This window comes from Acidiphilium sp. AL (assembly GCF_025499445.1).
GTDB lineage: Bacteria > Pseudomonadota > Alphaproteobacteria > Acetobacterales > Acetobacteraceae > Acidiphilium > Acidiphilium iwatense.
Window position 1 is genome coordinate 1 of sequence record NZ_JAIMBZ010000023.1, and the last position, 51,094, is coordinate 51,094.

At 65.7% G+C, this 51,094-nt stretch carries 53 protein-coding genes and 1 tRNA gene; 21 read left to right on the top strand and 33 right to left on the bottom strand.

Annotated features, from left to right (window positions below; translation table 11 throughout):
* The first annotated feature begins 390 nt into the window (after window positions 1–390).
* Window positions 391–1,161: a CHAP domain-containing protein gene (locus AiwAL_RS13075; RefSeq protein WP_235704068.1), complete on the top strand. Its 771-nt coding sequence runs from the start codon at window positions 391–393 to the stop codon at window positions 1,159–1,161.
* Window positions 1,162–1,167: 6 nt separating this feature from the next.
* Here AiwAL_RS13075 and rsmA read toward each other — a convergent pair whose 3' ends face one another.
* The 9 genes from rsmA to AiwAL_RS13120 all read right to left on the bottom strand — a co-directional run bounded on the left by rsmA (window position 1,168) and on the right by AiwAL_RS13120 (window position 10,904).
* Window positions 1,168–1,980 (bottom strand): 16S rRNA (adenine(1518)-N(6)/adenine(1519)-N(6))-dimethyltransferase RsmA, encoded by an 813-nt coding sequence (rsmA, locus tag AiwAL_RS13080; protein WP_235704069.1) that lies wholly within the window; start codon window positions 1,978–1,980, stop codon window positions 1,168–1,170.
* A gap of 5 nt (window positions 1,981–1,985) precedes the next feature.
* The gene (locus AiwAL_RS13085; RefSeq protein ID WP_235704070.1) at window positions 1,986–3,269 is read right to left on the bottom strand and encodes a peptidylprolyl isomerase; all 1,284 of its coding nucleotides are present in this window, start codon (window positions 3,267–3,269) and stop codon (window positions 1,986–1,988) included.
* Window positions 3,266–5,497, bottom strand: coding sequence for an LPS-assembly protein LptD (locus AiwAL_RS13090; RefSeq protein WP_235704071.1), 2,232 nt, complete (start codon window positions 5,495–5,497; stop codon window positions 3,266–3,268). The genes AiwAL_RS13085 and AiwAL_RS13090 overlap by 4 nt, the downstream gene beginning before the upstream one ends.
* Window positions 5,498–5,500: 3 nt before the next feature.
* Window positions 5,501–6,631 (bottom strand): LPS export ABC transporter permease LptG, encoded by a 1,131-nt coding sequence (gene lptG, locus AiwAL_RS13095; RefSeq protein WP_235704072.1) that lies wholly within the window; start codon window positions 6,629–6,631, stop codon window positions 5,501–5,503.
* Window positions 6,628–7,749 carry an LPS export ABC transporter permease LptF gene (gene lptF, locus AiwAL_RS13100; protein ID WP_262312827.1) on the bottom strand — a complete coding sequence of 374 codons (1,122 nt, stop codon included), beginning with the start codon at window positions 7,747–7,749 and terminating at the stop codon, window positions 6,628–6,630. The genes lptG and lptF overlap by 4 nt, the downstream gene beginning before the upstream one ends.
* A gap of 37 nt (window positions 7,750–7,786) precedes the next feature.
* Window positions 7,787–8,509, bottom strand: a complete 723-nt coding sequence (locus tag AiwAL_RS13105) for a pyridoxine 5'-phosphate synthase (RefSeq protein ID WP_235704074.1) — start codon at window positions 8,507–8,509, stop codon at window positions 7,787–7,789.
* Window positions 8,506–9,537 carry a 4-hydroxythreonine-4-phosphate dehydrogenase PdxA gene (gene pdxA / locus AiwAL_RS13110; RefSeq protein ID WP_407932534.1) on the bottom strand — a complete coding sequence of 344 codons (1,032 nt, stop codon included), beginning with the start codon at window positions 9,535–9,537 and terminating at the stop codon, window positions 8,506–8,508. Before pdxA ends, AiwAL_RS13105 begins: the two co-directional genes overlap by 4 nt.
* Window positions 9,515–10,147, bottom strand: a complete 633-nt coding sequence (locus AiwAL_RS13115) for a flavin reductase family protein (RefSeq protein WP_235704075.1) — start codon at window positions 10,145–10,147, stop codon at window positions 9,515–9,517. Before AiwAL_RS13115 ends, pdxA begins: the two co-directional genes overlap by 23 nt.
* Window positions 10,148–10,211: 64 nt before the next feature.
* The gene (locus tag AiwAL_RS13120) at window positions 10,212–10,904 is read right to left on the bottom strand and encodes a CarD family transcriptional regulator (RefSeq protein ID WP_235704118.1); all 693 of its coding nucleotides are present in this window, start codon (window positions 10,902–10,904) and stop codon (window positions 10,212–10,214) included.
* A 37-nt stretch (window positions 10,905–10,941) separates the two neighbouring features.
* Here AiwAL_RS13120 and AiwAL_RS13125 point away from each other — a divergent pair, with 37 nt between their 5' ends.
* Complete coding sequence (locus AiwAL_RS13125; RefSeq protein ID WP_262312829.1) at window positions 10,942–11,283, top strand: hypothetical protein; 342 nt, start codon at window positions 10,942–10,944, stop codon at window positions 11,281–11,283.
* 161 nt (window positions 11,284–11,444) lie between these two features.
* On the opposite strand, the gene fdxA is transcribed toward AiwAL_RS13125, so the two are convergent.
* The 3 genes from fdxA to AiwAL_RS13140 form a co-directional block, all read right to left on the bottom strand.
* Window positions 11,445–11,777, bottom strand: coding sequence for a ferredoxin FdxA (gene fdxA / locus AiwAL_RS13130; protein ID WP_235704076.1), 333 nt, complete (start codon window positions 11,775–11,777; stop codon window positions 11,445–11,447).
* Window positions 11,778–12,120: 343 nt separating this feature from the next.
* Entirely contained in the window at window positions 12,121–12,420 is a 300-nt protein-coding gene (locus AiwAL_RS13135; RefSeq protein ID WP_235704077.1) for an RNA-binding S4 domain-containing protein, read from the bottom strand.
* Window positions 12,407–14,911 carry a helicase-related protein gene (locus AiwAL_RS13140; RefSeq protein WP_235704078.1) on the bottom strand — a complete coding sequence of 835 codons (2,505 nt, stop codon included), beginning with the start codon at window positions 14,909–14,911 and terminating at the stop codon, window positions 12,407–12,409. The genes AiwAL_RS13135 and AiwAL_RS13140 overlap by 14 nt, the downstream gene beginning before the upstream one ends.
* 91 nt (window positions 14,912–15,002) lie before the next feature.
* Between AiwAL_RS13140 and htpG the strand changes: the two genes are divergently transcribed.
* Complete coding sequence (gene htpG / locus AiwAL_RS13145; protein ID WP_235704079.1) at window positions 15,003–16,820, top strand: molecular chaperone HtpG; 1,818 nt, start codon at window positions 15,003–15,005, stop codon at window positions 16,818–16,820.
* A gap of 4 nt (window positions 16,821–16,824) precedes the next feature.
* On the opposite strand, the gene AiwAL_RS13150 is transcribed toward htpG, so the two are convergent.
* The 3 genes from AiwAL_RS13150 to AiwAL_RS13160 form a co-directional block, all read right to left on the bottom strand.
* Window positions 16,825–17,823 carry a dipeptidase gene (locus AiwAL_RS13150; protein ID WP_235704080.1) on the bottom strand — a complete coding sequence of 333 codons (999 nt, stop codon included), beginning with the start codon at window positions 17,821–17,823 and terminating at the stop codon, window positions 16,825–16,827.
* Window positions 17,824–17,842: 19 nt separating this feature from the next.
* Window positions 17,843–18,322, bottom strand: coding sequence for a zinc-ribbon domain-containing protein (locus AiwAL_RS13155; protein ID WP_262312830.1), 480 nt, complete (start codon window positions 18,320–18,322; stop codon window positions 17,843–17,845).
* A gap of 82 nt (window positions 18,323–18,404) precedes the next feature.
* Window positions 18,405–19,133 carry an aspartate/glutamate racemase family protein gene (locus tag AiwAL_RS13160; RefSeq protein ID WP_235704082.1) on the bottom strand — a complete coding sequence of 243 codons (729 nt, stop codon included), beginning with the start codon at window positions 19,131–19,133 and terminating at the stop codon, window positions 18,405–18,407.
* A 100-nt stretch (window positions 19,134–19,233) separates the two neighbouring features.
* Between AiwAL_RS13160 and ftsE the strand changes: the two genes are divergently transcribed.
* The 4 genes from ftsE to AiwAL_RS13180 are packed head-to-tail and all read left to right on the top strand — an operon-like array spanning window position 19,234 to window position 22,198.
* A complete protein-coding gene (gene ftsE, locus AiwAL_RS13165; protein ID WP_235704083.1) occupies window positions 19,234–19,929 on the top strand; it encodes a cell division ATP-binding protein FtsE in 696 nt (231 codons plus the stop codon).
* Window positions 19,922–20,851 carry an ABC transporter permease gene (locus AiwAL_RS13170; RefSeq protein WP_235704084.1) on the top strand — a complete coding sequence of 310 codons (930 nt, stop codon included), beginning with the start codon at window positions 19,922–19,924 and terminating at the stop codon, window positions 20,849–20,851. The genes ftsE and AiwAL_RS13170 overlap by 8 nt, the downstream gene beginning before the upstream one ends.
* Window positions 20,848–21,489 carry a YdcF family protein gene (locus tag AiwAL_RS13175; protein WP_235704085.1) on the top strand — a complete coding sequence of 214 codons (642 nt, stop codon included), beginning with the start codon at window positions 20,848–20,850 and terminating at the stop codon, window positions 21,487–21,489. Before AiwAL_RS13170 ends, AiwAL_RS13175 begins: the two co-directional genes overlap by 4 nt.
* A 10-nt stretch (window positions 21,490–21,499) precedes the next feature.
* Window positions 21,500–22,198, top strand: a complete 699-nt coding sequence (locus tag AiwAL_RS13180) for a 1-acyl-sn-glycerol-3-phosphate acyltransferase (RefSeq protein WP_235704086.1) — start codon at window positions 21,500–21,502, stop codon at window positions 22,196–22,198.
* Window positions 22,199–22,323: 125 nt separating this feature from the next.
* On the opposite strand, the gene AiwAL_RS13185 is transcribed toward AiwAL_RS13180, so the two are convergent.
* A complete protein-coding gene (locus AiwAL_RS13185; RefSeq protein ID WP_262312831.1) occupies window positions 22,324–23,622 on the bottom strand; it encodes an SLC13 family permease in 1,299 nt (432 codons plus the stop codon).
* Between the two features lie 23 nt (window positions 23,623–23,645).
* Between AiwAL_RS13185 and AiwAL_RS13190 the strand changes: the two genes are divergently transcribed.
* From AiwAL_RS13190 to AiwAL_RS13200, 3 genes are read left to right on the top strand one after another with little or no spacing between them, the layout of a single operon-like run.
* Window positions 23,646–24,239, top strand: coding sequence for a DedA family protein (locus AiwAL_RS13190; protein ID WP_235704088.1), 594 nt, complete (start codon window positions 23,646–23,648; stop codon window positions 24,237–24,239).
* Window positions 24,236–25,348, top strand: coding sequence for a D-alanine--D-alanine ligase (locus AiwAL_RS13195; protein WP_262312832.1), 1,113 nt, complete (start codon window positions 24,236–24,238; stop codon window positions 25,346–25,348). Before AiwAL_RS13190 ends, AiwAL_RS13195 begins: the two co-directional genes overlap by 4 nt.
* Before the next feature lie 14 nt (window positions 25,349–25,362).
* Entirely contained in the window at window positions 25,363–27,162 is a 1,800-nt protein-coding gene (locus tag AiwAL_RS13200; protein WP_235704119.1) for a tetratricopeptide repeat-containing sulfotransferase family protein, read from the top strand.
* 44 nt (window positions 27,163–27,206) lie between these two features.
* Here the strand turns inward: AiwAL_RS13200 and AiwAL_RS13205 are convergent, their stop codons facing one another.
* The 7 genes from AiwAL_RS13205 to folK form a co-directional block, all read right to left on the bottom strand.
* The gene (locus AiwAL_RS13205; RefSeq protein WP_235704090.1) at window positions 27,207–27,764 is read right to left on the bottom strand and encodes a CGNR zinc finger domain-containing protein; all 558 of its coding nucleotides are present in this window, start codon (window positions 27,762–27,764) and stop codon (window positions 27,207–27,209) included.
* A complete protein-coding gene (locus AiwAL_RS13210; protein ID WP_235704091.1) occupies window positions 27,761–28,051 on the bottom strand; it encodes an antibiotic biosynthesis monooxygenase in 291 nt (96 codons plus the stop codon). The genes AiwAL_RS13205 and AiwAL_RS13210 overlap by 4 nt, the downstream gene beginning before the upstream one ends.
* 125 nt (window positions 28,052–28,176) lie before the next feature.
* Complete coding sequence (locus AiwAL_RS13215; protein WP_235704092.1) at window positions 28,177–29,265, bottom strand: class I SAM-dependent RNA methyltransferase; 1,089 nt, start codon at window positions 29,263–29,265, stop codon at window positions 28,177–28,179.
* Between the two features lie 4 nt (window positions 29,266–29,269).
* Complete coding sequence (acpS, locus tag AiwAL_RS13220) at window positions 29,270–29,674, bottom strand: holo-ACP synthase (RefSeq protein ID WP_235704093.1); 405 nt, start codon at window positions 29,672–29,674, stop codon at window positions 29,270–29,272.
* A gap of 10 nt (window positions 29,675–29,684) precedes the next feature.
* The gene (locus AiwAL_RS13225) at window positions 29,685–31,928 is read right to left on the bottom strand and encodes a bifunctional (p)ppGpp synthetase/guanosine-3',5'-bis(diphosphate) 3'-pyrophosphohydrolase (RefSeq protein WP_262312836.1); all 2,244 of its coding nucleotides are present in this window, start codon (window positions 31,926–31,928) and stop codon (window positions 29,685–29,687) included.
* Window positions 31,929–31,964: 36 nt separating this feature from the next.
* Complete coding sequence (rpoZ, locus tag AiwAL_RS13230) at window positions 31,965–32,375, bottom strand: DNA-directed RNA polymerase subunit omega (RefSeq protein WP_235704094.1); 411 nt, start codon at window positions 32,373–32,375, stop codon at window positions 31,965–31,967.
* A 115-nt stretch (window positions 32,376–32,490) separates the two neighbouring features.
* Window positions 32,491–33,006, bottom strand: a complete 516-nt coding sequence (folK, locus tag AiwAL_RS13235; RefSeq protein ID WP_235704095.1) for a 2-amino-4-hydroxy-6-hydroxymethyldihydropteridine diphosphokinase — start codon at window positions 33,004–33,006, stop codon at window positions 32,491–32,493.
* A 105-nt stretch (window positions 33,007–33,111) separates the two neighbouring features.
* Between folK and AiwAL_RS13240 the strand changes: the two genes are divergently transcribed.
* Both AiwAL_RS13240 and AiwAL_RS13245 read left to right on the top strand, forming a co-directional pair.
* The gene (locus tag AiwAL_RS13240; RefSeq protein ID WP_235704096.1) at window positions 33,112–33,684 is read left to right on the top strand and encodes an NYN domain-containing protein; all 573 of its coding nucleotides are present in this window, start codon (window positions 33,112–33,114) and stop codon (window positions 33,682–33,684) included.
* 2 nt (window positions 33,685–33,686) lie between these two features.
* Window positions 33,687–34,361, top strand: a complete 675-nt coding sequence (locus AiwAL_RS13245; protein WP_262312833.1) for a uracil-DNA glycosylase — start codon at window positions 33,687–33,689, stop codon at window positions 34,359–34,361.
* On the opposite strand, the gene AiwAL_RS13250 is transcribed toward AiwAL_RS13245, so the two are convergent.
* Window positions 34,333–34,683, bottom strand: coding sequence for an MmcQ/YjbR family DNA-binding protein (locus tag AiwAL_RS13250; RefSeq protein WP_262312834.1), 351 nt, complete (start codon window positions 34,681–34,683; stop codon window positions 34,333–34,335). The two genes, AiwAL_RS13245 and AiwAL_RS13250, sit on opposite strands and share 29 nt — an antisense overlap.
* A gap of 71 nt (window positions 34,684–34,754) precedes the next feature.
* Between AiwAL_RS13250 and AiwAL_RS13255 the strand changes: the two genes are divergently transcribed.
* Window positions 34,755–35,483 (top strand): bifunctional 2-polyprenyl-6-hydroxyphenol methylase/3-demethylubiquinol 3-O-methyltransferase UbiG, encoded by a 729-nt coding sequence (locus tag AiwAL_RS13255; protein ID WP_235704099.1) that lies wholly within the window; start codon window positions 34,755–34,757, stop codon window positions 35,481–35,483.
* A 58-nt stretch (window positions 35,484–35,541) separates the two neighbouring features.
* Here AiwAL_RS13255 and AiwAL_RS13260 read toward each other — a convergent pair whose 3' ends face one another.
* Genes AiwAL_RS13260 through dapA form a run of 3 tightly spaced genes read right to left on the bottom strand, consistent with a single transcriptional unit; the run spans window position 35,542 to window position 37,587 of the window.
* Window positions 35,542–36,216 (bottom strand): sulfite oxidase-like oxidoreductase, encoded by a 675-nt coding sequence (locus AiwAL_RS13260; RefSeq protein ID WP_235704100.1) that lies wholly within the window; start codon window positions 36,214–36,216, stop codon window positions 35,542–35,544.
* 13 nt (window positions 36,217–36,229) lie between these two features.
* Window positions 36,230–36,709, bottom strand: coding sequence for an SsrA-binding protein SmpB (smpB, locus tag AiwAL_RS13265; RefSeq protein ID WP_235704101.1), 480 nt, complete (start codon window positions 36,707–36,709; stop codon window positions 36,230–36,232).
* The gene (gene dapA, locus AiwAL_RS13270) at window positions 36,709–37,587 is read right to left on the bottom strand and encodes a 4-hydroxy-tetrahydrodipicolinate synthase (protein WP_235704102.1); all 879 of its coding nucleotides are present in this window, start codon (window positions 37,585–37,587) and stop codon (window positions 36,709–36,711) included. The genes smpB and dapA overlap by 1 nt, the downstream gene beginning before the upstream one ends.
* Before the next feature lie 90 nt (window positions 37,588–37,677).
* Here dapA and AiwAL_RS13275 point away from each other — a divergent pair, with 90 nt between their 5' ends.
* Genes AiwAL_RS13275 through AiwAL_RS13285 form a run of 3 tightly spaced genes read left to right on the top strand, consistent with a single transcriptional unit; the run spans window position 37,678 to window position 40,588 of the window.
* The gene (locus AiwAL_RS13275) at window positions 37,678–39,669 is read left to right on the top strand and encodes a lytic transglycosylase domain-containing protein (RefSeq protein WP_262312835.1); all 1,992 of its coding nucleotides are present in this window, start codon (window positions 37,678–37,680) and stop codon (window positions 39,667–39,669) included.
* On the top strand, window positions 39,666–40,121 hold the full coding sequence (locus AiwAL_RS13280) for a phosphatidylglycerophosphatase A (protein WP_235704104.1): 456 nt from the start codon (window positions 39,666–39,668) through the stop codon (window positions 40,119–40,121). Before AiwAL_RS13275 ends, AiwAL_RS13280 begins: the two co-directional genes overlap by 4 nt.
* Window positions 40,118–40,588 carry a CinA family protein gene (locus AiwAL_RS13285; protein WP_235704105.1) on the top strand — a complete coding sequence of 157 codons (471 nt, stop codon included), beginning with the start codon at window positions 40,118–40,120 and terminating at the stop codon, window positions 40,586–40,588. Before AiwAL_RS13280 ends, AiwAL_RS13285 begins: the two co-directional genes overlap by 4 nt.
* A gap of 163 nt (window positions 40,589–40,751) precedes the next feature.
* On the opposite strand, the gene AiwAL_RS13290 is transcribed toward AiwAL_RS13285, so the two are convergent.
* Together AiwAL_RS13290 and AiwAL_RS13295 are read right to left on the bottom strand one after the other, a co-directional pair.
* Window positions 40,752–41,267, bottom strand: coding sequence for a chromate transporter (locus tag AiwAL_RS13290; RefSeq protein WP_235704106.1), 516 nt, complete (start codon window positions 41,265–41,267; stop codon window positions 40,752–40,754).
* Window positions 41,264–41,809, bottom strand: coding sequence for a chromate transporter (locus AiwAL_RS13295; protein ID WP_235704107.1), 546 nt, complete (start codon window positions 41,807–41,809; stop codon window positions 41,264–41,266). Before AiwAL_RS13295 ends, AiwAL_RS13290 begins: the two co-directional genes overlap by 4 nt.
* A 64-nt stretch (window positions 41,810–41,873) precedes the next feature.
* Here AiwAL_RS13295 and AiwAL_RS13300 point away from each other — a divergent pair, with 64 nt between their 5' ends.
* From AiwAL_RS13300 to pstA, 4 genes are all read left to right on the top strand, one after another.
* The gene (locus AiwAL_RS13300; protein WP_235704108.1) at window positions 41,874–42,365 is read left to right on the top strand and encodes a hypothetical protein; all 492 of its coding nucleotides are present in this window, start codon (window positions 41,874–41,876) and stop codon (window positions 42,363–42,365) included.
* Window positions 42,366–42,492: 127 nt separating this feature from the next.
* Window positions 42,493–43,566 carry a phosphate ABC transporter substrate-binding protein PstS gene (gene pstS / locus AiwAL_RS13305; protein WP_235704109.1) on the top strand — a complete coding sequence of 358 codons (1,074 nt, stop codon included), beginning with the start codon at window positions 42,493–42,495 and terminating at the stop codon, window positions 43,564–43,566.
* A gap of 55 nt (window positions 43,567–43,621) precedes the next feature.
* Window positions 43,622–44,596 (top strand): phosphate ABC transporter permease subunit PstC, encoded by a 975-nt coding sequence (pstC, locus tag AiwAL_RS13310; protein WP_235704110.1) that lies wholly within the window; start codon window positions 43,622–43,624, stop codon window positions 44,594–44,596.
* Entirely contained in the window at window positions 44,580–45,446 is an 867-nt protein-coding gene (pstA, locus tag AiwAL_RS13315) for a phosphate ABC transporter permease PstA (RefSeq protein ID WP_235704111.1), read from the top strand. The genes pstC and pstA overlap by 17 nt, the downstream gene beginning before the upstream one ends.
* A gap of 7 nt (window positions 45,447–45,453) precedes the next feature.
* Here pstA and AiwAL_RS13320 read toward each other — a convergent pair whose 3' ends face one another.
* The 4 genes from AiwAL_RS13320 to AiwAL_RS13335 form a co-directional block, all read right to left on the bottom strand.
* The gene (locus AiwAL_RS13320) at window positions 45,454–45,930 is read right to left on the bottom strand and encodes a YbaK/EbsC family protein (protein ID WP_235704112.1); all 477 of its coding nucleotides are present in this window, start codon (window positions 45,928–45,930) and stop codon (window positions 45,454–45,456) included.
* Window positions 45,930–47,591 (bottom strand): M3 family oligoendopeptidase, encoded by a 1,662-nt coding sequence (locus tag AiwAL_RS13325; protein ID WP_235704113.1) that lies wholly within the window; start codon window positions 47,589–47,591, stop codon window positions 45,930–45,932. The genes AiwAL_RS13320 and AiwAL_RS13325 overlap by 1 nt, the downstream gene beginning before the upstream one ends.
* Before the next feature lie 11 nt (window positions 47,592–47,602).
* Entirely contained in the window at window positions 47,603–49,369 is a 1,767-nt protein-coding gene (locus tag AiwAL_RS13330) for an ABC transporter ATP-binding protein (protein WP_235704114.1), read from the bottom strand.
* A 309-nt stretch (window positions 49,370–49,678) separates the two neighbouring features.
* Window positions 49,679–50,659, bottom strand: a complete 981-nt coding sequence (locus AiwAL_RS13335; protein WP_235704115.1) for an aldo/keto reductase — start codon at window positions 50,657–50,659, stop codon at window positions 49,679–49,681.
* Between the two features lie 85 nt (window positions 50,660–50,744).
* Here AiwAL_RS13335 and AiwAL_RS13340 point away from each other — a divergent pair.
* Window positions 50,745–50,834, top strand: a tRNA-Ser gene (locus AiwAL_RS13340).
* Window positions 50,835–51,094 lie beyond the last annotated feature (260 nt).

The following is a 51,094-nucleotide window of genomic DNA, read 5'->3' on the forward strand; positions in this document are numbered from 1 at the left end:
AAAGATGCGCAATCCGCTCCCATTGGTCAGCCCTCAGCCCATAACGCCCCATCGATCAGCCTTTCGGAATGCTGATCTGCTATGAATCAGGAAAACGGTCGCGCCGGAATCCCCCCCGGTCAAATGACGACACACCCTAAATCGGCATGTCAAAGCGGGCTGGAAATAAAAATTTTCTGGCCCGTGACATTTTTGCCAGGTTTGAGGGTTGCAGAATCTGCAATGCGCCCGTAACAGCAACGCACACAGGGGCAAAGCCAAAGTCGAGTCGCGTTGAACGCGATGCGGCATTGGCTGAATAAAAACCGGAACGTTCCGGTATAGTAGCTTGATTGATTTATGTTTTACTGCGTAAGCAGGCGGTCTTGAGCATCTGGGGACGAACAGGATATGCGACAGGGCAGGACGGGCATTCAGGCTGTTTTACAGGTACTCGGCTGCATTACCGCTGTTTTAGGATTTTCGCAGACCAGCCACGCGGCTCCGACGCATAAGATCAGCCACCCGGTTCGACGCCGGATCATTCACAAGCCGATCATCCGCCACGTCGTCCTCCATCACCCGATCGCCCGCCGCAAAATCATCCGCCGCCCCGAGATCCGTCATGCCGTCTATCGGCGCCGCTTCGTCAGACGGCTGAATTACCGCCATCCCGCTCTCATTCATCGCTATATCCACCGCGCCGCCTATCTCTGGTGCGTGCCCTATGCGCGGGACGTGTCGCATATCGACCTCAAAGGCGATGCGTTCCTCTGGTGGGCCGAGGCCGCCGGGCGCTACGCGCGCGGCTCCCGCCCCATCGTGGGCTCGGTGCTCAATTTCCGCTCCAGTCCGCGCATCCCGCTCGGCCATGTCGCCGTGGTGGAAAAAGTCGTCAACAGCCGGGAAATCCTGGTCGATCAGGCGAACTGGGTGCCCGACACCGTGAGCCGCGACGTTCCGGTGATCGACGTTTCGCGCAACAACAACTGGTCCGCGGTCCAGGTTTCGATCGGAGGTGGCCGGTTCGGCATGACCTACCCGACCTATGGCTTCATCTACGACCAGACACCGGGTGGCATGGTCTACGCCGATAATAGGAATTCCGGCACAACCGAGGTCGCCGAGGCGCCGGCGCTCCACAAGATCCGCCTCGTCGCCCCGAACCGTACGCTGCGATAACCCCGCCTACAACGCTTCAGCCAGCCTGACATAATCCTCCGGCGCCAGCGTTTCGGCTCGAAGCACGGGGTCGATTCCAACCCGCTCGAGTAGCGCCGTGCCGCCGAGTCCGCGCAGCGATCCGCGAAGCATCTTGCGTCGCTGGCCGAACGCCGCCGCGGTCACCCGGCCGACGCGGTCCAGCAAATCGCCCGGCAATTGCCGCGCGTGGGGCACCAGCCCGACCACGGCGGATTCCACCTTGGGCGGTGGCGAGAAGGCGGAGGCCGGAACGATCATCACGATCGCCCGATCGACGGTCAAGGCGGCCAGCACGGCGAGCCGCCCGTAATGCGGCGAGCCCGGCATCGCCACGATGCGCTCGGCCACCTCGCGCTGGAACATCAGCGTCATCGACCGGAACTCCGCGGCCCGGTGCAGCCAGTTCACCAGCATCGGCGTGCCCGCGTTATAGGGCAGGTTCGCCACGATCGCGCGCGGTGCCGGCACCAAAGCGGCCAGATCCATATCCAGCGCATCGCCCTCGATCACCCGCAACCGCGCCGGGTGCGCCGCCAGAAGCTCCGATGTTGCGGCGATCGCGCGCCGGTCGATCTCGATCGCGGTCACGCTCGCCGCATCGCCGTCAAGCAAGGCGCGGGTCAGGCCGCCGGGTCCGGGCCCGACCTCGATCACGTTCACCCCCGCGAGCGGACCCGCCGCACGCACCAGCCGTGCCAGCAGATTGGGGTCGAGCAGAAAATGCTGGCCCAGCGACTTGCGCGCGGCGAGCCCGTGCCGGGCGATGACGGCACGCAGCGCCTCGCGCGCCTCGGCCATCGCCGCTACCCGGCCGGATAGCGCTGAATGATCGCCTGACGATGCAGCGCATCCATCAATTGCTGCGACTCGAGCGAAACCCGGCGCTGCACCAGCAGATTGGCGATTTCCGGCACGCTCGGCAGACCCATCTTGCTGGTCTCGCGGCTGCACACCATCACCAGCGCGACGCCACGATGCGATACCAGCGGCTGGCTGATCTGGCCGATCGGCAAACCGCCGAGCAGGCTCTGGAACGCCGCCGGCTGCACGGTGGCGAGATTGATCGGGCCGGGATCGGCCTTGCGCACATTGCCCGCCGCCGCATTCGCCGCCGACACCGCGGAACAATCGTGCAGCGTGCCGCGCAGCGCATTGGCATGGCTCAGCACCGCAAGCTGTCCGGCAGTCGGCTGGCCGCCTTCGAATGGCGCCGGAAACGGCAGGAAAGCCTGCCGGATATGGAGCAGCGTCTCGCTCTGCTCGCCGAATTTGCGCGTGCCGAGCAGTTGCACGATCTCGTAGCCGCCGGCGACCCGTACCGGATCGCTGATCGCCCCGGCCGGCATCCGCTCGACGATCGACCGCACCGCCGGATCGAGCAGATCGGGTTCGACCCAGCCGCGATCGCCGCCGGTCAAGGCGCTCTGGCTCTGACTGAACTGCGCCGCGACCACCGGGAACGGCGCACCGTTGCGCAACTGCTTGATCACGGTGTCGGCGAAATGCTTGGCATTCGCTTCTTGCGACGGCCGTTCGATCGGAATGAAGATTTCCGCGATATGATATTGCGTCTGGCCGATCTCGCGCTTCATCGCACGCTGTTCGGCCAGAATGTCCTGGCGGGTCGGCCGCAGGCCTTCACCGAGCTGCTTCTTCAGAACGCTAGTCCAGCCGAGTTCGATGCGGAACTGATTGACCAGGGTGGAATACGGAATCCCCGCCGCGCGCAATTTCGCCTCCAGCCCGCCGGCCGGCAATCCGTTCGCCTTGTTGATCCGCGCCAGCGCGGCGGCGATGCGCGCCTGCGGCACCACCACCTTGTGTTTCTCGATCGCCTGTAATTGCAGGGTCTGATCGATCAGCTCGCTGGTGATCTGCGGCTTCAGCCGCGCGAGGATCGCCGGGTCCTGCGGCAGCCCGGCGGACAGGGCGAACAGCCGGGCGCGGGCATCGACATCCTGGTTGGTGATGACCGAGCCGTTCACCACGGCGGCGATCTGGGCGCTCTGCGCCTGGGCATTTGGCACCGGGCCGACCGCCGCGGCAGCCAGGGCGAGCGCGAGCGAACAAACGAGCGAGAATTTCATATGGCGCTGAATCCGAAGTTGCCGAGTGTCTTGAGGGTGATGTTGATCAGCAGCGTGGTATTGCCGTGATCGTAGTTGAACGAGGTGAAGGTCCGGTAGAAGCTGATATTCACCGCGGTGCACTCGTTCTGCCAGGTTGCCGACAGAGCCGCATTGTCGAATGTCCCGGTCGCGAGATTGCGCTGGGTGGCACCGGAAAACGTCCAATGTGGGATCAGCGAGGTCGAGGCGCCGAGGGTGAACTCGCGGCGCGGAACGAAATAGGCCGGCGGCGGCTCGCCCGCCTGGGTGAACAGATAATACGGGTTGGTGTTGCTGTAGAGATAGCCGCCGGTAAAGCGCAGCGCGCTGTTGCCGAAGGTGGCGTAGGTATCGATCAGCCGCGCGCCGAGATCCTTGTGCGACAGCCGCGTCCGATAGGTCAGGCTGAACCAGGATACCGGCGCGACCGTCGCCCGCGCCACGATGTCCGAGACGTTGTCGTTCAGTCCGCTGCCCGGCGGATAGAGCAGGCTTTTGTGAAACGCGTAGGACTGGCCGACGATGCCGGTCGCATAGGCGCCACCCGGCAGATACCACGCCCCCTGCAGCGCGTAATCGACCCGCGAACCGCCGGCGAAACGATCGATCCCGCCGAACCGCTGCAGGCTGAACAGATTGGCGTCGGTGAACTGAAGATCGAGACTGTCCTCGTTCGGAATCACCTGGGTCTGGCGCAATCCGTAGCTGGGTGCGGCGACCAGTTGCACGCGCGGCTCGATCATCTGCTCGCCCCAGCTCCCGGCCGAGCGCACCATCGGCCAGCGCATCGATACCGCCCCGATCGGAATCGCACGCGCGGTGGTCGCGCTGGTTTCGCTCGAAAAATTCGGCTGCTCGTTCAGCTTGCTGGCGGAATATCCAGCGGTGATCAGCCGCACCCGCGCGTCGAACAGCGTGCCCATCGGCCCGTCGAACGGCAGTTCGTAGTTCGAAACCACGGCGACCCGCCGGCTGTCGGTGCCGTCATGGCGAAAAATATTGAACGCGCTCGCCGCCATCGAGAATCGGCCGCCCCACGCGTCCGGCGCACCGAAATAGGCGTAGCGCGCATAGGGAGCGACGATCGGCAGCTTGTCCTGCGAAATCGTCGCGACCAGCCCCTGATAGGTCTGCGCGTCGATTTTCGCGTAGGATCCCTGGCCGAATCCTTCGAGATAGGCGTTGGAGGCGAGGAACGCCGCGTTCGGCAAATAGCGGAAATCGTTGAGGTACTGGACGGTGGAGGTCCGGTTGTAGGCGAAACCGGCACGCCACGTATCGTTCAGGTCGAACGTGCCGTTCGCAAAGATCGCATCCGAGAACCCCCCCGCATTGGCATAGCGGTCGCGGCCACCGGAGATGTTGATGTTCAGCTTGCCGAAATTGAGCGCCCGGCGATATTTCACGTCGAGCACCGGGCCGGCCTTGGTCGCGAGGATCGGTACGATCGTCGCGTCCTGGCTCTTGCCGATGTCCCAGAAATATGGAATCGCGAAAAACTCGCCGATATGGGTCGAACTGCCGAATGCCGGGATCAACAGGCCGCTCTGGCGCTTCACCGACGGATCGGGCTGCGAGATATAGGGCAGGTAGAACACCGGAAAGCCGTAAATCTGCAACTCGGCGTCGTGATACTCGATCACCTTGTGCTGCAGATCCTCGACGGCGCTCCGCGCCTTGATCTGCCATAACGGCGCCGCGGTCGGATCGTGCTTGCACAGATTGCAGGTGGAATAGACCGGCTTCGACAATTCGTTGATCACGCCGCCGTAGCGCCGCGCGCCGTTGGCGACCATCCGGCCGTTCTGGGCGAGGATGGTGGCGACGTCATGCATCACCACGTTCTTCATGCCCTGCGAGAGATCCGCCCGCTTGGCGAACGTCACCTGGCCGGAGGGCTCCATCAGCACGACATGGCCGATCGCCGTCGCGGTATTATGCGCCTGGTCGATCACCACCTTGTCGGCATAAAGGATATGGCCGTTCTGCCAGGCCTGCACCTCGCCGGTCGCGGTGACGATTCCGGTCTTGTGGTCGTAGGAAACCCGGTCGGCCAGGAAAGTGACCGGCTTCGATTTCGAAATCGGCCGCTCCGGCCCGGCGATCAGCCCGGCCATCTGCGCGCGGGAAGCCGTGGGCACCGCGCCGATCGCGCAAGCCATGAGGCCGAGACCGGCAAGCCGCCGCCAGCGTTGAGCTCCCTGCATCGGTCAGCCATCCTCCAGATGGAGCAGCAACGCAAGCGCGAGCATCAGCCCGGCTGCGGCAGGCGCCCAGGCCGCGAGAATCACCGGCAGCGCGCCCGATTTGCCGAACTGCGCCGCGACTTCCGAGAGCATGAACAGCGCGAAGCCGCAGCCGATGCCGGCGCCGAGCATCTGCGCGACGCCGCCGCGCCGCGCCGGGCGCATCGAGAACCCGGCCGCCACCAGCGCCATGGTCGCGCAGAGCAGCGGCAGGGCGAGCAGACTCTGAAACGCAAGTTCGTGCCGGGTCGGCGAAAATCCCGAGCGTTCGAGCAGGCGGATGAATCCCGGCAGCGCCCAGAACGACAATGCGCTCGGGCTCGCGAAACTTTCCTGCACCCGGCCCACTGTCAGGTCGGTGGGAAAATGCATGCCCGGAAGGGTTTTGGGCGGTGCATCCGGGGCCAGAACGGCGACACGATCCAATGTCCAGCCGCCTGGCTCAAGCTGGCCGCCCGCCGCCTCGATCCGGTCGCGCAGTGTGGTGTGGGGGCCGAGACGCAGCACCGTCATATGGCCGGTGGTGAGAATTTTGCCCTTGAGATGCACGTTGTCGGCGTGGAGAATCGCGATTCCGCCCGGCCCGGCGGCGGGATCGGTCTGGCGCAGCCAGAGCTGGCCGCCCTGCAGCGACAGTGGACCAGAGCCGATCTCCAGATATGTCGAGTAGAGCGTTTCGGCGCGGGCGAACATGACCGCCGAAACCGGGCTGATCGCCGCCGTCGTGAAAACCCCGATCAGCGCGGCGCAGAGAACCGGCATGGCGAGAAACTGCCACGCCGAGACCCCGGTGGCACGCGCCACCACGAGTTCGGACGACCGGGTCAGCCGCCAGAAGGCGAAAATCCCGCCGAGCAGCACGGCGAAAGGCAGAATCTGCATCCCGAGCCAGGGGATGCGCAGAATCTCCATCACCAGCACCCGGCCGAAAGTCGCTTTCGGCTTGTCGGAGGCCTGGCGCAGCAGGTCGAGAAAATCAAACAGCGACCCGATCGCGGTCAGCCCGGCCTGCATCCCGATCACCGCGAGCAGGAATCGCCTGCCGACATAAATCGAGAGAGTCAGCGGCGGCAGCAGCGGGCGCAACCTCTTCATGCCGGCACGATCCGGGCGCGCCGGCCGGCGCGCAGCAGCAGGACGGCGCCCGCGATCGCCGGGCCGGCCGAGACCACGAAAATCAGCGGGATCAGGCCGTTCTGCCGTGCCGCAAGGCTATCCACCCCGATCCCGAGCGCCACCAGAAACGTGATCCCGAAAGTCGCTCCCGCCAGTGCGATCGTCCCGCCATGCCGGCGGAACGGGCTGCGCAGCACCGCCAGCAGCGCGATCAGCGTATAGGACAGCACGGCGAAGGGTGTCGCCAGCCGGCGCCATGCCTCGGCGTGCCATTTCTTGCGCGTCGCCGGCGGAATTTGTGCCGGGTTCGGATGAAACAGCTGCCAGATCGTCGCTTCGGAGGTCTTGGGCGCGGCGGTCAACTTGGTCGTGCTGGATTGCGCGAGATCGATCAGGTTCCGCTTGAAGCTCAGAATATTGAGCCGCCCGGTCTTGGCATCGACCTGCTCGCGCGACCCGTCGCGCAGCAGAACTTCCGGCCCCGCCGGCCCGGCGACCAGCCGCCCGGTACGCGCGAGAATCGTCGCCGGCACGCCCTTCTGCCGGGAATCCTCGATCAGAATGCCATGCAGCACGTCATTCGCGTCGCGCCGCTGGATATAGACGGTGATATGGCCGGGAATCGGGGTGAACACGCCCGGTTCCAGCAGAAAGGCGGCGACCTTGTTGCGGATCTCGAACTCGAACTTGCGAAAGCTCGAAAGACTCGTCGGCACCAGCCAGATATTCAGCACCCAGCACAGGATCATGGTCACCCCCGCCAGCGCCAGCGCCGGCCGCGCGATCGCCGCGTCCGACAGGCCGGAGGCGCGCATCACGGTCAGCTCGCGATCGGAAGAGAGCCTCGTATAGACGAACAACGTCACGATAAAGCAGGTGATCGGCAGGATCACCGCGAAGAAGCTCGGCAGCAGCAGCCCGGTGAGATGGATGAACACGAACGGCGACAGGCCGCGCTGTATGATGAGCTGAATGAACCGCAGCGATTGGGTGAGCCAGATCAGCGCGACCAGCCCGAGCGTCGCCGCGACCAGCCCGATCGCGAGCTGGCCGAAAATATAGCGGTCGAGCCGCGAGGGTCGTCGGGCCAGATACATCGCCGGTCTTTTGAAGGCGGCCACTGCTAATGGCAAGTTATGCGATGTGGCGGCGCGCGGCATCCATCAGCGCGCGCATCCGCCGGATCGACTCCGCCAGCCCGATGAACACCGCCTCGCCCACCAGGAAATGGCCGATATTGAGTTCGCGCAGCTCGGGAATCGCGGCGACCGGCCCAACATTGGTGAAACTCAGCCCATGCCCGGCATGAACCTCCAGCCCGAGCGATGCCCCCAGCCGTGCCCCCTCGACCAGCCGCTCAAGCTCGCCCGGTTTTTGCTCCGCATAGGCGCCGGTATGCAACTCGACGACCGGTGCGCCGAGTGCCGCCGCCGCTTCGAGCTGGGGTGGTTCGGGATCGACGAACAGCGACACCCGAATCCCGGCCTCGCGCAGCCGGGCGATCGCCGGGCCGAGCGAACCGGCGTTCCCCGCCACGTCCAGCCCGCCCTCGGTGGTGATCTCGGCGCGCCGCTCCGGCACCAGACAGCACGCGTGCGGCCGGAGTCCGCAGGCGATCCCGACCATTTCATCGGTCGCCGCCATTTCCATGTTGAGCGGTATCGGAAGGGCGCGGGCGCGACGAATATCGTCATCGCGGATATGCCGCCTATCCTCGCGCAGATGCAGCGTGATGCCGTCCGCCCCCGCCTCGATCGCCAGATGCGCCGCCCGGATCGGGTCGGGATAGTCGGCACCGCGCGCGTTGCGCAGGGTCGCCACGTGATCGAGATTGACCCCGAGCCGCAGCGCGGTCATCGGAGGACCCCCGCTGCCACGTTGGCAGCCATCGCGGATGCGAGGCGTAGCGCCGCGATCAGGCTCGCCGGCCGGGCGATGCCCTTGCCCGCGATGTCGAAGGCGGTGCCGTGATCGGGCGAGGTGCGGATGATCGGCAATCCGAGGGTGACGTTCACGCCATTCTCCATGTCGATGGTCTTGAGCGGGATCAGAGCCTGGTCATGATACATGCAGAGCGCCGCGTCATAAGTATGGCGGGCGGCTTGGGTGAACATGGTGTCGGGCGGCAGCGGCCCGAACGCGGCAATTCCCTCCGCCCGCAGCGCGGCGATCGCCGGAGCGATAATCCGCGCTTCCTCATCGCCCATCGCCCCGCCCTCGCTCGCATGGGGATTGAGCCCGGCGACGGCGAGGCGCGGCGAGGCGATGCCGAAATCGCGAATCAGCGCGACATGGGTAATTCGTCCGGCAGTGATGATCGCCTCGGTGGTCAACGTCTCGATCGCGCGGCGGAGCGACACATGAACCGTCACCGGCACCACGCGCAGGCCGGGTGAGACGAGCATCATGACCGGATGCGCCGCCCCGGTCAGCACACCGAGGAATTCGGTATGACCGGGATGGGCGAAACCGGCGGCGTAGAGCACCGATTTGGCGATCGGATTGGTAACGACGCCCGAAACAAGCCCGTCCATCGCCAGCCGCACCGCGATTTCGATCGACCGGATCACCGCGGGAGCGTTGCGCGGATCGGGGCTGCCGGGAATCGCCGTCGCCGCAAGCCGCACCGGCAGCACCGGCAGCGCGCGCGGAAACACCAAGGCGGTTTCGGCGGGATCGGCGATCACTTCGACCGGAACGCCGAAGCCCTCCGCCCAGTCCGGGTCGCCGACCAGAAAATAGGGCACGATGTTCACCCTATGTTTCACGTGAAACATAGGGAACGATCCGGCCATAATTTCCCCGCCGATGCCGGCGGGATCGCCCATGGTCAGCGCGAGCGGGGCCGGTCTCACAGGCTCGCTATTCGACCGAATGCCACTCATCCACCAGAATACGCGGCATGTCGAACCGCTCGGTGGTGCGCGAATACCACCCGGCGCCGTGCATTCTTCCGATCAGATCGAGCTTCGGCGTGTCGATATGGCAGCGTTCGGCATCGAGCACCGCATCGTCGCGCACATGCATGGCGACCACCCGACCGACCACCAAGGCCCGGTCCGGCCCGAATTCGATCATGGAATGGCGCACGCATTCCATCGCGACCGGGCTTTCCGCTATGCGCGGCGGCTTGATTTTCGCCGAAGGCAGCGTGGTCAGCTTCGCCTCGGCCAGTTCGTCGATCTCGGGTCCGAATTCGATCGCGGTGACGTTCATCGCCTCGGCATTGTCATGTGCGACCAAGTTTACCACGAATTCGCCGGTCAGCCGGATATTCTCGCCGGTATCCTTGCAGTCGCCCGGCCGGCGCGCGCCGATGCCGATACACAAAATCGGCGGCCCGGAGCCAAACACATTGAAGAACGAGAAAGGGGCGGCGTTCAGCCTGCCCTCAGCGTCGAGCGTGACGACCCAGGCGATCGGCCGGGGCACCACGGTCGAGGCCAGCAGTTTGTATTGATCGAGCGGTTTCAGGGCGGTGAGATCGAACAGCATGCGCCATCATCGCCGGTCCGGCGCAGACTGTCCATGCGGACAATCCCGCCGTCGCCAACGCTTTTCACTCGGCCTTGAGAAACACCAGCAGCTTGTCGATCGCCGCCTGCTTGTCGAGTCCTTCCAGCGCGCCGTATTCGGCGGCAAGCCGTTCCAGCGCCGCCTCGAAAATCTGCCGCTCGGAAAAGCTCTGATCGGGCTGGCCGGCATTGCGGTGCAGATCGCGCACCACCTCGGCGATCGCCATCGGGTCGCCGGAATTGATTTTCGCCTCGTATTCCTGTGCCCGGCGCGACCACATGGTGCGCTTGATCCGCGCCCTGCCCTTCAGCGCGGCGAGCACCTCGTCGAACTGCTTGCGGCCGGAGAGCTTGCGCAGCCCCGCCGTGCGCGCCTTGTTCACCGGCACCCGCAGGGTCATCCGGTTCTCGTCGAAGGTGATGTGGATCAGATCGAGCTTCTGCCCGGCGATTTCCTCGGTCGCGATGCGTTCGACCTTGCCGACGCCATGGGTCGGGTAGATCACGTGATCGCCCGCCTTGAATATCTCGGCCTTGGCGATGGCGCGCTGCGGCAGCACCGGGCGCGGGCCGGGCGGCGGCATCGCGTCGCGTTCGGCCACGGTGGGAGGCACGGCCTGCGCCGGAGCCGCTTCCTTCGCGGCGCGCGGCGTCTCCACCGGCCTGGGTTCGCCGGTGTCTTTGCCGGTATCCTTGAGAGGCTTGTCCTTCAGAACGGCTTGTGCGCTAACAGTCATGTCGGTGGGGGAGCCTTTTTGTGGTGCGGCCGGCCGCTTGACCGGATCCGCTTGTTTCGTTGGTCGGGGTCGGGGCTGGGCCGGCGGCGCCGGCTTCGCCACGACCGCAGGTTTGGCCGGTCTTTGCGTCGATTTCGTGGCCGCCGGCTTGGGTGCGATCTTCACCGTCGCTTGCTTGGCCTTGACTTCGGCTTTCGGCTTGGGAGCCGCTTTTTTCGGCGCGGCCGGTTTGACGACGGGTTTCGGTTTGACGGCGGGCTTCGGCTTCGCACCTGCTGTTTTGGCCTTGGATTTCGCGGCGCTCGCCGGCGCTGGCGCCGTCTTGGCGGGGGCTGCGGGTTTGCGAGGCTGCGGTTTTGCGGCTGCGACGATCGCTTGACGCGGCGATCCGGCATTTTTCATGATGAACCCCATCGAGAGGAGTCGTATCCGCCGCCGCGATGATCGGCTGCGGGCGAAGACCCGAGGAAACTCAGTCACGATAACAGAAAATCGTCGATTCGGAAACGGCGCGGCCTGCCCCGACTCGACGCCCCGCTCTCAGGCGACTCCCGGTTCGGCGGAAAACAGCTCGGCCTTGCCCGGCTTGTCCTTCCACGCATCCGCATCGTCGGGCGGCGCGCCCTTGCGGGTGATGTTCGGCCAGAGCGACGCGAAATCGCGGTTCTTTTCCAGCCACGCGACTGCCTTGTCGTCCGAATCCGGCACGATCGCCTCGGCCGGGCATTCCGGCTCGCACACGCCGCAATCGATGCATTCGTCGGGGTGAATCACCAGCATGTTCTCACCGACATAGAAGCAGTCCACCGGACAGACTTCCACGCAATCCATGTACTTGCATTTGATGCAGTTTTCGGTGACCACGTAGGTCATCGCGCACTCCTAAGACTAGGGTGTGTACCCAATGGCGGCGTGAGCCGCGCTGGGAGCGCAAATCGCGGCTGAGCAGGCGGACGGCGCAGGCCGATGTGGGGCATCGGCCAAGCCGGACAACGCCCTCAGCCGCGATTTGCGCCCCAGCCCGAAGGGATCGGGGGCTTTTGGCCGCCGGCTATGTCGTTCGTCGTTCATGATCGGCAAGATCACTTCACTCCTCTCTCCTGGCCAGCGGCCAAAATCCCTCCGGTCGCGGCCACATCGCCATTGGGTACACACCCCAGAACTCTCTTGAGCCGCGATATGCCCCCAAGCGCCCGCACGTGCAAGATTAGCGCGCTCATGGCGGCTGTTCCGCGATTTCCTCATACAGCAGCCGCGCCTCGGTCGACGGGCCGCGCCGCTTCCCGATCGCGCGCACCCGCACGACGCGCACGCCCATCGGCAGCGCCAGCGTCAGCACGTCGCCCTGCCGCAGCCGCGCATGCGGCTTTTCGGTGACCTGTCGGTTGATCCGCACGCTCCCCGCCGCGATCAGCCGGCCGGCAAGACCACGGGTTTTCACGAATCGCGCATGGAACAGGAATTTGTCGAGCCGCTGCCACGCGGCATCCTCGTCCGCGCCGTCAGGAAGCGGCACGGTGGAACCCGGCCAGAGCCGCGAAAGGATGGTCGGGATTCACCGGAACCGGCGGCGCTTCCGGCGCCTTGACCGCGAGTCGGCGCGCCGGCGCGATCGCGATCCGCGCCGGCATCGGTGGCCCGAACACGCCCTCTGCCGGCGCTTCCTCGGGGATGACCCGGAAACCGAGGCCGCGCAGCACTGCGGTCAGATCCTCCTGCGCAACCCCCAGCCGCGAGGCGAGGCTGGGCGGCAGCGGTGCCGGCCGCCGCCGCGCGGCGTGGCGCAATTCGCCTGCGATGCGTTCGGCGATATCGAGCCGGATCGCGCGCGTGCCGCAGACCAGCCAGCCGAGAAACGCCGCAAGCCCGTCCGGCCAATCCGGTGCCGCGACCGATACCAGACCCGGCGCCGGCAGAGCGGGCAAATTCCGCTTGCGCCATGCCGCCCACAGGGTCGCGCGCAAGGCCGCCGGGCGCGGCTTGAGCAAGGCGGGCAAATAGAGCGCGAAAGCCCCGGCGCGCACCCCCATCCGCCGCAATCTGGGCCGCAGCGCCGCATCGATCGGCGAGGTCGGCAAGATGCCCGCCTGCTCGGCGAGCCGGTGCATCACCCCGCGCAGTTCCGGCTCCGCCTCGGCGGCGCGGCAGGCTGCGAACAGCGGCATCAGGTCATGGGCGATCTTCGCCTCGATGAACCGGGCGAAGCGCATGCGCACCGTCTCGCGCAAGGCGCCGTCGAGAAATTCGCTCTCGATCACCTCAATCGCCGGCGCGAGCACCGCGCTGCCCTGGCGCAGCCGGGCGATCCCCGCATTCTGCCAGACGATCGTGCCGTCCGCGCGGAGCGAAAACGCGGTGTCCGGTGCCGCGTCCAGCCTGGCCACCCGGCGCGGCATCTCGCCGCCCAGCGCACGGCGCGCGGCGCGCAGCACGAGGCGCTTATCGGCACCCCCTACCGTTGCATCGGGTTCGAATCTGAACCCGTCGATCCGGCCCACCGGATGGCCCTCGACCACCACGTCGCCCGCCCGCGTCACCGCCGACAGCAGGCCGGCGGTTTCGGCTTCATCCAGCCTGCGGGTGAGTTTCGCGGCGCGCCGGTCGACGAAGCGCGCCATCAGCTTCTCGTGCAGAGCGTCCGACAGCAGATCCTCCGCCTCGCGCGCCCGGCCCTGCCAGACCAGCGCGTTGCGCACCCAGTCCGCCCGTGCCGCGATATAGGCCCAGATTCGCACATCGGCGAGGCGCTGCATCAGCGTGTCGATATCGCCGTCGATGCGGCCCAGCGTGCCAATCTGTGCGGCCACCCAATCCTCCGGCAGCGCTCCGTCATCCAGCAGATGCCGGAACACGCGGGCGCAGAGCCTGGTGTGATTATCGGTCGCGAGCTTGCGGAAATCCGGGATCTGGCATGCCTCCCACAACAGCCGTACCGCGCGCGGCGAACCCGCCCGGTCGCGGATCGCGGCATCGCCGGCAAGGGCGGCGAGGATCAGCAAATCGGACGCGTCGTTGCCGCGTACCAGGCCGGGGCGGTCCGGTGCGGCGAGCAGGCTGGCGAGCAGCGCGTCGATCGAGGCGAAATCGAGCGTGGAATTGCGCCACGCCAGCTGTTCCAGCGGCTCGAAGGCGTGGGATTCGACGGCGCTGATCAGTTCATCAGTCAGCAGCGGGCAGCGCCCGGTGGTGCCGAACGTGCCATCGCGCATGCCGCGCCCGGCGCGACCGGCGATTTGCGCGATTTCGGCGGCTTCCAGCAGGCGCGGCCGGTGGCCGTCGAACTTCGACAGGCCGGCGAAGGCGACATGATCGACATCCATATTGAGGCCCATGCCGATCGCATCGGTCGCGACCAGGAAATCGACCTCCTTGTCCTGATACAGCGCCACCTGAGCGTTGCGGGTACGCGGCGAAAGCCGGCCCATCACCACGGCGCAGCCGCCGCGCCGCGAGCGCACCGCCTCGGCGATCGCATAGACCTCGGCGGCCGAGAACGCGACGATCGCCGAGCGCGGCGGCAGGCGCGACAGCTTCGCCGGCCCGGCATAGGTCAGTCGCGACAGGCGCGGCCGGGTTTCGATCTCGGCCTCGGGCACCAGCCGCCTGAGCAGCTTGCGGATGGTCTCCGCGCCGAGAAACATGGTTTCCACCATGCCGCGCGCATGCAGCAGCCGGTCGGTGAACACATGGCCGCGATCGGGATCGGCGCAGAGCTGAATTTCGTCGACCGCAAGGAATTCGACCTTCCGGTCGAGCGGCATCGCCTCCACCGTGCAGGAGAAATACCGCGCATCGGGCGGGACGATCTTTTCCTCGCCAGTGATCAGCGCGACATGCCGCGCGCCCTTCACCGCGACCATGCGATCGTAATTCTCGCGCGCCAGCAGCCGCAACGGAAACCCGATAATACCGGAGGCATGGCCGAGCAGCCGCTCGATGGCGAGATGCGTTTTGCCCGTATTGGTCGGGCCGAGCACCGCTTTCACGCGCGGAGCGAATCCAGACATGATTCGAGTTTGGCGTTTTTGCTCCCGATTGCAAGAGCGCCATCGCTCGCCTATCTGGCCCCCTGCGTTTCATCTCTCGACGGGGATTGCAATGAGCACGACGACCGAACCCGAAACCACCCGCCCCTTCGATGCCGAGGTCGGGCGCCTGCTCGATCTGGTGGTCCATTCGCTCTATTCCGAGCGCGAGATTTTCCTGCGCGAGCTGGTCGCCAACGCCGCCGACGCGATCGACCGGCGCCGGTTCCTCGCTTTGTCCGACGAAAGCCTCGCTTTGCCCGAGGACGCCGCGATCCGTATTTCGATCGACAAGGGTGCGCGGACCATCACCATCACCGATGACGGCATCGGCATGACGGCGGAGGATCTGGCCAGCCATCTCGGCACCATCGCGCGCTCCGGCACCCGCGCCTTCGCCGAAACCCTGAGCCAGGCCAAGGAAGCCGACCGGCCGAGCCTGATCGGCCAGTTCGGCGTGGGTTTCTACTCCGCCTTCATGGTGGCGGATGAGGTCGAGGTGATTTCCCGCCGCGCCGGCGCCGAGGCGGCGCATCGCTGGGTGTCGGATGGTCGCGGCGGCTACCGGATCCGCCCCGCGACGCGCGAGACCGCCGGGTCCGACGTGATCCTGCACGTCAAATCCGACGCCGACGAGTATCTGGAGCCGGTCCGGCTGGAGACCATCCTGCGCAAATGGGCCGACCACATCAGCGTGCCGATCCAGCTCGAACGCGACGGCAAGTTCCTGGCCGCGAACGAGGGCACCGCGCTCTGGCGCAAGCGCAAATCCGACATTTCCGAAGCCGATTACGCCGAGTTCTACCGCCATCTCGGCCATATGTTCGACGAACCCTGGGCGACCATCCATTGGACCGCCGAGGGCGCGCTTGAGTTCTCGGCGCTGCTGTTCATCCCCGGCCATGCGCCGTTCGCCGTCACCGAGGACGACCGCGAAAGCCATGTCCGCCTTCACGTGCGGCGCATGTTCATCACCGACGACGCCAGATTGCTGCCCGGCTGGCTGCGCTTCGTCGCCGGCGTGGTCGATACCGAGGATCTGCCGCTCAATGTTTCGCGCGAAATGCTGCAGGCGACCCCGATTCTCGCGCGCATCCGCAAAGCCCTGGTCAACCGCGTGCTGACCGAGCTGAAAACCCGCGCCAAGGACGAGGATGCCTATCGCCCGTTCATCGAACAGTTCGGCGCGGTGCTGAAGGAGGGCATTTACGACGACAACGATCACCGCGCCGACATCGCGTCCCTCGCCCGGTTCCGCTCGACCGCCAACGACGCCCTGACCTCGCTCGATGCCTATGTCGCGCGGATGAAACCCGAGCAGACCGATATCTATTACCTCACCGGCGAGGATGCCGAACGGCTGAAAACCTCGCCGCAGCTCGAAGGGCTGCGCGCCAAGGGATTCGAGGTGCTTCTGCTGGCCGATCAGATCGATTTTTTCTGGCCCGAGCGGCTGGCCACCTATGCCGACAAGAAACTCGTCCATGCCGGCGCCGCGCGGGATATTTTTTCTCCCGCCGAAACCTCCGACGCGCTCGCCGTACTGGCGAAATCCCTGCAAGCGGCGCTCGGCGACCAGGTCTCCGAGGTGCGCGCCTCGTCGCGCCTGACCGACAGCCCGGCGGCGCTCGCGGCGGGCGGCGCGCAGGCCGATCTCGCGCTGCAGCGGCTGATGCGCCGGGCCGGACGGCCGAGCTTCGCGCCGAAACCCGCGCTCGACATCAACCCGTCCCACCGGCTGATCGAAGCGCTCGTTCCGCGCGCCGAGGCCGGCGAGGACATGACGGACTGGGCCGCGCTGCTGCTCGATCTCGCGCGCATCCAGGATGGCGAGGCGCCGGTCGATCCGGCCCGCTTCGCCCGGCTGGTGGCGGCGAAACTCGGCGAATAAAGCGCTATTTCCGTGCGGCTTCGGCCGCACGGAGCACGCGCAGGAAATTGCCGCCCCAAATTTTGCCGAGTGCCGCGCCGTCGTAACCCCGGCTCACCAGTTCGGCGGTCAGCGCCGGGGTCTGGCCGGCATGCATATAGCCATCGACGCCGCCGCCACCGTCGAAATCGGTGCCGATGCCGACATGGTCGATGCCGATTCGCTCTGCAACGTAATCGACGTGGTCGGCGACGGTGAACACGCCGACATCGGATGGTTTCGCGCCGGGCTTGAGAAACGCCGAGACCATGGTGATCTGGATCACCCCGCCGGTGTCGCGCAGTGCAATTAACTGTTCGTCATCGAGATTGCGCGGATGGTCGCACAAAGCGCGCGCGCAGGAATGGGTGGCGACGATCGGTGTGCGCGACAGAACTGCCGCCTGCATCATGGTCGATTTCGCCGCGTGGCTGACATCGGCCAGAATGCCCAGATCGTTCATCCGCCCGATCGCCGCGCGCCCGAGCGCCGACAACCCGCCATGCTCAGCCTCGGCATCGCCGAGGTCGCGGCGTGGAATCGCCGAATCGGCCAGCGCGTTATGGCCGTTATGGGTCAGCGTCATGTAGCGCACGCCGCGCGCCGCGAAATCGTCCAGCGATGCGAGATCGCCCCCGAGCGCCGTACCGTTCTCGACCGCCGGAATCACCGCGATCCTGCCCGCAAGATGCGCCTGCTCGATCGCGTCGGCATCGCGCGCGAGCACCGTCCCCTCCTCGGCACCCATGTGCGCAATCGTGTCCAACATGCCGAGCGCCCGCGCCCGCGCCTCCGCGTCGCCCGAAGCATCGCGCTTGCCCTGCGGCACATAGGCGGCGAAACACACCGCCCCCACCCCGCCGCGTCTCAGCTTCGGCAAATCGACGCAGCGCGGCCCGTCGGTAAGAAAATCGGCACCGTTCGGCCAGGGAATATCGACATGGGTGTCGATGACCAGAAGCGAATGATGGACCCGTTCGGTCATGACATATCCTGAATACGGTTCAGCGGGCGAGGCCGAGCGCGCGGTACAGCCGCAGGCTCGGCGGCCAAGCATGGATGATCGCACCGCGAAAGCCAATCGCGAGCGCGATCAGAACGACGAGAACGCCGATCGAGGCGAGCCAGAGCAGTCGCACCGTCTCCGGCGCGGGAGCGACGGCGATGCGCCGCGCCGAAACCGGCGAGGCGGGCGATATCGGTTCGGGCGGAACCGCCGCGACGGCGACAGGCGGCGTGCCGATGGCGGGAGATGGCGGGATGCCGACGACTCCGGCAGGCATGAGGCCGACAGCCGGCTCGGCTGCAGGTTCGGGTGCGTTTTCGGGCACGGTTTCGGCCGGAACCGCTGGTTCCGGCGGCTGGATCGCCGGCGCGTCCTGATGCCATTCCGCGCCGCAGCGCGCGCAGCGCAGCCGCGCCGGCAGGCGCGCCGCCAGATCCGGCGGAATCTCGTAGCGCGCAGCGCAATCCGGGCAGGTCATCCGCATCGCCCGTCGAATGACATTTTCACCCGCACCGCGCAACCGAGGCCAGCGTGAGCCCGAGATATCGCCGAGAGTCCGTCTATCCCGGCAGCGCCCGGCGCAGCGCCGCAAGCGCGAGCAGGCGGGTGGAATCGAGCGTCGGCAGCGGAGAATTCGAGTCGTTCACGATCAGCGGAATTTCGGTGCAGCCGAGTACGACCGCGTCGCAGCCGGCATCTTTGAGCCGTCCGATGACACGCTGAAAACAAGCAATCGCTTCGGTGGTGAAGACGCCGCAAACCAGTTCATCCATGACGATACGGTTGATATCCTCGCGTTCGGCAAGGCTGGGCCGAACATATCCCAGCCCGCGCGCCGCGAGCTTTTCCGGATAGACCGCGCTCTCGACGAGCCAGCGCGTTCCGGTCAGGCCAAGCCGCTCGAATCCGCGCCCGGCGGCTTCAGCAGCCACGATTTCGGCGATATGCAGCCAAGGCAGCTTCGATCGGGACTCGACGTAAGGAAACGCCTGGTGGATCGTATTGTCGGGACAGATCAGGAAATCGGCACCGGCTTTCGCAAGCTTGTCCGCGGAGGCGAGCATCAGTTCCGCCACGCCCTGCCAATCGCCGCGATCGAGACAGGCGACATAGTCGGCAAGCGAGTGCGTATGCATCGAAATTTCGGGATGCGCATGGCCGCCGAGCAGCCGCGCACCCGCCGCGCAGATGGTCCGATAGCAAAGCGCAGCACCTTCGGCGGAACAGGCGACGATACCGATATGCTCCCGGACGCGGCCGAGGCGATCCTTGTGCGTGGCGATGGGCATTGGTTCGGAGTATTGCCGCGTCGTGCGGAAATTTCCAGGGCGATGCAAAGATGCCGACAACCGCTTGCCCTGACCCGCCGGATCGCGGCAGAGGAGAACAATGATCCGCTTCTCGCATGTCGGGCTGAACTACCGGCGCACCGCGCAGGCCGGCGGGATCGTATCGCGCCACGCCGATGCCACGGCGCTCGACGACATCGATTTCGACATCCCCGAAGGCGGGTTCCGCTGGCTCACCGGCCCGTCCGGCGCGGGCAAGACCAGCCTGCTCAAGCTGATGTATCTGGCGATCCACCCCACCAACGGGCGCATCGACCTGCTCGGCACCGACACCGCCAAACTCGACCGGCGCGGTACCGCGCTGCTGCGCCGCCGGATCGGCGTGGTCTACCAAGATTTCCGCCTGCTCCGGCATCTCACCGCTTACGACAATGTCGCCCTGCCGATGCGGCTGGCGCGCCGCAAGGAAGCCCATGTCCGCGCCGATGTGACCGAGTTGCTGCGCTGGGTCGGGCTCGCCGGGCGGCTCGATCACCGGCCCGACGAATTGTCCGGCGGCGAACAGCAGCGCGTCGCCATCGCGCGCGCGGTGATCACCCGGCCTTCGCTGCTTCTGGCCGACGAGCCCACCGGCAATCTCGACGACGACCAGGCGGAACGGCTGATGCACCTGATCACCTCGCTCAACCGGCTGGGCACCACCGTCATCGTCGCGACCCATAATCTCGGCCTGGTCGCACGCCACCCCGCGCCGGTGATGGAACTCGAAGCGGGGCGGATGGTCCGGCATGGCTAAGCGGGCCGCGTCTCGGGCCGACCGGATCGGCCTGCGCGCCGCGATGGCGGACCGGCTGCTGCCGTTCATGGTGGCGGCCATGAGCTTTCTCGCGGCCCTCGCCCTCGCCGGCAGCATCGCCGCCTCGGCACTCGCGACCCATTGGCTGAGCGGCGCACAGGGGCTGATCACCATCGAGGTGCCGAATCCCGGCCAGCCGGTGGCGGCGAACGGACCGCGCCGGGCCGACGCGGTGCTGACCCTGTTGCAGGCGACCCCCGGACTCGCCGATGCGCATGTCCTGTCGCGGCAATCGCTCGCGACCCTGCTGAAACCCTGGCTCGGCGCCGCCGCATCGGACGGCACGCTGCCGATCGCCCTACCTGCCGTGATCGTCGCCCATAGCCGCACCGCCACGCCCGATCCTGCTACGTTGGACGCCAAACTTGCCGGTATCGCACCGGGAACCCTGGTCGAATCGGGCGCGAGCTGGGCGGCAAGGCTGGAAGCGCTTACCGATAGCCTGCGCGCCTCGGCCGCCGCCGTCCTGGTGATCGTGGCGCTGGTCGCCGCCTCGGTGGTCGCGGTCGCGGTGCGCGCGGGGCTCGCCCAGCGACGCGAGGCGATCGAGATCATTCACGGGCTTGGCGCACTCGATTCGGACATCGCCAACCAGTTCGCCCGGCGCGCCATGCGCCTCGCCGCGACCGGCGGGCTGATCGGCGCGCTGGTCGCGCTGCCGGTGCTGGTCTGGCTCGGCCGTCTTTCCGCGAGCTTCGTCGCCAGCGCCCCCAGCATTAACACGAATCCTGCATCGGCGCTGGCATCGGCGCTACCGCCGCTACTCTGGGCCTCGCCGGTCCTGTTCACCGTGGCCACCGCGCTGATCGGCTGGGTCGCCGCCCAGGCGACCGTGCGTGGCTGGCTCAAGCAGCTCACATGAGCGGATCGGGCCGCAAGCCGCTGCGCCTGCGCCGACGCGGGCGCTGGGTACGCTGGCTCGTCCGGCTGGTTCTGCTGATCGTCATGCTCTGGCTGATCGGGTTCGGCTGGTTCCTCGCGAAAATCGCCGCCGAACGACCCATTGTTCCAATGCCCCATGCCGGGGGCATCGTTGTGCTGACGGGCGGTGCGGACCGGGTGAAGGCCGGGCTCGAACTGCTGATGGCCGGCGCCGCGCCGCGCCTGCTGATTTCCGGCGCGGGAACCGGCACCTATCTCGGCGATTTCACCCCGCGCGACGGCATCAACGCGACCGCCAAGGCCACGCGCATCAGCCTCGGCCACCGGGCGGCGACCACGCGCGGCAACGCCCGCGAGGCGGCGCGCTGGGCGATGCGCCACGGCATCACGTCGCTCATCGTGGTCACCGCCGATTATCACATGCCGCGCGCCCTGATCGAATTGCACCGGCAAATGCCCGGCATCGCCCTGCTGCCCGAGCCGGTGCGGCCGCCCGCGCTGGAACGGCTCGACGACTGGCGCACCCTGAAGCTGCTCGCCGCCGAGTTCACCAAATACGTGCTGGTGCGGTTTCGGCTCGGCGGCTTCGCCGCGCACCACATCGAAGCCCATCTCTGATGGTTGTCCGATGTTTCTGATCGGTTCAGGGATCTTCAACCTGATCATATTCGGCACTGGCGCGATCGGTGGCCTGTGGGGCCATGTGCTGCGTCTCACCGCACCCGCCCGGTTACTTCCCTTTGGCCAGGGCTGGGCGCGGCTGGTGCTCGGCGCGTTGCGCGTCTTCTGCGGCATCGATTTCGTCGTCGAAGGCATGGAATTCCTGCCGCCGGGCGGGGTGATCCTCGCCGCCCAGCATCAATCCGCGTTCGACACGCTGGTCTGGCTCACCCTGCTTGAAAAACCCACCTACATCCTGAAGCAAGAACTGACGAAACTGCCGATTTTCGGGCCTTTGCTCGTCCCCGCCGGCCAGATCGCCCTCGACCGCACGGGCGGAGCGAAAGCGTTGCGCGGCCTGACCGAGCAGGTCAAGCGCGCCGGCGATGCGGGACGGCAGATCGTGATCTTCCCGGAAGGCACGCGGGTCGCTCCAGGTCGGCGCGTCGCCCTGCAGCCGGGAATCGTGGCGCTGGCGCGCGCCGCGCATCTTCCGGTCGTTCCGGTCGCGACCGATTCCGGGCGCTGCTGGGGCCGCAACGCATTCCGCAAGCGGCCTGGGACGATTCGCATCCGCGTCTTCCCGGCCCTGCCGGACGGGCTCGATCGCGCAGCACTTCTCGCCGCGCTGGAGGATGCGTTCTATGAGCGCGGGGTCTGTGGATAAAATTGTGGGAAATTGCCGAGAATCGTTCAGCCGTGAGGCAAATGATTTTCGATAACCAACTGATAAAAATAACATTTACCGATAGAATTCTGTGGATGACCGGGGTTTGGCCGTGATGGGGATAATTATCCGGCGTAAATGAGCCAGAGCGTACCGAAAACCAGGCTTATCAACGTGATCGGAATCCCCGCGCACAGAAAATCGCTGAATGTCAGCGGAATCCCGCGCGCCCGCGCGCGCTCCGCGACGATCAGATTGGCGACCGAGCCGAGCAGGGTGAAATTGCCGGCGAAGGTCGCGGCCATCGCCACCATCAGCCAGGCGCGCTTCGGGTCGGCCAGGGCCGCGATGAAGGGTTTCAGCACCAGCACCGCCGGCACGTTGCTCACGATGTTGGACAGCACCGCCGTCACCGGCACCAGAACCGCCGGCCGGCCGGGATGCAGCGCCGCGATCCGCTGCACCAGCGCGGGTGTGATCACCTCGCGCTGCAACCCCGCGACCACCACGAACAGCCCGGCGAACATCAGCAGCAGCGACCAGTCCACCCCGGCGAGCAGGGTTTCGCTTTTCAGCCCCGGCGTAAGCAGAAGCAGCGCCGCGGCGATCAGCGCCGCCTCGGCCGGGACCATGCCGGCGAGGCAGGCCGCCACGAAAAACCCGAGCAATACCAGAGCCTTGACGATCAGCCTGGGATGCACCGGCATTTCCGCGAGTTCCTGGCCTTGCGCCGCGCCATCGCGCAGGCGGCCGCGCCAGACCAGCGCCACCACCGCCACGACGAGCACGAGCCCGGCCAGCGCCACCGGCACCAGGGCGCTGGAAAACCGCGCATAGGAAATGCCCGAAAAGCTGCCGATGATGATATTCTGCGGATTGCCGGTGATCGTCGCGACCGAGCCGATATTCGACGACGCCGCCAGCGCGATCAGATAAGGCATCGGCGCGGCACCGGCGGCGATCACGATGTCGAGCACCAGCGGAGTCAGCACCACGCAGATCGTGTCGTTCACCAGCACCGCCGAGAGCACGCCCGACACCACGACCACCGAAGCGAGCAGGGCGAGCGGATGCGCCGCGCGCTTCAGGGCAAAGTTCGTCACCAGGTAAAAAAACCCCGCCCGGCGCAAGGCGGCGGCCAGGATCATCATGCCGAGCAGCAACGCGATTGTGTTGAAATCGATCCCGCCGATCGCCTGCCGGATCGTCAGCGCGCCGCACGCGACCATCAGCACCCCGCCGACGAAGGCCACCCCGGTGCGATCCAGCCGAAAGAGCGGCAGCCTGCCCATCGCGACCCCGAGATAGGTCAGCAGGAAAATCCCGATCGCCAGCACACGGACAAGTTCGGGCGTGAACCCATGGGACAGCGGACCGATCATCGCCCGGCTATCGCATGGACGATGCGGATTGGTAAATTCCACGGTTTCGCCTATGTGAACAATTCATGTGGTTAACCGAATTCAGCACGCTCCTGGGCTCTGCCGCCGGTAGTCCGCCCCTTGAGATAACGACGATCATTCTCGGCACCTTCGTGCTGGAGGATGCCGCGACCCTCCTCGCCGCCATGCAGGTCGCCGCCGGCGCGGTCTCGCTGCCACTGGCCCTCGGCTCGCTCTATGCCGGGATCGTGCTGGGCGATCTCGGGCTCTACGGGCTCGGCCGGCTCTCGGTCGAGCACCCGTGGGCCCAGCGCATGGTGCCGGCGCGGCGTCGCGATATCGGGCGCGACTGGGTCGCGGAACGGCTGATTCCGGTGGTTCTGGTCAGCCGGTTCGTCCCCGGCCTGCGCCTGCCGACCTACACCACCTGCGGCTTCCTCAAGGCGCCGTTCCTCGGCTTCGCCGCCGCCGCGATCCTGGCCACTCTCGCCTGGACCAGCCTGCTGTTTTTCCTCTGCCTGAAGCTCGGCGCGCTGATGCTGCATTATCTCGGCCCCTACCGCTGGGTTGGACTTGCGGTTTTCGTCGTTCTTCTCGTAGTGGTGGGACGCATGGCCACGCGCTGGCAGGCGGAACGGATCGGAAAGGACGGTTCATGAGCGATATCTCGCTCGCTTCACGACTGCAGGCGGCCATCGCGCGCCGTACCCAGGCCAAGCCGGTTTCCTTCTTCGAGTTCTGGCCGGGCGCCGTGTTCTACGCCCCGGTCGCACTGTTCTGGATCGCCCAGGCGCTGCGCCATCGCAGCCTGACCCTGCCCGCCCTGGCCAACCCGCGGATCGAAGCCGGTGGCATCTGCGGCGAATCGAAGAACGACATTCTCGATCTCGCCGGGGCCGAGGCGCGGCGCTGGATCGCGCCCTATATCGGCATCACCACCCAGGGTCTCGCCACCGGCGCCGATCTTGCGATGGCCGAGGCGGCGATGGCCGAAGCGGGCCTCGCCTATCCGGTCGTCGCCAAGCCGGACATGAGCTGCAACGGCGCCGGCGTCCGACTGGTGGAAACCAGTGCCGATCTCGCCCGCTACCTCGCCGAATTTCCCCGCGCCACCCGCCTGCAGTTGCAGGCGCTGGTGCCGCACGAGGGTGAGGCCGGGATTTTCTACATCCGCCACCCGGACGAGACGCGCGGGCGGATCACCTCGGTCACCCTGAAATACGCCCCGATGGTGACGGGAGACGGGCGCTCGCGCATTCGTGACCTGATCGCCGCCGATGCGCGGCTCAACTCGGTGTCGCATCTGCTGCTGCCCAAGCTCGGCGCCCAGGCGGCGCGTATCCCGGCGCAGGGCGAGCGGGCCCGGCTGGTATTCGTCGGCAATCATTGCCGGGGCTCGACCTTCAAGGACGGGCGGCATCTGATCACCCAGGCGCTGACCGACCGGATCGACGCGATCGCCCGCGACATTCCCGAGTTCCATTTCGGCCGGTTCGATCTGCGCTTTGCATCGCCCAACGCGTTGCGCCGGGGCGAGGATTTCAGCATCATCGAGGTCAACGGCGCGGGATCGGAAGCGACCCATATCTGGGACCCGGAAACCTCGATCGTCGAAGCTTACCGCACCCAGTTCTTCCACTACGGCACCGCGTTCCGGATCGGCGCCGCGATGCGCAAGCGCGGCACCCCGCGCTACGGCGCCTGGCGCCTGTTCGGCATATGGCAACGCCAGAAGGCGCTGATGGCGCAATACCCCACGAACGACTGAACGCGGTGGATACGATGCCCTGCCCATGCGGTTCGGGATTGCGGCGTCAGCGCTGCTGCAGCCTCGACCTCGCGACGCTGAGCCCGCCGGATGCGACGGCGCCGGTCAAACCCCTGCTCGAACAGGCCGAAGCGGCGCTCGCCGACAACGACGCGGCCAGGGCGGAACAGGCTCTGCTCGCCGCGCTCGAACTCGCGCCGGGGCGGGAGGACGCTCTGTTCGCCCTGCACCGGCTGCTGCGCCAGCAAGGCAAGCTCGGCGCTGCCGAGACGCTGCTGCGCCGCATGGTCGCGATCAACCCGAATAACTTCATCCCGACCAACGAGCTTACCCTGATGCTACTCGCCCGCGGCGCGCTGGCCGAGGCCGAGATCCATGCCCGCAACGCCGTGCGCATCGCGCCGCGCAGCGCCCAGGCGCACAACCTGATGGGCCTGGTGATGACCGAGGCGAACCGGCCGCTGATCGGCGAATACCATTACCGCGAAGTGCTGCGCCTGCTGGAGCGCGACGATGCGGTCACCCTCGCCAATCTCGCCTGGAACCTGAAAACCCAGGGCCGGATCGCGGAGGCCCGCACGCTCTATGTCAAATCGGTCAAGCTCAATCCCGGCGTGCTGCAAACCACTTTGGGCTGGGCGCGCACCGAAGAAGCCGACCGTAAATTCGACCGAGCGCTGAAACTGATCGACGGCGCCGAGGCGCTGGCCCCGAACAATCCCGGCGTGTCGCTCACCAGGGCGACGATTCTCGCCCGCAAGGGCGAGACCGAGGCGGCACTGGCGAAACTCGACGCGCTCGGCCAGGGCGGCACGCTCGGTCCCGCCGAGCTTTCGGAAAAAGGCCGGCTGCTCGACCGGCTCGGCCGCTACGACGAGGCTTTCGCCGCCTTCGACGCTGGCAAGAAACGCGCCATCGAACTCGGCGCCCGCCGCTATCTGGACGATGCGGCCGCCGATCTCGCGAACCGGCTGCGCGCCTTCTTCACCGAACGGCGCCTGACCACCCTGCCGCGCGCCGCCATCCGCACCGATATGCCGCAGCCGATTTTCATCGTCGGCTTTCCCCGCTCGGGCACCACGCTGATCGAGCAGACGCTCTCGGTGCATCCGCGCATCGCCGCCGGCGACGAACTACCCACCATCAACGACTCGACACAACTGATCCCGCGCCTGTTCGCGAGCCCGCTGGTCTATCCCGACGCGCTTGCCGAGCTTTGGATGGGCGACCAGCGCGAAGGGCTCGACCTGCTGCGCGACCATTACCTCGCGCGCGTCCGTCAGGCCGGCATCCTGCGCGACGGTGCGACCTGGTTCACCGACAAGATGCCGCTGAACGAAACCCATCTCGGCCTGATCCATCTGATGTTCCCGCAGGCGCCGATCATCCACCTGCTGCGCCACCCGTTCGATGTCGTTCTCTCGGTCTATTCCAACCATCTGACCCACGGGTTCTTCTGCGCCGCCGAACTGGAGACCGCCGCGAAACACTACGCGCTCACCGCCGGGCTGATCGCGCATTATCGCGAGAATATTCCTGCACTCCGCTACCGCGCGGTGCGCTACGAGGACGTGGTCGATCACCAGGAACACGAAATCCGGGGATTGCTCGATTTCATCGGCGAGGAATTCGACCCGGCCTGCCTGCAATTCGAGAAGAACCAGCGCTACGCCCGCACCGCGAGCTATGCCCAGGTCACTGAAAAACTCTACGACCGCTCGCGCTACCGCTATCGCAACTATCGCGGTCATCTCGAACCCATCGTGCCGATCCTTGCGCCGATCATCGAACGCCTGGGCTACACCATCGAGTGATACGACATCGCGCAAGTCAAAACTTTTCGCACACCTGTCATTTTTCACACAGGCCGGTCTTGATTCCGTCTCTCACCACGGCTCCGCCATCCGCACGGATCTTCGGCATGCCAACGGGCGCTACGGTTGCGGGTTTTGTCATAGAAAAACAACCCGCACTCGCGCCGCAAGCATCTCTTGAGGCGTGTCGGATCACATGCCTCCAATTCATCGAGACACATGCCGACAAGTAATTCTACAAAGCTATCGCAAACAGCGGTCTCGATCGTCAACTCCGCCGAGATGCGCCGTATGCTCAGGGCACGTTCAGCCTCCTGATTGACAACCGCGAGCGCGGCTGACGATGCCGTTCCATTGATGAAAGCCGTCAGAATTTCAAACAAAGCATCACGCCAGCACACCATTCGCGCCAGATCGCCCTGTGAGACGGTCACTTTCTCGGCGGCCAGCCAGACGGAGGCAAATCTGATGAATGCCTCGATATCACGAAAAGGATCGTCCAGCCGCCTCTCGCGTGAGCCTGCCGGTTTGCGCGCAATCGCCGAGTTCGCGATCGTCAGTGTCAGGGTTGGAGTGTTGCCGATCAGCTTGGGTGGGCTCATGGAAGTTCGGAGAGGACTATCCGCATGCGAGCCTCGGCCAGCAATGGTGCGAGTTGCCGGACCGGCTCCGCATCCGCGTACAAATCTCGCACGCGATCGGCTTCCTCTCGGCTAACCCAGTCGCTGACCACGACATAATGCCCGCAATGATCGATGTCCTCGAACAGGCGATGCCCGGCGTAGCCGGCAAACATGGTGCGCATATCCATCCAGATCTTACGGATGATCGCCAAGCCTTCGTCTGCCGCCTCTGGCGTCACGCGCATGTCCCAAATCACGGTAACCATACATGAGCTCCTACCATTCAACACGGTCTATTTTAGAATAGTCCGTGTTGAATGCAAGCCCGTCACACGCATCCGTGAACAGACGACGAGATGCTCGCGGCAACCGCTCCATTCGTCTGGCTATTTTATTTCCCGAACACAACCACGCTTTCCAGATGCGCGGAGGCGGGAAACTGGTCGATCGGCGCCGCAGCAACCACCCGATACCCCGCCTGCCGGAGCAATTTCGCTTCGCGCGCCAGGACGTCAGGATTGCAACTGACATAGATCGCGCGCGGAACCTTCGACTCCAGGATGGCTCCGATCTGCGATCCCGCTCCGTCGAACGGCGGATCGAGCACCACGCAGGCCGCGCCCGCCAACTCCTTCACGGTCACCGGCCGGCGCGCCAGATCGCGCGCCTCGACGGTGATGCGCCCGGCAAGCCCGTCCTGGCGCACCCCGGCTTCGAGCGCGGCGCAGGCGGCCTTGTTCCCTTCGACCGCATGAACCCGCGCATGGCCGGCAAGCGCGCCCGTTAGCGTTCCAACCCCCGCATAAAGTTCGACGATCCATGATTTGCGGGTGAGTTTCCCCGGCAACCCGGCCACCACGGCGGCGCGGATCGCCGCCTCGCCCGCGACGGTCGGCTGCAGAAACCCGCCCGGCGGCGGAATGACGGTCAACCCACCGAGATCGAGCGTGGGTTCGCGCAGCACCAGAACCGGCTCGTCGCCCAGGCTGATGCGCAGGAGCGCATGGTCGCGCGCGAAGGCGATCAGCCAGGATCGATCCGCCGCACTCGCGGCACCATCCAGCGCCAGCGACACGTCCAGCCCGTGATCCAGCGCATTGATCAAAACGCTGCCCGATTTGCGAAACCCAGAGAGTTTCGCGACCAGTTCACGCAAAGGTGCGATCAGCGCCGCGATCGCCGGCAGGGCGAGCGGGCATTCGGCGATATCGACCACGTCGCGCGATTTCGCCGCGTGCAACCCGAGCCGGACCGCCCCGCCCTGGCGCAGCAGCGCGAAATCGACCCGTCTTCGCGTGCCCATCGGGATCGCGATCATCTCAGCGACCGGCGCATCGGCAAATCCAGCCCGCGCCAACGCCTCGATCAACCGCTCCCGCTTCGCCGCATGATAGATCTGCTCCGGCACGTCCTGCTCGGTGCAGCCGCCGCATATGCCGAAATGCCGGCAGACCGCCGGCACCGTTCCAGTTGATGACATGGCGTCAGATATTCTCCCGCGCCTCGATGATCACATGCGCGTAGGCATATGGATATTCGTCGGTCAGCGACACATGGATGAACGGCACGCGGCCTTCGGGAACCAGCGTCGCGAGATGCAGCGCCGCCTCGCCGGTCAACGCCATGGTCGGCTGGCCGGAGGGCAGATTGACCACGCCGAGATCGGCGAAAAACACGCCGCGCCGGAACCCGGTACCCAAAGCCTTCGCGCACGCCTCCTTCGCCGCGAACCGCTTGGCGTAGCTCGACGCACGCTGATGCGCCCGGCGCTCCGCGCGAAACCGCTCGGTCTCGGTAAAGATGCGCGCGGTGAACCGCTCGCCGAACTTCGCGAGCGTCGCCTCGATGCGCCTGATGTCGCACAGATCCGAGCCGATACCGACGATCATGAAACGGCGATCACGTCCTGGCGCGATCGACCTGGGCGACCCCGCTGGCCGCGCGCAACCCCGCGATCACCTGCGACAGATGCCGCAAATCCCGCACCTCGATATCCATCAGGCATTCGAAAAAATCCTGCTGGCGATGGACGATTTTCAGATTGGCGATGGCGCCGTCCTGCTTGGCCACCGCATTGGCCAGATTGGCCAGCGTGCTCTGCGCGTTCGACGCGATCACGCTGATCCGCCCGGTGAACGGCCGGTCTCGTCCCGCGCCATCCTTGCCGGCGTCCTTGCCCTGGCCGAGCTGGGCATAGTCCCAATCTACATCGATGAACCGCTCCGGCGTATTGGCGAAGGTTTCCAGCGTCATGCAATCGCGGGTATGGATCGTCACCCCTTTGCCGGTGGTGATGATGCCGACGATCTTGTCGCCCGGCAGCGGGTGGCAGCACCCAGCATAATGCACTTCCATCCCCGAAATCAACCCGGTGATCGGCAGGCTGTTCGGCCGCGCGGGGCTGCGCGCCGGCCGCGCCAGCATCCCCGGCACCATGCGCGGCGCATGGGACTCGCGCAGCTCGGGATAGGCGGCGTGAACCACGTCCCGCGCCCCGATATTGCCGGTGCCGACCGCGATATAGAGATCGTCCAGGCTCGGCTGCTTCAGCGACTTCAAAGCCGCGTCCAGCACTTTTTCCGATCCGTCCACGCCTTCCTGGCGGAACGCGCGGGCAAGCGTCGCCTTGCCCTGGTCGCGGTTCTGCACCCGGAGCTGCCCGGCGAGGAACCGGCGGATGCGCGCGCGCGCCTTGCCGGTGACGACGAACCGCTCCCACGACGGCGACGGCGTGCCGCCGCGTGCGGTCAGAATCTCCACCTGATCGCCGTTCTGCAGCTCGTAGCGCAGCGGCATCAGCCGTCCGTTGATCCGCGCCCCCACACAGGTATCGCCGATCTGCGAATGCACCGCATAAGCGAAATCCACCGCCGTCGCCCCACGCGGCAACTGGATCAGCTGGCCCTTGGGGGTGAAGCAGAAAACCTGATCCTGATACAGCTCCAGCTTGGTGTTCTCGAGAAATTCGTCGGCGGTGGAGTTCTCCAGGATCTCCAGCAGATCCTGCACCCAACGGAACTGCTTGAGATCGGAAGGCGAAGCATCGTTCTGCTTGTACAGCCAGTGCGCCGCGACCCCGTTTTCCGCGATCGCGTGCATTTCCGGCGTGCGGATCTGCAACTCGATTTTCTGGTTGCGCGGATGGCGCAGCGTGACACCGGTGTGCAGCGACTGATAGCCGTTGGCCTTCGGCGTCGAGATATAGTCCTTGAACCGCCCAGCGGTGACCGGAAATGCGGCATGGATCGCCCCCAGCGCGACATAGCATTGCTCGCGGGTCGGAACGACGATGCGGAACGCCATGATGTCGGACAACTGCTCGAACGCCACGTTGCGCCGCTGCATCTTCTCCCAGATGGAAAAGATCGACTTCTCCCGGCCGGATATATCGACGATGTCCACACCAGCGGCGGCGAGAATGCGCAACAGCTCACCGCGCACCTCGTCGATCACGTCGGCACCCTGGCCGCGCAAAAAATTCAGCCGCGCCTGAATCGATTCATAGGCCTCCGGATCGAGCACCGCGAAGGCGCGGTTCTGCAGCTCGGTCTTGACCCGGTCCATGCCGATCCGCTCGGCGAGCGGCGCATAGATCTCCATCGTCTCGCGGGCGATGCGCGCGCGCCGCTCCGGCTCGTGGACGAAATGGATCGTGCGCATATTGTGCAGCCGGTCCGCGAGTTTCACCAGCAGGACGCGGATGTCCTTGCTCATCGCCAGCACCAGCTTGCGGAAATTCTCCGCCTGCTTGGTCCGGTCCGATTGCAGTTCGAGGCGGGTGAGCTTGGTCACGCCATCGACCAGCCCGGCGATCTCGGCGCCGAAACGCGATTGCAGCACGGGCAGGGTGACCCGCGTATCCTCGATCACGTCGTGCAGCAGGGCGGTGACGATGCTGCCGCCGTCCAGCCGGTAATCGGCGAGGATGTCGGCCACCGCGAGCGGATGGGTGATATAGGGCTCGCCGTTCTCGCGCGTCTGCGCGGCATGGGCCTCGGCGGCGAGGCTATAGGCGTCGTCGATGACGGCGGGGTCGATCTTCGGATCGTAGCTGCCAAGCCGGGTCAGCAGCGGCGCCAGCGCCTCGTGCCCGATAGAGGCCGCACTTCCCTCCGGCGCGAACAAGGGATGGATCGTCGGCATCCCCGCGCGCCGGTCAGGCATGGCCGCCTGCCCTGATCAGCGGCGCGGGCGGCCACCGCCGAGCTCCGCCTCGATCGCCGCGGCGATATCCTCGGAGGTCATTTCCTCAGACTCGGCGGCGAGCGCGGCTGCTTCCTCCTCGGCGGAGACATCCTGCAGACCGAAAATATTCTGGTCGGTCGGGATGAGGTCCTGAACTTCCTCGTCCGCCGGCTCGGGATCGGGCACGCGGGAGAGCGATTTGACCAGATCCTGCTCGATCGCGCCGAAATCGATGGTTTCGTCGGCAATCTCGCGCAGGGCGACGACCGGGTTCTTGTCGTTGTCGCGATCGATGGTGATCGAAGCGCCGCGGGCAAGGTTGCGCGCGCGCTGGGCGGCGAGCAGAACCAGCTCGAATCGGTTGGGGATCTTCTCGATGCAGTCTTCGACGGTGACGCGTGCCATCCGGCCAACTCCAAACTATGCGCCCAATGCTGCGCGCGGTACGACAATCGAAATTGGAATATAGCGTAACCCCCGCTGCGGCGCAACCAATCGGGTTGCACCGGCAACGCAGCCATCACCATCGGCCGATCGGAGCATCCGAACCGCCCGGCACCGTGTCCAGCAGCGACATCCCCGCCGCGCCGGAGCGAGGATGCACCCAATCGGGCGCGACATCAAGCAGCGGGCGCAGCACGAATGCGCGCAGATGCGCACGCGGGTGCGGCAGGATCGGCGGCGGCGCGTCGCGCACCAGGCCGTTCAGGTCGATCAGGTCAAGATCGAGGGTGCGGGCAGCATTCGGCACCGACCGCTCACGGCCGAATTCCGCCTCGATCCGGTGCAGCGCCGCCAGAAGCGCCTCGGGTTCGGCAACGCCGGCAAACCGCGCCACGTCGAACCGCGCCACGCCGTTGCAAAAATCGGGCTGGCTCGCATCGCGCGGCACCGGCGTCGTGCGATACCAGGGCGAGACGGCGCGAAATTCGAGCCCCGGCAATGCCCGCACCGCTTCGAGCGCGCGGATGCAGGTATCGCGCGGGCTCGCCCCATCCGGCCCCGGCAGGTTGGCGCCGATCGCGATCAGGATCATGACGTCCACCCTATACGTTCGTGACGGTTTCGCGTAATCTGAATGTCATTCGTCTATATTCGATTTGAATATTTCAAGACGAGAAGCATTCGAAAGGTTTTGGTCATGCGCCTTCTGCCCAATGAAAAAACCGCGCTGTTCATCGACGGCGCCAATCTCTACGCGGCGTCCCGCGCGGTCGGGTTCGATGTCGATTACCGGCGGCTTCTGGAATTTTTCGGCGGGGTCAACCTGATCCGCGCCTATTACTATTCCGCACTGCTCGATACCGAGGAATATTCGCCGCTAAAACCGCTGACCGACTGGCTCGCCTATAACGGCTACACGCTGGTCACCAAGCCCGCCAAGGAATTCACCGACGGCTCCGGGCGCCGCCGCGTGAAAGGCAACATGGATATCGAACTGGCGATCGACATGCTGGAAATGGCTCCGCATATCGACCATGCGATCCTGTTCTCCGGCGATTCCGATTTCCGCCGCCTGGTGGAGGCCACTCAGCGCAAGGGCGTGCGGGTGACGGTGGTTTCGACCATCAAGACCACGCCGCCGATGATCGCCGACGAATTGCGCCGCCAGGCCGACCAGTTCGTCGATCTGTCGGATATCGCCGGCGAATTCACCCGCCGCCAGACCGAGCAGCGCCAGCGCGCCCAGCGCGTCGAGGCCGATCAGGAATAGGCGTGCCTCCAACGCCGGAAACGCCGCCGCGGGATTGCCCGCTCTGCCCGCGTCTTGCCGGGTTCCGGGCGGATAACCGCGCGAAATTCCCCGATTGGCACAATGCCCCGGTGCGCTGCTTCGGCGAGCTGGACGGACGGCTGCTCATCGTCGGCCTCGCTCCCGGCCTGCGCGGGGCCAACCGCACCGGCCGCCCATTCACCGGCGACTATGCGGGACGACTGCTCTACGACTCCCTGCTGGCATTCGGCTTCGCCATCGGGCGCTATGAGGAACGCCCGGATGACGGGCTTTCGCTCCGCGATTGCCGCATCGTCAACGCGGTGCGCTGCGTGCCGCCAGAGAACAAGCCGCTGCCCGCCGAAATCGCTACCTGCAACCAGTTCCTCGCCTCGGAAATCGCCGCAATGCACAATCTGCGCGCGATCCTCGCCCTCGGCGTCGTCGCGCATCAGGCCGTGCTGCGCGCCCATGGCCTGAAGCAGGGTTTCGCCAAATTCGCTCACGGCGCCACCCATCGCCTGCCGAACGACATCGTGCTTGCCGACAGCTTCCATGTCTCGCGCTACAACACCAGCACAAAGCGGCTGACGCCCGCGATGTTCGAGGCGGTGGTGGCGTTCCTGAAACACCACCTGACAAGTGCCGTCAGCCCAGCCCCAGACTTTTCCGCGTGAGCTTGGGAAGGCTGCCCGCGACGATCCGATAGGATTGCTCGAAATAGCCGGCGAGATCATCGTCCGGCAGCGCATCGGGATCGCCGATTTTCACACAGAAGCCGCGCGGCAGATAGGGCGCGCGGGTCGCGAGTCCCTGGTCCAGCAGCATTTCATAGGCGATCGGCGTCGTCTTGAAGACGCAATACGGCACGCCGGCGTCACGATTGCCCAGGGCGAACATCTTGCCGCCCACCTTGTAGACGCGGCTACCGCCCCATTGAATCGCAAGCGCCGCACCGGGAAAGCGTTGGCAGACGGTGTCGAATTGGGCAAGGTTCATGGCTCGTGCCGCTCCACAAGATGAATAGTATCGGACATCATTCTTAAAGATTCGATAATGGCGGACGGACCATGACACAAAACATCTATGATAACCCTACGTTCTTCGAGGGCTACAGCCGACTGAACCGTTCGGTCGAAGGGCTGGCCGGCGCACCGGAATGGCCTGCGCTGCGGGTTTTGCTCCCGGATCTCCGTGGCCGCAAAGTCGTGGATTTCGGCTGCGGCTTCGGCTGGTTCTGCCGCTGGGCGCGCCAACAAGGAGCGGCACGGGTTCTCGGCATCGACGTGTCGGAAAAGATGCTGGCGCGGGCCAAAGCCGCGACATCGGATGCCGCGATCACCTACACCAGGACCGATCTCGAACATCTCGATTTGCCCGATGCGTCGTTCGATCTCGCCTATAGCGCGCTCGCTTTGCATTATATCGAGAATCTGTCGGGACTGTTAGCGACGATACACCGCGCGCTCGTGCCGGGGGCACATCTGATCTTCTCGGCGGAGCACCCGATCTACACGGCACCGACGCATCCTGGCTGGTCAGTCGATGTACAGGGCCGCAAGACATGGCCCATCGATGCCTATCAGATCGAAGGCCCCCGCACGACGGACTGGCTCGCCAGGGGTATCATCAAACAGCATCGCACCATCGGCACCTATCTCAATCTGCTGATCCGTATCGGGTTCACGATCGCCCATGTCGAGGAATGGGGGCCGACCGACGAACAGATCGCGGCACAGCCCGAATTGGCCGAGGAACGCGAGCGGCCGATGTTCCTGCTCATCGCGGCACGGCGCTGAAGTCTGCCGGCTGCAGGACTAACATCTATGATAATTTGACGAAATTCCTGATCCCAGCTCAGCTATACCGCTCCTCCAGCCACGGATCGGCGTTGTTGTTGTAGCCCCTGGTTTCCCAGAATCCCTGGCGGTCGGCTTCGGCGAAGCTGATCCGCCGCACCCATTTCGCCGATTTCCACAGATAATAGCGCGGCACCAGAACCCGCAGCGGGCCGCCATGCTGGCGCGGAATCGGCTTGCCCTCCCAGGTGTGGACCAGAAAGCAATCCTCGGCGGCGAATTGTTCGAGCCTCAGATTGGTCGTGTAATCGTCGTAGGATTCGAACAGCACATGGGTGACGGTAGGCTTCGGCCGCACCAGATCGACGATCGTGCGGATCGACACGCCCTGCCAGTGATTGTCGAAGCGCGACCATTGCGTCACGCAATGCATGTCCAACACGCTGTCCTGCTGCGGCAGCGCCATCAGCGCGTCCCAGTCGAGCGTGACCGGGTTCTCCACTGCGCCGTCGATGGCGAGGCGCCAGGCGCTGCGCGGCACCTCGGGCTGAATGCCGAGATCGAGCACCGGCCAGTCCGTCACCTCGCGCTGGCCGGGCGGCAGGCGCTGCGCCGGGTTCGCGGCGGCGCCCGTCAGCAGCCTGCCCTCGCGCGCCCAGTCCTGCTTGCGGCCGATCAGTTTTTCCTTGATCTGGCCGAGGATGCTGATCCGGTCCTTGTCGGTCTCGTCCATCACGGTCTCCTGTTCAGCGATTGCGCAAAAGCCGCGCCTTGTCGCGCTCCCAGTCGCGCTTGGCGATCGCCGCGCGCTTGTCGTGCAGCTTGCGCCCCTCGGCGATGCCCAGGGTCACCTTCGCCATGCCGCGCGGATTGAAATGCACGTCGAGCGGCACGACGGTCGAGCCCTGGCGCGCGATCGCGCCCATCAGCGTGTTGATCTCCTTGCGCTTCAGCAGCAGCTTGCGCGGCCCCTTGGTGTCGAAGCGCGACAGCACGCCGCCCTGATATTCCGGGATATACATGTTGAACAGGAACATCTCGCCGTCGCGTTCGCCGGCGAAGGCTTCGCTCAGCGTGGCCCGGCCCATGCGCAGCGATTTCACTTCGGCGCCGCGCAACACGATCCCCGCCTCCACGGTGCTGAGGATCGTATAGTTGAACCGCGCCTTGCGGTTCTGCGCGGCAATCCCGTGCGAGATCAGGCCGGGTTTTCGGGGCTCCGCCATCAGGGGATCAATCCGGCGCTCGCCATCGCCGCGCGTACCTGCGCGCGCACCGCTTCGCTCAGCGGGGCGAGCGGCAGACGGCAATGATCGGTACCGTAGCCGAGCAGCGATGCCGCGAATTTCACCGGTGCGGGACTGGTTTCGGCGAACATCGCATCATGCAGCGGCACCAGACGCTGCTGGATCGCCATTGCCCCGCCGATATCGCCGCGCCGCCAGGAGGCGTGCATTTCGGCGCATAGCCTTGGCGCGACATTGGCGGTGACCGAAATGCAGCCCTGGCCGCCCGCCGCGAGAAACGCCAGCGCGGTGTGGTCCTCGCCGGACAACTGGCAGAATTGTTCGCCGCACGCGGCACGCGTGTGCAGCGGGCGAGTGAGATTCGCCGTCGCATCCTTCACGCCCACGATGTTGCGGTGCTTCGCCAGCCTGGCCATGGTCGCCACGCTCATGTCGATCACCGAGCGGGACGGGATGTTGTAGATGATGACCGGAATCTCGATCGCATCGGCGATCGCCGTGTAATGCAAAAACAGCCCGTCCTGGGTCGGCTTGTTGTAATACGGGGTGACCACCAGAACGCCGTCGGCACCGACCGTCTGCGCATGGCGGGCGAGCCCGATCGCCTCGGCGGTGGAATTGGAACCGGCCCCGGCGATCACCGGCACGCGCTTGCGGGCGACCGTCACGGTCAACTCCACCACGCGCTTGTGCTCGTCATGGGTCAGCGTCGGCGATTCGCCAGTGGTGCCGACCGGGACCAGACCGTTGGTGCCTTCCGCGATCTGCCATTCGATGAAACGTTCCAGCGCTGCCTCGTCGATGCCGCCATCCGCGCGCATCGGGGTGATCAACGCGACCAGTGAACCATGAACCATCTGTATCTCCGCTATTGCGCGTAACCTATTCTCCGCGCCGATCCTGAACAAGGGATACGCGCGCGCCCGCAAGCCTGCTATTGCGGGGGTATGAGGAGATTCGCGATACGGCTCGCCGCCGCTTTCGGCCTGACCGCGATCGGCGCGGCCCGCGCGCTTGCCGCCATGGCCGCCCCGCCGGCGCCGAATCCCGCCCTCGTTCAGATCATGAACGACGTGCGGTCGAACGACTGGACTGACGCGCAAAGCCTCGCCCTCGCGCAGCCGGACAAGCTGGTGAGCAAGCTCGTCACCTATTTCCGCCTGCTCGATCCCGGTGCGGCGAGCGAGGTGGAAATCGGCATTTTCATGGCGCGCAACCCGGACTGGCCGGAACAATCGATCCTTGCCCGGCGCTGGAGCGAGGCGCTCGCCGCCGACCCGGACGATGCCGTTGTGCGCGAGCAATGTGCCCGGCGCCTGCCGGTCACCGCCGCCGCCGATGCGCGCTGTGCTGCCGCTTTCGCCGCGACCGACCCGGCAAAAGCGCCGAAATTCGCCCGCCGCGCCTGGATCGACGGCTACGCCAACCAAGCCGATGCTTCGAATTTCCTCGCCCAGTATGGTTCGATGCTGACGTCCCATGCGAACTGGGCGCGATTCCAGCACCTCGCTCTGGCCGGGAATGTTGTCGCCGCCACCACGACGCTTCCGCTCCTGCCGCCTGCCGATCAGGCAACCGGCGCGGCCTGGCTCGCCCTGGCGCGCGGGGCGGCGAACGCCGATGCGCTGATCGCGTCCCTGACTCCGCATCAGCAGGCGGCGCCGTTCCTGTTCCTGGCACAGCTCGCTGCCGCGCCCGATTCCGCGCCGAAACTCGCGCTCTGGCAGAACGACGGTGCTGCGGCCGAGCAGCAGGCGCACGGCCTCGCCCGCGCGCTGTTCTGGCCCAGGCGCGAAGCCCTCGCGCACGATCTTCTGAAATCGGCCGATGCCCGTGATGCCTATGCGCTGATCGCCGCCGCCCGTCCGGACAGTAACGTGAAGAAAGCCAGCCGGGATTTCCTCGCCGGCTTCATCGCGCTCCGGTTCCTCAACGATCCTGCCCTCGCGCGACCCTGGTTTCTCGCCCTGAGCCGCGATTCCACCGCCGTCATCACCAAGGCGCGCGCCTTCTACTGGCTGGCCCAGACCGAGACCGGACCGGCGGCGACCGCCGATCTCGCCCGCGCGAGCGCCTTCCCCGACACATTCTACGGCCAGCTCGCCGCTCTGCAGATGGGTGAGACGCCGGCCGCGCTCGGCAACCGAATCCGTGCCATCGGCATTCCGAAACCGACCATGGCGCAGGAAGTCGGCTTCGCCGAGCGCGAATTGCCGCAAGCCGCCGTGCTGCTGACCGAAATGGGCGCACCGCGCCGCGCCCGCGCCTTCCTGCTTCGCGTGGCCGAAATCTCGCCCGCCTTGGACGATCGGTATCTCGATGCCCGCCTCGCCGACGGGCTCGGCCAGACGCCGAGCGCCGTCGCGGTCGCGCGCCTCGCCGGGATGGCGGGCGACATGCTGGTGCAACTGGGCTGGCCGGTCCCGCCCGGACTTGCGGTCGATCCGCCAGGTGTCGCAGTGGGGCCGGATGTCGTGCTCTCGCTGATTCGCCAGGAAAGCAGCTTCGATCCGGGCGCGATGAGCCCGTCCGGCGCGGAGGGGCTGATGCAGCTCATGCCCGGCACCGCACGGATGATCGCGATGCAATCCGGCCTTGGCCTCCCTGAAGCCGGGCTGATGGCCGATCCCGAGCAGAATATCGCGCTCGGCTCGGCCTATTTCGCGATGCTGATGAACCGTTTCGGCGACTGCCTGCCGCTCGCGATCGCCGCCTATAATGCCGGGCCGCACAATGTCGCCAAATGGCTCGCGTCCTATGGCGATCCGCGCCTGCCCGCGAGCGGCGGCGGGGCGAACATGATCACCTGGATCGAGGAAATCCCGTTTGCCGAAACCCGCAACTACGTCGAGCGGGTCACCGAAGGCATCGTGGTCTATCGCGCCCTGAGCGGCAAGCCCGCGCGCGATCCGATCGGCAAATGGCTGCATAAGCAGTGAAAATAAGCACCGTGCTCGCCTCCGGCCTCGGCACCGGCTATGCGCCGCGCGCGCCGGGCACCGCCGGATCGCTGCTCGGCCTGCTGATCGGCTGCGCTTTGCTCGATCGCGGTCACTGGCCGCTGATCGCGGGCGCGATCGTCGTCAGCGTCGTCGGCCTGCTCGCGATCCCGCGCACCGGAGCGGGATCGCGCGATCCAGGCTGGATCGTGATCGACGAAATCGCCGGGCAGATGATCGCCCTGCTCGGCCTGCCCTATCTGACCGGCTCGGGCGTGCTGCTCGCCTTCCTGCTGTTCCGCGTGTTCGACATCCGCAAGCCTTGGCCGATCAGTCTCGCGGATGCGCGCGCCGACGCGCCCGGCATCATGGCCGATGACTGGCTGGCCGGCGGCTTCGCCGCCATCATTCTCCTGATCCTGCGGCTGATCTGGCCGGGGACGGGGCTGTGAATCCTCGCGCGAAAACCTTGCTCGACCGCGCGATCGCGCGCGGCCTTACCATCGCGACCGCCGAGAGCTGCACCGGCGGGATGATCGCCGCCGCGATCACCGATATCGCGGGATCCTCCGCCGTCTTCGGCTTCGGCTTCGTCACCTATGCCAACGACGCGAAAACCGCGCTGCTCGGCGTCGATCCCTTGTTGATCGCGTTCCATGGCGCGGTCAGCGCCGAAGTCGCCGCCGCCATGGCCGAAGGCGCGCTTGCCCGGTCGCACGCCGATCGCGCCATCGCGGTGACGGGAATCGCGGGACCCGACGGCGGTTCGTTGGAAAAGCCCGTAGGCACAGTCTGGTTCGGTCTTGCCGCGCGGAGCCGAACCACGATCACCGAATGCCGCGTCTTCCCCGGCGACCGCGCCGCCATCCGCGCGGCCACGGTCGATCACGCGCTGGATATGCTCGTCGAGAGTCTTTGATGGCCCTCAGACGCCGGGCGCGCGCATCCGCGCGCTTGGCTCCGCGCCATAAGGCGCGCGCCGCATTCGCGGCGGAGTGACCAAAGGTTCCGGCAATCCGAAGGATTGCTGGAATGGTCACGGAGGTGGCAGCAAAACGAGCTGACGCTACGTTTTGCTGATTTTAAGCATAGCCAAGAACGCCGATCAGGGCGCCGCCGGCGAGCAGCAGCAGCGGATGGACGCGGCTTTTCAGCGTGAACAGCGCGACCACCAAGGTGATCGCCGCCGCGCGCCAGTCGTGATCGGCAGCACGGATCAGGAAACTCGCCGCCGCCAGAAGCAGGCCCCCGGTGATCGGGGTGATCGCCGCCTGCACCACTCGCCGCCAGTGCGCAGCGCGAAACCGCTCCCACAGGCCGGAGACCAGAACCGTCAGCGTGCTCGACGGCGCGATCATCGCCGCCGAAGCGGCCAGCGCGCCGGAAATTCCGGCGACATGCAGCCCGATCAGCGTCGCGATCAGCATGTTCGGCCCAGGGCTCGACTGCGCCACACCGAACAAAGCGGCGAATTGCGGCGCGGTCAGCCAGTGCCGCGCCACCACCGCGCGCGCCATCGCCGGCAAGGTGCTCGCAACCCCGCCGATCGCGAGCAGCGACATCTCGGCGAACAGCAGAACAAGTGCCAACAGGATCATTTCACCCGGAACACGGCAAGGCCCAGCGAAACCGGCAGCGCAATCGCGATCACCAGCGGCAAGGGCAGGCGCAGCACCGCGAACAGGACGAATGCGAAAACGACGATGCCGAGCGTCGCCGGATGGCGCAGTGACGGTCCGGCGATCTTGAGCGCGGTGCCGAGAATCAGGCCGGACGCCGCGGCGGCGAGCCCGCCCAGCCCGTGATGCACCACCGGCAGCGTGCCGAACCGCTCATAGAGGGTGCCCAGGATCAGCACGATGACGATCGGTGCCGCGAGCAGCCCCACCGTCGCCGTCAGAGCACCGGAGATCCCGCGATGCCGCGCCCCGAAGGCGGCGGCGAAATTGACGATGTTCGGCCCCGGCAGGAACTGGCACAGGCTGAACAGATCGGCGAATTCCGCCTCGGTCAGCCATTTCCTGCGCTCGACGACGATTCGCCGGGCAAACGGCAGCACGCCGCCAAACCCGGACAGTCCGGCGATGAAAAACCCCCGGAACATCTCGGCATGGGTCAGACGCTGCGACTCGACCGGCATGCCGCCAAGCTACAGGCACCCGGTCGCAATCGACAATCTTTGGCAAACTTGGCAGGTTTGCGCGATGGTCGATGCTCCCTCCGAACTGCCGCTCCGCGCCGGGCCGCCGCCCACCTCGCCGCCGCTGCCGATCGCGCTGATGATCGCTTCCCTCGGCATCATCGGGCCGATCCTGTTCGTCCGCGTCGCGGTGCCGAGCCCGTTCCTGTCGATCGCGGCACTGCTCCTGCCGATCGCCGGTATCATCGCCTTGTTCGGCTCGGTCGAATCGCTGCGCCGGCGCCATGCCGACCGGACCGTGCGCACCCGCGCGGTGATCGGGAAGGAGGGCATTCTGCTGCTGTCCCGGCCGGGCGAATCCGAACACCATCCCTGGAGCGGGATCGCTGCCGCACACGCGACGAAATCTTCCCTGACGCTCCACCTCAAAGGCGAAACCGGCAAGCGCACCCGTCGCGCGATCCGCTATGGCGGGCTGGAAACCCCGGTCGATCTCATCGAATCCCGCATCCGTGCCGGGCTCGCATCGTCTCGCGAGACCGTGATGGAATCTTGAATGTCATAAAAGCTTCACCAAAACCCCGTCGCCTTGTCATGACGGATCGCTTAGACGCCGCCGCAGGGGTTGTTACGACCCCGCAGGTTTATCCGACGATCATCGCAACCGACATGGGAGATCAACCGTGCGATCCGATTTCAAACTGCGGCGCTCCACTCTGCTGCGCGCCGGCGCTGCCGCGCTGCTGGTCACCGGGCTCGGGGCCGGCGTCGCCCAGGCGGCGAACGTCACCCTGGTCGAGACCGGCTCGACCCTGCTCTACCCGCTGTTCAACATCTGGGTGCCGCATTTCGAGAAGGCGCATCCGGGCATCAGGGTCACCACCCAGGGCACCGGCTCGGGCACCGGCATCGCCGAGGCGATTTCCGGCGTCGTGCAGGTCGGCGCGTCGGACGCCTATATGTCGGACCCGCAGATCAAGCAGAACCCCGACATCCTGAACATTCCGCTGGCGATCTCGGCCCAGGCGATCAACTACAACCTGCCCGGCCTGAACAACAGGCATCTCAAGCTGTCCGGCCCGGTGCTCGCCGGCATCTATGATGGCAAGATCGGCAAGTGGAACGCCCTGGCGATCGAGAAGCTCAACCCCGGCCTGAAGTTGCCTGACCACAAGATCATCCCGGTGCACCGCACCGACGGTTCGGGCGACACCTTCATTTTCAGCCAGTATCTCAGCTTCTCCACGCCCTCGTGGAACAGCTCGGTCGGCTACGGCACCACGGTTTCCTGGCCGGCGGTGCCGGGCGGGCTGGGTGCCGAGGGCAATCCCGGCATGGTCGAGGCGCTCAAGCAGAACCCCTATTCCATCGCCTATATCGGCGTATCGTTCCATCAGCAGGTGAAGCAGGCGAAGCTCGGCAAGGCGATGCTGCTGAACAAGGCGGGCAAGTTCGTGCTGCCGACCGCGAAAACGATCAGCGCCGCCGCCGACCAGCTCGTCGGCAAGACGCCGAAGGATGAGCGCATCAGCCTGGTCTTCGCCCCCGGCGCGGACAGCTACCCGATCATCAACTACGAATACGCGATCGTGAACGCGAAGCAGCACAACGCCGCGACGGCGAAGGCAGTGAAGGCCCTGCTCACCTGGGCGAGCACCAAGGGCAACGCTCCGCATTTCCTCAAGCAGGTCGAGTTCAAGGCGCTGCCGCCGGCGGTGAGCAAGCTCTCCGCCGCGCAGATCGCCAAGATCCACTGACCATCGTGCGCCCTTCCGGCTTTGCCGGAGGGGCGTTCTCGATTAAAGGGCGCGCATGAAACGATCCGGCCCGTTCCGCCTTTGCCTCGCCGCCATCGCGATGGTCATCCCGGCGGCCCTGATCTTCATCGTCCTGTTTCTCGCTCAATATGCCTGGCAGGCTATCTTCTATAACGGTGTGCGCTTCGTCGGCACGATCAACTGGAGCCTCGGCAATCTGTATGCCAATCCGGTGGTCAGTCGCGGCTACCACGTGCCGATCGGCGCCGATTACGGCATTCTCGCCTTCATCGTCGGCACGCTGTTTTCCTCGTTCCTGGCGATCCTGTTCGCCCTGCCGGTCGCGGTCGGCACCGCGATTTTCCTCGCCGAAGCGGTTCCCGCCCGGCTGCGCCCAGGCTTGTCCATGCTGGTCGAGCTGGTCGCGGTGGTGCCGAGCGTGGTGTTCGGCCTGTGGGGCATCTATGTCCTGGCCCCGCTGATCTCGCATGATATCGGCCCCGGCATCACCGCGATTCTCGGCTTCATCCCGTTTTTCAACATCAACAACAGCACCGGCAGCGGCTTCGGCCTGCTCACCGCCTCGATCGTGCTCGCGCTGATGATCACCCCAATCATCGCCACCACATTATACGACGCGCTGCTTCAGGTGCCGCGCGAACTGCGCGAATCAGCGGTCGCCCTCGGCGCCACGCGGTTCGAGGTCGTCACCAAGACGATGCTGCCCACCGTGCGCGTCACCCTGATCGGCGGCGTGGTGCTTGGGTTGGGCCGCGCGCTGGGCGAGACCATGGCGGTCCTCATGGTCTCCGGCGGGGCCTTGAACTACCTGCCGGGAACCATTTTCACCCCGATCAGCACCATGGCGTCGTTCATTCTCTCGCAGCTCGACAGCGCCTTGCAGGACCCTACCAACATGGCGGTGAAGTCGCTGGCGGAAATCGCGCTCGTCTTGTTCGTCATCACCCTCGCGGTCAACGCCGCCGCGCGGGTTCTGGTGCGGGGAGCAACCTTTGTCCGCAACCTTTGATACCAAGGGAAAGCGCTCCGCGCTGGAAACCCGCCGCCGGGCGCTCAGTGCCGCCGGCTGGGTTCTGTGCGGTTTCGCCTTTCTCCTGATCGCCGTCCCTCTGCTCGATCTCGTGCTCACCATCGCGATCAAGGGCGCGTCGGCCTTCTCGATCAAGCTGTTCACCACGTCGAGCAACGGCGTGAAGGGTGGGCTGCTGGCCGCGATCGTCGGCACCGCCGTGCTCTCGCTCGGCGCCCTGATCTTCGCGGTGCCGATCGGCGTCGGCGCCGGGATGTACCTCTCGGAATACGGCCAGAACCGGCTCGGCTCGGTGATCCGCTTCCTGTCCGATACGCTGACCGGCGTGCCATCCATCGTGCTCGGCTATTTCTCCTACATCACCCTGGTGATCGGGCTCGGCTGGCAATTCTCGGCGTTGGCCGGGTCGATCACGCTCGCGATCATGATCGTGCCCTATCTCGCGCGGATCACCGAACTCTCGCTCCGGCGCGTGCCGATCACCATGCGCGAAGCCGCCTATGCGCTGGGGGCGAAGGATCGCACCGTCGCCTTCAAGATCGTTCTCTCGGCCGGGCTCCCCGGCGTGATCACCGGAGCGCTGCTCGCCCTCGCCATCTCGGTCGGCGAAACCGCACCTTTGATCCAGACCGCCGGCTGGTCGAACTATCTCTGGACCGGCAAGCTGACCCACGAGCCGATCGGCTACCTCACCTACGTGATCTGGACCTTCATCAACCAGCCCTACAAATCCGCCCACGCCCTCGCTTTCGCCGCCGCCCTTCTGGTCATGCTGGTGGTTCTCGCGATCAATATCGGCGTGCGCATCGTGCTGCGTCGGCGGATCTAACGCGCCGTTATTCCTGCCTTATATCGGCCACCACGCCGCCGGTCAGCTCGGCCAGCGCCGCCGGCGCGATCGGAAACACGTGATGTGGCGATCCCGCCGCCGCCCAGATCACCGGGAACATCATCAAATCACGGTCGATGAATATCGTCACCGACTCGCGATGGCCGAGCGGCGAAACCCCGCCGGCGGCGAATCCGGTCGCCGCCAGAACGAAATCCGGCCCGGCCGGTTCGAGTTTTGCCCCTGCCAGTCCAGCGAGTTTCGCCTTGGATACACGGTTCGCCCCCGAGGCGATGGCGAGCACCGGCACCTCGCCCGCCCGGAACACGATCGACTTGGCGATTTCCGCCACGCCGCAGCCGATCGCCGCCGCGGCACCGGCAGCGGTGCGGGTGCCCTCGGGAAATTCGCTGATGGCATCGGCCAGACCGGCTGAGCGCAGTGCGGCGCGCACCCGCTCGACCGGATGATCCAGCGCCGTCATCACACCGCGAGCGTCGCTTCGGCGGTCCTGACCACCGCTTGCAACGCACCCGGCTCGAACGGCGATGTCAGCTTCGCCGCTTCGACCAGCTTGCCGAACGGCGCCGACCCGCCAAGCCCGCACAAATCGACATAGGTGTCGAAACTCGCCCGGTAATCCTTCTGCGATTTGACCCAGAACTGCAACGCGCAGCACTGCGCCAGCGTGTAGTCGATATAGTAGAACGGCGCGCCGTAGATGTGCATCTGACCCTGCCAGCGTCCGCCCTTGGCCGGATAGGCGAGATCGCCCCAGTTGCGCCACGGCAGATATATCTGCTCCAGCTTGCGCCACATCGCATGGCGCTCGGCGGGTGTCGCGTCGGGAGCAGCATAGACCTCGTGCTGGAAATGATCGACGCAGACGCCATAGGGCAGGAATTCCAGCGCACCGATCAGGTGCATCCGCCGGTAACGTTCGGTCTGCTCGCCGAACATCGGCTCGATATGCGGATAGGCGAGGAATTCCAGGCTCATCGAATGGATTTCCGCCGATTCCGAGGTCGGCCAGAGATAATCCATCGAAGGCTGCGCGCGGCTCTGATAGTTCTGAAAGGCGTGGCCCATTTCATGGGTGAACACATCGACATCGTGATGCGTGCCGTTGAAATTGGCAAAAATATACGGCATCCCGAACGCCGGAAACGAGGTGCAGAACCCGCCGCCCGCCTTGGTCGGCCGGTTCTTCAAATCCATGAACCCGCCTTCGTTCATCTGGCGATAGAACCCGGCGAGGCGCGCATCCATCGCCTCGAACATCTCATTAGCCTTGGTCACCAACGCATCATGATCGCCATCCGGCTTCGGATTGCCCTTCGGATCGACCAGCGCCTCGTCCCAGGCATAGAGCGTATCCAGCCCGTTATCCTGCCTGCGCCGCTCGACCAGTTTCGCCACCAGCGGCACCACATGCGCCAGCACCTCGCGCCGATAGGTCGCGACGCCCTCCGGCCCGTAATCGAGCCGCCCCATGCGCCGGTAGCCGAGTGCGATGAAATTCGCATCGCCCAGCGTCGTCGCCATCTTGTGGCGCAGCTTCACGAGCCTGTCGTAAATCTCGTCGAGTTCCGCACCGTGTTCGGCAAAAAACGCCCAGCGCGCAGCGGCGGCGCGATGCCTTGTGTCGCGATCCAGACTCTCCACATAGGGCGTCAGCCCGGCGAGATTGAGTGTCTTGCCGTCGAACTCGATCTTCGCCGAAGCGAGCAATTCGGTATAGCGCGCATCGAGCTTGGCTTCGTCCTCGAGATCCTTCGCGATCGCCGGATCGAACGTCGTCACGTCGTTGCGCCAGATATCCAGCGCGTGCCGGCCGTATTGCGCCTCAATCGGCGCGGCATCGAGCGAGAGCAGCCGGTTCTTGATCCTGGTATCGTGCTCGGTGATCACCGGACCCAATTCATCGGCATATTCGCGCTCGGCCTTGTAGTCCGCATTCGCGGTATCCTGCGAAAAGCGCAGATAGACCAGCGAGGACCAGGTTCCGGTCACGCGCCGCAGCGCGTCCCACGCCGCCAGCGCCTCGCGCACCGCGCCCCGGTCGAGCATTGCGTGCAAGTCGTCATACGCCGCCCGCAGACTGTCGCGGCTCGGTTTCGCTGCGGTGATGTCGTCGAATGTCATCGATGTTTCCCTCATTGTTCCGTCATCAGCCCCAACGCCTGACGCTCGAACAGCCGGCGGTAAATCCCGCCCTGCCGCGCCGTCAGCGCCTCGTGGGTTCCCTCTTCCACGACCGATCCATGATCGAAAACCAGGATGCGGTCCAGCGCGCGCACAGTCGAGAGCCGGTGAGCGACCACGATCACCGTGCGCCCGGTCATCAGCCGCTCGACCGCCTGCTGGATCAGCGCCTCGGATTCCGAATCGAGGCTCGCGGTCGCTTCGTCGAGAATCAGGATCGGCGCATCGGCCAGGAACGCCCGCGCGATCGCCACGCGCTGCCGCTCGCCGCCCGACAGTTTCACCCCGCGCTCGCCGACCAGCGTGCGATAGCCGTTCGGCAAACCCACGATGAAATCATGGGCATTCGCCAGCATCGCCGCGTTCTCGATTTCCGCTGCCGTCGCATCCGGCCTGCCATAGGCGATGTTCTCCGCGAGCGAACGATGGAACAAAATCGGCTCCTGCGCGACGATCGCGATTTCGGCGCGCAAACTCGCCTGGGTCAGCATCGCGATATCCTGCCCGTCGATCAGGATTCGTCCGTCTGTCACATCGTGCAGGCGCTGGATCAGCTTGACGAACGTCGTCTTGCCCGATCCCGAATGCCCAACCAGCCCGACCCGCTCGCCCGATGCGATCACCACCGACAAATCGCGGAACAGCGGCGCGACATGGTCGCCATAGCGGAACCCCACGCGGTCGAACACGATCTCGCCGCGCAATATATGCGCGTCGATCGCCCCCGGCCGGTCGGCGATGCCGAAGTGCTGCGCTTCCAGCCGGACCATATCTTCCATCTCGTTGACCGAGCGCTGCAGATTGGCGATGTGGTAGCCGATATCGCGCAAATAGCCGAGCACGATCAGATACGCGGTGATCACCGTCGCCACGTCACCCGGACTCGCGCGCCGCATCCACCAGAGATACAGCGCCAGCCCGATGATCGCGCAGCGCAGCACCATCAGCCCGGCACTCTGCCCGGTACCGACATTGGTGCCGCGCATCCAGGATCGCCGTGTGCGGCGCCGCCATTTGCCGATCACCCGTGCGAGCGTCGCATCCTCGCGCGATTCGGCGGCGAAGCCCTTGACCACCGCATTGCACGAAATCGCGTCGGCCAAAGCGGCACCCATCGCGGTATCGTAGCGATTCGACAGTTGCGCCGCCGGCGACACATAGCGCAGCGACAGGATCGCGGTGACGCCGATATAGAATACCGCGCCAATCGCGATCAGCCCGCCCATGCTCGGCCAGTGCAGTCCGAGCACCGCCGAGGTGCCGACAAGCACCGCGAGCGCCGGCAGCAGGGCGATCAGGATCGTGTCGTTCAGCAGGTCGACCGCCCAGATGCCACGGGTGATCTTGCGCACGATCGCACCGGCGAAATTATTGCCGTGCCAGTCGGACGCGAAGCGCTGCACCCGGAAGAACGCTTCGCTGGCCATCGCGCTCATCATCGCGAGCGTCAGGGCGACCACCGCGCGAAACGCCAGGTAACGCAGCACCGTCTGCGCCGCCGCCAGCAGCGCGATCGTCGCCAGAGCCCCGAGTGCCGCACGCAGCGAGACGGCACTGCGCACCGCCACCGCATTGACCAGATCGCCGGCATAGAGCGGCATGAACACGTCGGTCAGAGTCGCAAGCACCATGGCGAGCGCGGTCGCAACGAACAACCAGCGCTGACGCGCCCAGCGGTGCGCAACGAAGCCGAATACCGCCCGAAACGGCGAATCCATATTTTTATCGATCGAAGGCATCGTTCAACACGATCCCGCGAACGCGGAATCACCTCTGAAAAGCAGCCAGGAAAACCCAGGGAATTGGACCGCGCCCGGCGGGGCGCGAGGCTGGACGACCTAACGGGCGCTCAATGGTCGCGCGGTGAGGTATCCGCCAAGGGACATTTTAATTGCGATATCCATCAATGCCCCCTTGGTTGAGTGTTGAACAGGGATAACAAGATAGCGCGCCGGCAGCGCCGTGTCCAGTGTCCCGATTCGGAGGTCGATGGGGTGATTGGGGTCCCACCCCTCGACGCTCCAGCTTCAGTGCCCGAGCACCGGATGCGGCCGGTAGGGCTCCGCAAGCCGGGCGATTTCCGCATCGGTCAGTTTCACGCCGAGCGCGGCGATCGCGTCGTCCAGGTGATGCGGCTTGGACGCGCCGATGATCGGCGCGGTCACGCCGGGCTGCGCCAGAACCCAGGCGAGCGCGACCTGCGCGTTGGACACGCCGCGCGCCGTCGCGATCTCGCTCACCCGGTCGACCACCGCGAAATCGCCCTCGTCGTAATAGAGCGTGTGGGCGAATTCATCGCTTTTGGCTCGCGTCGTTTCGCCTTTGTCCGTCTTGCTGCGATTGCCGGCGAGGAAGCCGCGCGCGAGCGGGCTCCAGGGGATCAGCCCAATCCCCTCGTCGCGGCAGAACGGGATCATTTCGCGCTCCTCCTCGCGATAGACCAGATTGTAGTGGTTCTGCATGGTCGCGAAGCGCGCGAGGCCGCGCCGGTCCGACGCGTTGAGCATTTTCGCGAAGCGCCACGCATCCATCGACGAGGCGCCGATATGCAGCGCCTTGCCGGCGCGCACCACGGCGTCGAGCGCCTCCAGCGTCTCCTCAATCGGGGTGGATTTGTCGAAGCGGTGGATCTGGTAGAGATCGACATAATCCAGCTCCAGCCGCTTCAGACTCGCGTCGATCGCGTGCATGATGTGCTTGCGCGACAATCCGCGTTCGTTGGGTGTCTCGCCCATCGGGTTGAATACCTTGGTCGCGACGACCACCTGCTCGCGCGGCACCGCCATCTCGCGCAGCGCGCGGCCGAGCACGATCTCGCTCGCGCCCTTGGAATACATGTCGGCGGTGTCGAAGAAATTGATCCCGGCTTCCCAGGCGCGGCGGATGAACGGCTTGGCGTCCGCCTCATCCAGAACCCAGTCCCGCCAGGCCGACGTGCCGTAGGTCATGCAGCCCAGGCAGATGCGCGACACTTTGAGGCCGGTGCTGCCGAGATTGACATAATCCATCGAAATCCCTCTGATCTGAACCACTCCAATTAGGCACGAAGGCGGTTTACGACCAGCCTCAAAGCACTCTAAAAAGCCGAACGACGGATGGGTGGCCGAGTGGTTTAAGGCAGCGGTCTTGAAAACCGCCATGCGTTTACGCGCATCGTGGGTTCGAATCCCACCCCATCCGCCACCCCCCTGAATTTACAGATATTTTAACGTATGAAAACCGGCTGATTCCCGCCGGTTTTTGGCGTTTTGCTGTTGCACCCCGACTCATCCTGTTGCATGGTATCCCACGCGTCATGTGGTAACTAGTACCCTCCGTCATTGATTTTGCGGCGGACCTTCGATTCGATGACTCCGCAACGACGGAGATGGTTCGTGACCGCGAAACAAAGTGCCGTAAAGAAGTATGTGGTGAAGCTCAGCCTCGAAGAGCGCGAGCGGCTC

Excerpts from the sequence above, each read along its gene's own strand:
- AiwAL_RS13150 (WP_235704080.1), bottom strand. The coding sequence starts at position 17,823 with ATGACCGAACGGGTCCATCATTCGCTTCTGGTCATCGACACCCATGTC.
- pdxA (WP_407932534.1), bottom strand. The coding sequence starts at position 9,537 with ATGAGTGGCATTCGGTCGAATAGCGAGCCTGTGAGACCGGCCCCGCTC.
- AiwAL_RS13295 (WP_235704107.1), bottom strand. The coding sequence starts at position 41,809 with ATGCCGGTCGAGTCGCAGCGTCTGACCCATGCCGAGATGTTCCGGGGG.
- AiwAL_RS13330 (WP_235704114.1), bottom strand. The coding sequence starts at position 49,369 with ATGGATTCGCCGTTTCGGGCGGTATTCGGCTTCGTTGCGCACCGCTGG.
- AiwAL_RS13290 (WP_235704106.1), bottom strand. The coding sequence starts at position 41,267 with ATGATCCTGTTGGCACTTGTTCTGCTGTTCGCCGAGATGTCGCTGCTC.
- AiwAL_RS13215 (WP_235704092.1), bottom strand. The coding sequence starts at position 29,265 with ATGTCATCAACTGGAACGGTGCCGGCGGTCTGCCGGCATTTCGGCATA.
- AiwAL_RS13175 (WP_235704085.1), top strand. The coding sequence starts at position 20,848 with ATGAGCGGATCGGGCCGCAAGCCGCTGCGCCTGCGCCGACGCGGGCGC.
- AiwAL_RS13120 (WP_235704118.1), bottom strand. The coding sequence starts at position 10,904 with ATGACTGTTAGCGCACAAGCCGTTCTGAAGGACAAGCCTCTCAAGGAT.
- AiwAL_RS13195 (WP_262312832.1), top strand. The coding sequence starts at position 24,236 with ATGAGCGATATCTCGCTCGCTTCACGACTGCAGGCGGCCATCGCGCGC.
- rpoZ (WP_235704094.1), bottom strand. The coding sequence starts at position 32,375 with ATGGCACGCGTCACCGTCGAAGACTGCATCGAGAAGATCCCCAACCGA.
- ftsE (WP_235704083.1), top strand. The coding sequence starts at position 19,234 with ATGATCCGCTTCTCGCATGTCGGGCTGAACTACCGGCGCACCGCGCAG.
- smpB (WP_235704101.1), bottom strand. The coding sequence starts at position 36,709 with ATGGCGGAGCCCCGAAAACCCGGCCTGATCTCGCACGGGATTGCCGCG.
- AiwAL_RS13240 (WP_235704096.1), top strand. The coding sequence starts at position 33,112 with ATGCGCCTTCTGCCCAATGAAAAAACCGCGCTGTTCATCGACGGCGCC.
- AiwAL_RS13160 (WP_235704082.1), bottom strand. The coding sequence starts at position 19,133 with ATGCCCATCGCCACGCACAAGGATCGCCTCGGCCGCGTCCGGGAGCAT.
- AiwAL_RS13250 (WP_262312834.1), bottom strand. The coding sequence starts at position 34,683 with ATGAACCTTGCCCAATTCGACACCGTCTGCCAACGCTTTCCCGGTGCG.
- AiwAL_RS13075 (WP_235704068.1), top strand. The coding sequence starts at position 391 with ATGCGACAGGGCAGGACGGGCATTCAGGCTGTTTTACAGGTACTCGGC.
- AiwAL_RS13085 (WP_235704070.1), bottom strand. The coding sequence starts at position 3,269 with ATGAAATTCTCGCTCGTTTGTTCGCTCGCGCTCGCCCTGGCTGCCGCG.
- AiwAL_RS13225 (WP_262312836.1), bottom strand. The coding sequence starts at position 31,928 with ATGCCGACGATCCATCCCTTGTTCGCGCCGGAGGGAAGTGCGGCCTCT.
- folK (WP_235704095.1), bottom strand. The coding sequence starts at position 33,006 with ATGATCCTGATCGCGATCGGCGCCAACCTGCCGGGGCCGGATGGGGCG.
- AiwAL_RS13260 (WP_235704100.1), bottom strand. The coding sequence starts at position 36,216 with ATGGACGAGACCGACAAGGACCGGATCAGCATCCTCGGCCAGATCAAG.
- AiwAL_RS13325 (WP_235704113.1), bottom strand. The coding sequence starts at position 47,591 with ATGACATTCGACGACATCACCGCAGCGAAACCGAGCCGCGACAGTCTG.
- lptG (WP_235704072.1), bottom strand. The coding sequence starts at position 6,631 with ATGAAGAGGTTGCGCCCGCTGCTGCCGCCGCTGACTCTCTCGATTTAT.
- AiwAL_RS13115 (WP_235704075.1), bottom strand. The coding sequence starts at position 10,147 with ATGCTGTTCGATCTCACCGCCCTGAAACCGCTCGATCAATACAAACTG.
- AiwAL_RS13300 (WP_235704108.1), top strand. The coding sequence starts at position 41,874 with ATGGTCGATGCTCCCTCCGAACTGCCGCTCCGCGCCGGGCCGCCGCCC.
- AiwAL_RS13090 (WP_235704071.1), bottom strand. The coding sequence starts at position 5,497 with ATGCAGGGAGCTCAACGCTGGCGGCGGCTTGCCGGTCTCGGCCTCATG.
- AiwAL_RS13255 (WP_235704099.1), top strand. The coding sequence starts at position 34,755 with ATGACACAAAACATCTATGATAACCCTACGTTCTTCGAGGGCTACAGC.
- AiwAL_RS13205 (WP_235704090.1), bottom strand. The coding sequence starts at position 27,764 with ATGAGCCCACCCAAGCTGATCGGCAACACTCCAACCCTGACACTGACG.
- htpG (WP_235704079.1), top strand. The coding sequence starts at position 15,003 with ATGAGCACGACGACCGAACCCGAAACCACCCGCCCCTTCGATGCCGAG.
- AiwAL_RS13190 (WP_235704088.1), top strand. The coding sequence starts at position 23,646 with ATGTGGTTAACCGAATTCAGCACGCTCCTGGGCTCTGCCGCCGGTAGT.
- lptF (WP_262312827.1), bottom strand. The coding sequence starts at position 7,749 with ATGTATCTGGCCCGACGACCCTCGCGGCTCGACCGCTATATTTTCGGC.
- rsmA (WP_235704069.1), bottom strand. The coding sequence starts at position 1,980 with ATGGCCGAGGCGCGCGAGGCGCTGCGTGCCGTCATCGCCCGGCACGGG.
- AiwAL_RS13180 (WP_235704086.1), top strand. The coding sequence starts at position 21,500 with ATGTTTCTGATCGGTTCAGGGATCTTCAACCTGATCATATTCGGCACT.
- pstC (WP_235704110.1), top strand. The coding sequence starts at position 43,622 with ATGAAACGATCCGGCCCGTTCCGCCTTTGCCTCGCCGCCATCGCGATG.
- fdxA (WP_235704076.1), bottom strand. The coding sequence starts at position 11,777 with ATGACCTACGTGGTCACCGAAAACTGCATCAAATGCAAGTACATGGAT.
- AiwAL_RS13155 (WP_262312830.1), bottom strand. The coding sequence starts at position 18,322 with ATGACCTGCCCGGATTGCGCTGCGCGCTACGAGATTCCGCCGGATCTG.
- AiwAL_RS13275 (WP_262312835.1), top strand. The coding sequence starts at position 37,678 with ATGAGGAGATTCGCGATACGGCTCGCCGCCGCTTTCGGCCTGACCGCG.
- AiwAL_RS13320 (WP_235704112.1), bottom strand. The coding sequence starts at position 45,930 with ATGACGGCGCTGGATCATCCGGTCGAGCGGGTGCGCGCCGCACTGCGC.
- dapA (WP_235704102.1), bottom strand. The coding sequence starts at position 37,587 with ATGGTTCATGGTTCACTGGTCGCGTTGATCACCCCGATGCGCGCGGAT.
- acpS (WP_235704093.1), bottom strand. The coding sequence starts at position 29,674 with ATGATCGTCGGTATCGGCTCGGATCTGTGCGACATCAGGCGCATCGAG.
- AiwAL_RS13210 (WP_235704091.1), bottom strand. The coding sequence starts at position 28,051 with ATGGTTACCGTGATTTGGGACATGCGCGTGACGCCAGAGGCGGCAGAC.
- AiwAL_RS13335 (WP_235704115.1), bottom strand. The coding sequence starts at position 50,659 with ATGGATTATGTCAATCTCGGCAGCACCGGCCTCAAAGTGTCGCGCATC.
- AiwAL_RS13170 (WP_235704084.1), top strand. The coding sequence starts at position 19,922 with ATGGCTAAGCGGGCCGCGTCTCGGGCCGACCGGATCGGCCTGCGCGCC.
- AiwAL_RS13200 (WP_235704119.1), top strand. The coding sequence starts at position 25,363 with ATGCCCTGCCCATGCGGTTCGGGATTGCGGCGTCAGCGCTGCTGCAGC.
- AiwAL_RS13105 (WP_235704074.1), bottom strand. The coding sequence starts at position 8,509 with ATGACCGCGCTGCGGCTCGGGGTCAATCTCGATCACGTGGCGACCCTG.
- AiwAL_RS13140 (WP_235704078.1), bottom strand. The coding sequence starts at position 14,911 with ATGTCTGGATTCGCTCCGCGCGTGAAAGCGGTGCTCGGCCCGACCAAT.